Origin of the sequence: Shinella sp. SUS2, assembly GCF_001262505.1 — a bacterium.
Classification (GTDB): domain Bacteria; phylum Pseudomonadota; class Alphaproteobacteria; order Rhizobiales; family Rhizobiaceae; genus Shinella.
Map to the genome: position 1 here is coordinate 1 of NZ_KQ410751.1, position 44,465 is coordinate 44,465.

The 44,465-nt window shown below is 60.9% G+C and carries 55 protein-coding genes and 3 pseudogenes; 38 read left to right on the forward strand and 20 right to left on the reverse strand.

Going from position 1 to position 44,465, the window contains the following annotated elements:
- Window positions 1–177: 177 nt before the first annotated feature.
- The 4 genes from AKG11_RS29140 to AKG11_RS29155 form a co-directional block, all read right to left on the reverse strand.
- A complete protein-coding gene (locus AKG11_RS29140) occupies window positions 178–471 on the reverse strand; it encodes a helix-turn-helix domain-containing protein (RefSeq protein ID WP_050746454.1) in 294 nt (97 codons plus the stop codon).
- Window positions 468–758, reverse strand: a complete 291-nt coding sequence (locus tag AKG11_RS29145) for a type II toxin-antitoxin system RelE/ParE family toxin (protein ID WP_197284034.1) — start codon at window positions 756–758, stop codon at window positions 468–470. The genes AKG11_RS29140 and AKG11_RS29145 overlap by 4 nt, the downstream gene beginning before the upstream one ends.
- Before the next feature lie 156 nt (window positions 759–914).
- Window positions 915–1,244: a single-stranded DNA-binding protein gene (locus AKG11_RS29150; protein WP_050746456.1), complete on the reverse strand. Its 330-nt coding sequence runs from the start codon at window positions 1,242–1,244 to the stop codon at window positions 915–917.
- 33 nt (window positions 1,245–1,277) lie between these two features.
- A complete protein-coding gene (locus AKG11_RS29155; RefSeq protein ID WP_050746457.1) occupies window positions 1,278–1,787 on the reverse strand; it encodes a hypothetical protein in 510 nt (169 codons plus the stop codon).
- A 52-nt stretch (window positions 1,788–1,839) separates the two neighbouring features.
- Here AKG11_RS29155 and AKG11_RS29160 point away from each other — a divergent pair, with 52 nt between their 5' ends.
- Entirely contained in the window at window positions 1,840–2,103 is a 264-nt protein-coding gene (locus AKG11_RS29160; RefSeq protein WP_050746458.1) for a helix-turn-helix domain-containing protein, read from the forward strand.
- A gap of 86 nt (window positions 2,104–2,189) precedes the next feature.
- Window positions 2,190–2,654, forward strand: coding sequence for a hypothetical protein (locus AKG11_RS29165; protein WP_156334156.1), 465 nt, complete (start codon window positions 2,190–2,192; stop codon window positions 2,652–2,654).
- A gap of 44 nt (window positions 2,655–2,698) precedes the next feature.
- Here AKG11_RS29165 and AKG11_RS29170 read toward each other — a convergent pair whose 3' ends face one another.
- On the reverse strand, window positions 2,699–3,097 hold the full coding sequence (locus AKG11_RS29170; protein WP_050746460.1) for a hypothetical protein: 399 nt from the start codon (window positions 3,095–3,097) through the stop codon (window positions 2,699–2,701).
- A 338-nt stretch (window positions 3,098–3,435) separates the two neighbouring features.
- On the opposite strand from AKG11_RS29170, the gene blh reads away from it, so the two are divergent.
- The 7 genes and pseudogenes from blh to AKG11_RS35880 form a co-directional block, all read left to right on the forward strand.
- Complete coding sequence (gene blh / locus AKG11_RS29175; RefSeq protein ID WP_050746461.1) at window positions 3,436–4,734, forward strand: bifunctional sulfur transferase/dioxygenase Blh; 1,299 nt, start codon at window positions 3,436–3,438, stop codon at window positions 4,732–4,734.
- Window positions 4,725–5,072, forward strand: a complete 348-nt coding sequence (gene bigR, locus AKG11_RS29180; RefSeq protein ID WP_088016576.1) for a sulfite-sensing transcriptional repressor BigR — start codon at window positions 4,725–4,727, stop codon at window positions 5,070–5,072. Before blh ends, bigR begins: the two co-directional genes overlap by 10 nt.
- Entirely contained in the window at window positions 5,069–5,479 is a 411-nt protein-coding gene (locus AKG11_RS29185; RefSeq protein WP_050746463.1) for a YeeE/YedE family protein, read from the forward strand. Before bigR ends, AKG11_RS29185 begins: the two co-directional genes overlap by 4 nt.
- Complete coding sequence (locus tag AKG11_RS29190; RefSeq protein ID WP_050746464.1) at window positions 5,476–5,907, forward strand: YeeE/YedE family protein; 432 nt, start codon at window positions 5,476–5,478, stop codon at window positions 5,905–5,907. Before AKG11_RS29185 ends, AKG11_RS29190 begins: the two co-directional genes overlap by 4 nt.
- Entirely contained in the window at window positions 5,904–6,683 is a 780-nt protein-coding gene (locus AKG11_RS29195) for a sulfite exporter TauE/SafE family protein (protein ID WP_197284035.1), read from the forward strand. Before AKG11_RS29190 ends, AKG11_RS29195 begins: the two co-directional genes overlap by 4 nt.
- Window positions 6,684–6,886: 203 nt before the next feature.
- A complete protein-coding gene (locus tag AKG11_RS29200) occupies window positions 6,887–7,636 on the forward strand; it encodes a sulfite exporter TauE/SafE family protein (RefSeq protein WP_082342766.1) in 750 nt (249 codons plus the stop codon).
- A 128-nt stretch (window positions 7,637–7,764) separates the two neighbouring features.
- A pseudogene (locus AKG11_RS35880) lies at window positions 7,765–8,050 on the forward strand (SOS response-associated peptidase family protein); the annotation flags it as partial.
- Window positions 8,051–8,297: 247 nt separating this feature from the next.
- Here the strand turns inward: AKG11_RS35880 and AKG11_RS33895 are convergent.
- Window positions 8,298–8,540 (reverse strand): hypothetical protein, encoded by a 243-nt coding sequence (locus AKG11_RS33895; RefSeq protein WP_082342768.1) that lies wholly within the window; start codon window positions 8,538–8,540, stop codon window positions 8,298–8,300.
- A 344-nt stretch (window positions 8,541–8,884) separates the two neighbouring features.
- On the opposite strand from AKG11_RS33895, the gene AKG11_RS29205 reads away from it, so the two are divergent.
- Window positions 8,885–9,610, forward strand: coding sequence for a universal stress protein (locus tag AKG11_RS29205; protein WP_050746467.1), 726 nt, complete (start codon window positions 8,885–8,887; stop codon window positions 9,608–9,610).
- A 21-nt stretch (window positions 9,611–9,631) separates the two neighbouring features.
- Here the strand turns inward: AKG11_RS29205 and AKG11_RS29210 are convergent, their stop codons facing one another.
- From AKG11_RS29210 to AKG11_RS35725, 4 genes are all read right to left on the reverse strand, one after another.
- Window positions 9,632–11,611, reverse strand: coding sequence for a heavy metal translocating P-type ATPase (locus tag AKG11_RS29210; protein WP_082342770.1), 1,980 nt, complete (start codon window positions 11,609–11,611; stop codon window positions 9,632–9,634).
- Between the two features lie 2 nt (window positions 11,612–11,613).
- Complete coding sequence (locus AKG11_RS29215; RefSeq protein ID WP_050746469.1) at window positions 11,614–12,309, reverse strand: VIT1/CCC1 transporter family protein; 696 nt, start codon at window positions 12,307–12,309, stop codon at window positions 11,614–11,616.
- A 97-nt stretch (window positions 12,310–12,406) separates the two neighbouring features.
- A complete protein-coding gene (locus tag AKG11_RS29220; RefSeq protein ID WP_082342772.1) occupies window positions 12,407–12,961 on the reverse strand; it encodes a cytochrome b/b6 domain-containing protein in 555 nt (184 codons plus the stop codon).
- Complete coding sequence (locus AKG11_RS35725; protein ID WP_082342786.1) at window positions 12,958–13,134, reverse strand: PepSY domain-containing protein; 177 nt, start codon at window positions 13,132–13,134, stop codon at window positions 12,958–12,960. Before AKG11_RS35725 ends, AKG11_RS29220 begins: the two co-directional genes overlap by 4 nt.
- A 2-nt stretch (window positions 13,135–13,136) precedes the next feature.
- Here AKG11_RS35725 and AKG11_RS29225 point away from each other — a divergent pair, with 2 nt between their 5' ends.
- From AKG11_RS29225 to arsH, 6 genes are read left to right on the forward strand one after another with little or no spacing between them, the layout of a single operon-like run.
- Window positions 13,137–13,490, forward strand: coding sequence for an ArsR/SmtB family transcription factor (locus AKG11_RS29225; protein WP_050746470.1), 354 nt, complete (start codon window positions 13,137–13,139; stop codon window positions 13,488–13,490).
- Entirely contained in the window at window positions 13,487–13,927 is a 441-nt protein-coding gene (gene arsN2 / locus AKG11_RS29230) for an arsenic resistance N-acetyltransferase ArsN2 (protein WP_050746471.1), read from the forward strand. The genes AKG11_RS29225 and arsN2 overlap by 4 nt, the downstream gene beginning before the upstream one ends.
- Before the next feature lie 15 nt (window positions 13,928–13,942).
- Window positions 13,943–14,470, forward strand: coding sequence for an arsenate reductase ArsC (locus AKG11_RS29235; protein WP_050746472.1), 528 nt, complete (start codon window positions 13,943–13,945; stop codon window positions 14,468–14,470).
- Complete coding sequence (gene arsB / locus AKG11_RS29240) at window positions 14,470–15,528, forward strand: ACR3 family arsenite efflux transporter (RefSeq protein ID WP_050746473.1); 1,059 nt, start codon at window positions 14,470–14,472, stop codon at window positions 15,526–15,528. The genes AKG11_RS29235 and arsB overlap by 1 nt, the downstream gene beginning before the upstream one ends.
- A gap of 2 nt (window positions 15,529–15,530) precedes the next feature.
- Window positions 15,531–15,953: an arsenate reductase (glutaredoxin) gene (arsC, locus tag AKG11_RS29245; protein WP_050746474.1), complete on the forward strand. Its 423-nt coding sequence runs from the start codon at window positions 15,531–15,533 to the stop codon at window positions 15,951–15,953.
- Window positions 15,946–16,656, forward strand: a complete 711-nt coding sequence (gene arsH / locus AKG11_RS29250) for an arsenical resistance protein ArsH (RefSeq protein WP_278026467.1) — start codon at window positions 15,946–15,948, stop codon at window positions 16,654–16,656. Before arsC ends, arsH begins: the two co-directional genes overlap by 8 nt.
- Here the strand turns inward: arsH and arsK are convergent.
- Entirely contained in the window at window positions 16,648–17,892 is a 1,245-nt protein-coding gene (arsK, locus tag AKG11_RS29255) for an arsenite efflux MFS transporter ArsK (protein ID WP_088016577.1), read from the reverse strand. The two genes, arsH and arsK, sit on opposite strands and share 9 nt — an antisense overlap.
- On the reverse strand, window positions 17,858–18,226 hold the full coding sequence (locus AKG11_RS29260; RefSeq protein ID WP_050746476.1) for an ArsR/SmtB family transcription factor: 369 nt from the start codon (window positions 18,224–18,226) through the stop codon (window positions 17,858–17,860). The genes arsK and AKG11_RS29260 overlap by 35 nt, the downstream gene beginning before the upstream one ends.
- Window positions 18,227–18,269: 43 nt before the next feature.
- Here AKG11_RS29260 and AKG11_RS29265 point away from each other — a divergent pair, with 43 nt between their 5' ends.
- Window positions 18,270–18,788 (forward strand): DUF6428 family protein, encoded by a 519-nt coding sequence (locus AKG11_RS29265; protein WP_050746477.1) that lies wholly within the window; start codon window positions 18,270–18,272, stop codon window positions 18,786–18,788.
- Between the two features lie 12 nt (window positions 18,789–18,800).
- Here the strand turns inward: AKG11_RS29265 and AKG11_RS35885 are convergent, their stop codons facing one another.
- On the reverse strand, window positions 18,801–18,923 hold the full coding sequence (locus AKG11_RS35885; protein ID WP_226923756.1) for an HIT family protein: 123 nt from the start codon (window positions 18,921–18,923) through the stop codon (window positions 18,801–18,803).
- Here AKG11_RS35885 and AKG11_RS35500 point away from each other — a divergent pair.
- The gene (locus AKG11_RS35500; protein ID WP_226923758.1) at window positions 18,879–19,028 is read left to right on the forward strand and encodes a hypothetical protein; all 150 of its coding nucleotides are present in this window, start codon (window positions 18,879–18,881) and stop codon (window positions 19,026–19,028) included. The two genes, AKG11_RS35885 and AKG11_RS35500, sit on opposite strands and share 45 nt — an antisense overlap.
- A 126-nt stretch (window positions 19,029–19,154) precedes the next feature.
- Here AKG11_RS35500 and AKG11_RS34770 read toward each other — a convergent pair whose 3' ends face one another.
- Window positions 19,155–19,961 carry a hypothetical protein gene (locus AKG11_RS34770; RefSeq protein ID WP_156334158.1) on the reverse strand — a complete coding sequence of 269 codons (807 nt, stop codon included), beginning with the start codon at window positions 19,959–19,961 and terminating at the stop codon, window positions 19,155–19,157.
- A gap of 455 nt (window positions 19,962–20,416) precedes the next feature.
- Between AKG11_RS34770 and AKG11_RS34775 the strand changes: the two genes are divergently transcribed.
- A complete protein-coding gene (locus AKG11_RS34775) occupies window positions 20,417–20,677 on the forward strand; it encodes a hypothetical protein (protein ID WP_156334159.1) in 261 nt (86 codons plus the stop codon).
- Here the strand turns inward: AKG11_RS34775 and AKG11_RS29275 are convergent.
- Window positions 20,624–21,133 carry a thermonuclease family protein gene (locus AKG11_RS29275; RefSeq protein ID WP_156334160.1) on the reverse strand — a complete coding sequence of 170 codons (510 nt, stop codon included), beginning with the start codon at window positions 21,131–21,133 and terminating at the stop codon, window positions 20,624–20,626. The genes AKG11_RS34775 and AKG11_RS29275 overlap by 54 nt on opposite strands.
- A complete protein-coding gene (locus AKG11_RS29280) occupies window positions 21,123–21,752 on the reverse strand; it encodes a hypothetical protein (RefSeq protein WP_050746480.1) in 630 nt (209 codons plus the stop codon). Before AKG11_RS29280 ends, AKG11_RS29275 begins: the two co-directional genes overlap by 11 nt.
- Window positions 21,753–21,831: 79 nt before the next feature.
- Here AKG11_RS29280 and AKG11_RS29285 point away from each other — a divergent pair, with 79 nt between their 5' ends.
- From AKG11_RS29285 to AKG11_RS29350, 15 genes are all read left to right on the forward strand, one after another.
- Window positions 21,832–22,392: a lytic transglycosylase domain-containing protein gene (locus AKG11_RS29285; RefSeq protein ID WP_050746481.1), complete on the forward strand. Its 561-nt coding sequence runs from the start codon at window positions 21,832–21,834 to the stop codon at window positions 22,390–22,392.
- A gap of 46 nt (window positions 22,393–22,438) precedes the next feature.
- Window positions 22,439–22,762 carry a TrbC/VirB2 family type IV secretion system protein gene (locus tag AKG11_RS29290; protein ID WP_050746482.1) on the forward strand — a complete coding sequence of 108 codons (324 nt, stop codon included), beginning with the start codon at window positions 22,439–22,441 and terminating at the stop codon, window positions 22,760–22,762.
- Between the two features lies 1 nt (window position 22,763).
- Window positions 22,764–23,054, forward strand: coding sequence for a VirB3 family type IV secretion system protein (locus AKG11_RS29295; RefSeq protein WP_050746483.1), 291 nt, complete (start codon window positions 22,764–22,766; stop codon window positions 23,052–23,054).
- Window positions 23,051–25,462, forward strand: a complete 2,412-nt coding sequence (locus AKG11_RS29300; protein ID WP_050746484.1) for a VirB4 family type IV secretion/conjugal transfer ATPase — start codon at window positions 23,051–23,053, stop codon at window positions 25,460–25,462. The genes AKG11_RS29295 and AKG11_RS29300 overlap by 4 nt, the downstream gene beginning before the upstream one ends.
- A complete protein-coding gene (locus tag AKG11_RS29305; protein WP_050746485.1) occupies window positions 25,455–26,618 on the forward strand; it encodes a transglycosylase SLT domain-containing protein in 1,164 nt (387 codons plus the stop codon). Before AKG11_RS29300 ends, AKG11_RS29305 begins: the two co-directional genes overlap by 8 nt.
- A 10-nt stretch (window positions 26,619–26,628) precedes the next feature.
- Window positions 26,629–27,345 (forward strand): type IV secretion system protein, encoded by a 717-nt coding sequence (locus AKG11_RS29310; protein ID WP_050746486.1) that lies wholly within the window; start codon window positions 26,629–26,631, stop codon window positions 27,343–27,345.
- A gap of 6 nt (window positions 27,346–27,351) precedes the next feature.
- On the forward strand, window positions 27,352–27,525 hold the full coding sequence (locus AKG11_RS34780) for a hypothetical protein (protein ID WP_156334161.1): 174 nt from the start codon (window positions 27,352–27,354) through the stop codon (window positions 27,523–27,525).
- 4 nt (window positions 27,526–27,529) lie between these two features.
- On the forward strand, window positions 27,530–28,549 hold the full coding sequence (locus tag AKG11_RS29315; RefSeq protein ID WP_050746487.1) for a TrbL/VirB6 family protein: 1,020 nt from the start codon (window positions 27,530–27,532) through the stop codon (window positions 28,547–28,549).
- Between the two features lie 55 nt (window positions 28,550–28,604).
- Entirely contained in the window at window positions 28,605–28,841 is a 237-nt protein-coding gene (locus tag AKG11_RS29320) for a hypothetical protein (protein WP_053190910.1), read from the forward strand.
- Window positions 28,842–28,878: 37 nt separating this feature from the next.
- Window positions 28,879–29,229 carry a hypothetical protein gene (locus AKG11_RS29325; protein WP_156334162.1) on the forward strand — a complete coding sequence of 117 codons (351 nt, stop codon included), beginning with the start codon at window positions 28,879–28,881 and terminating at the stop codon, window positions 29,227–29,229.
- Between the two features lie 154 nt (window positions 29,230–29,383).
- Window positions 29,384–30,118 carry a VirB8 family type IV secretion system protein gene (locus tag AKG11_RS29330; RefSeq protein ID WP_050746490.1) on the forward strand — a complete coding sequence of 245 codons (735 nt, stop codon included), beginning with the start codon at window positions 29,384–29,386 and terminating at the stop codon, window positions 30,116–30,118.
- Window positions 30,118–30,900: a TrbG/VirB9 family P-type conjugative transfer protein gene (locus tag AKG11_RS29335; protein ID WP_050746491.1), complete on the forward strand. Its 783-nt coding sequence runs from the start codon at window positions 30,118–30,120 to the stop codon at window positions 30,898–30,900. The genes AKG11_RS29330 and AKG11_RS29335 overlap by 1 nt, the downstream gene beginning before the upstream one ends.
- The gene (gene virB10 / locus AKG11_RS29340) at window positions 30,897–32,318 is read left to right on the forward strand and encodes a type IV secretion system protein VirB10 (RefSeq protein ID WP_050746492.1); all 1,422 of its coding nucleotides are present in this window, start codon (window positions 30,897–30,899) and stop codon (window positions 32,316–32,318) included. Before AKG11_RS29335 ends, virB10 begins: the two co-directional genes overlap by 4 nt.
- A complete protein-coding gene (virB11, locus tag AKG11_RS29345) occupies window positions 32,315–33,313 on the forward strand; it encodes a P-type DNA transfer ATPase VirB11 (RefSeq protein WP_050746493.1) in 999 nt (332 codons plus the stop codon). The genes virB10 and virB11 overlap by 4 nt, the downstream gene beginning before the upstream one ends.
- Window positions 33,314–33,429: 116 nt before the next feature.
- Window positions 33,430–35,433, forward strand: a complete 2,004-nt coding sequence (locus AKG11_RS29350) for a type IV secretory system conjugative DNA transfer family protein (RefSeq protein WP_157255846.1) — start codon at window positions 33,430–33,432, stop codon at window positions 35,431–35,433.
- A 48-nt stretch (window positions 35,434–35,481) separates the two neighbouring features.
- Here the strand turns inward: AKG11_RS29350 and AKG11_RS29355 are convergent, their stop codons facing one another.
- Entirely contained in the window at window positions 35,482–36,252 is a 771-nt protein-coding gene (locus tag AKG11_RS29355) for an SDR family NAD(P)-dependent oxidoreductase (protein WP_050746495.1), read from the reverse strand.
- A gap of 234 nt (window positions 36,253–36,486) precedes the next feature.
- On the opposite strand from AKG11_RS29355, the gene AKG11_RS29360 reads away from it, so the two are divergent.
- Window positions 36,487–38,097 (forward strand): RcgA family putative transporter, encoded by a 1,611-nt coding sequence (locus AKG11_RS29360; RefSeq protein ID WP_050746496.1) that lies wholly within the window; start codon window positions 36,487–36,489, stop codon window positions 38,095–38,097.
- Window positions 38,087–39,112, forward strand: a complete 1,026-nt coding sequence (locus tag AKG11_RS33905; RefSeq protein WP_082342782.1) for an RcgR family putative quorum lactone hydrolase — start codon at window positions 38,087–38,089, stop codon at window positions 39,110–39,112. The genes AKG11_RS29360 and AKG11_RS33905 overlap by 11 nt, the downstream gene beginning before the upstream one ends.
- Window positions 39,113–39,383: 271 nt before the next feature.
- Here AKG11_RS33905 and AKG11_RS29365 read toward each other — a convergent pair.
- Window positions 39,384–40,540, reverse strand: a pseudogene (locus AKG11_RS29365) (IS3 family transposase); the annotation flags it as partial.
- A gap of 200 nt (window positions 40,541–40,740) precedes the next feature.
- Here AKG11_RS29365 and istA point away from each other — a divergent pair.
- Together istA and istB are read left to right on the forward strand one after the other, a co-directional pair.
- Entirely contained in the window at window positions 40,741–42,237 is a 1,497-nt protein-coding gene (gene istA, locus AKG11_RS29375; protein ID WP_156334163.1) for an IS21 family transposase, read from the forward strand.
- Window positions 42,234–42,992, forward strand: coding sequence for an IS21-like element helper ATPase IstB (gene istB / locus AKG11_RS29380; RefSeq protein ID WP_050746498.1), 759 nt, complete (start codon window positions 42,234–42,236; stop codon window positions 42,990–42,992). The genes istA and istB overlap by 4 nt, the downstream gene beginning before the upstream one ends.
- Before the next feature lie 70 nt (window positions 42,993–43,062).
- On the opposite strand, the pseudogene AKG11_RS29385 reads toward istB, so the two are convergent.
- A pseudogene (locus AKG11_RS29385) lies at window positions 43,063–44,190 on the reverse strand (IS66 family transposase); the annotation flags it as partial.
- Window positions 44,191–44,249: 59 nt separating this feature from the next.
- Window positions 44,250–44,432: an IS66 family insertion sequence element accessory protein TnpB gene (gene tnpB / locus AKG11_RS35890; protein ID WP_371260164.1), complete on the reverse strand. Its 183-nt coding sequence runs from the start codon at window positions 44,430–44,432 to the stop codon at window positions 44,250–44,252.
- Window positions 44,433–44,465 lie beyond the last annotated feature (33 nt).

Consider the following 44,465-nt stretch of genomic DNA (forward strand, 5'->3'; position numbering starts at 1 on the left):
CGCCTGCTCCGCTCACCGGCAAGGCCGGTTCGCTGCGGCCGCGGCCGCGCCGTCCTCACGGCGCTGCGGCTGGAAAATGAGCTGCTCCATCGGGAAACGGGCAGTACGAGGAGCGCAGGATCTCGCTCGACGGTAGCCCGCCCCCATGCGAAGGGGTGGGCGCGTCCGTATCAGTGATCAGACGAGTTCCAGGTGAAGCCTGCGACCGACGGCATTGGCAGCGCGGACCAGCACGGCAAGAGTTACGCCCTGATAGTCGGGGTCAAGAAGCCGGTCGAGCTGCGATCGACTGGTGTGCAGCCGCTTCGCCATCTCGGCCTTGCCGATGTTCTGCTCTTTCATCGCCTGTTCAAGCTGATACGCGAGCACCCTTTTGATGGCGTGTTCGGTCGTTTCCTCGTAGGTGCCTTGTTCTTTCAGAAAATCCTCGAAGGAGTCGCCGAGAGAACCGCGTTCGATTTCCGTATTCATTTCAAACCTCTCATCCGTTGCTCGGCCAGCTTCAATTCGGGTTGCGGGGTCTTCTGCGTCTTTTTGATGAATCCGTGCAACAGGGCCATGTGGCCGTCATGCACGCAAAACAGAACCCGCGAAATCCGGCCGCCTGGTAGATTGGTGCGAATTTCCCAAAGCCCATTGGTCCCGCTCATTGGGCGGCAGAGGGGCATGCCAATCGGCCAACCGAATTCGGCCGTCCTGATATCGTCGCCGATGATCTTGCGATCCTCCTCGGACAGGTCCAGCAACCATTCCCGCACGGGCTGACGTCCGGATTCCGAGCGATAGAACTTTGCCGGTGATGTACCATAGTTGGTACATCGGCGCAACGAATTTCAAGAGGGGCGCATATCGCTGGTAGGGCAGGGGCCACCGGCCGGAGGTGGACGATTAGCCCTGCATCCGATCAAACGTATCTAGGAATGATCGTGCGCGCGGCTTTTTGAAACCAGGTTGAAGAGCTGTGCGATGACGTCGGTCGTGTAGACCTGCTCCCCGTCACGTTCATAGCTGGAATTCGAGATCCGGGATTCGACATAGACAAGGTCGCCTTGCCCGACGTTGCCTTCGATCCACTCGGCCTGTTTCTTGTCGAGGATCGTCACCTGGACCCAGTCGGTCGCGTTTTTCCGATCCCCATCCGCCATCCATTCGCGATTGGTCGCGATGTTCACTTTCAACACATTTTTGAGCGGTATCATATTGCCGACATGGCCAAGAAGGGTGTGACGGTTGACAGTTCGCATGGATTTAAACCTTCCTTAACTGCTCGAAACCGTTTATTTGTGCAACTCGAACCAATGCCGCTCGGTTTGGCCAGAGGTGTCATTCTTGATGTCGAAATAGTAAGGCTCTGACCTGAGCGGTCGGGACATGGAGACCGTTTGTATGCAGCTTCGCTGCCGATCAGAGTTATAGAGACCGTGCGTATTGCCCTGGCAAACGTTGACTGTCTTGACGCACAAGTCGCCGTTCCTGGCGAAGCCATTGCGGTCCCTGCTGCTTCCGACCTGATAGCCCTCCGGGCATTCCGCATACCTCTCGTAGCCCGGCGCTCCCGTGCCTCCTTCGGGGCAGGTCGGCCAATCGAACCCCGGTTTCTTCATCGCGAAGATAAGCCGGTTCATCGACGGATGGCAGGCGGGCACGCCCCTCCAGGATGGATTGGACGACGAAGCGCACAGCAGGACTTCGCAACCCCACTCGCTTGCGAAAGCCGGGGAGGGAAACACGGCGGCCGTCAGAAGCATTCCGACGATGACGTTGACGGGTGTGGCTTTGGCAGACATCGGCAACCTTCTCATCCAACATACTAATTCGTAAATTATAGTTTATCCGACGATGGCGAGCAAGCGTAAGAAGCCTGACACTGATCTTGGCACGATGATCCTGCGAAACATGGCGATGGTCATGGAGCGCGAGCGGGAGAAGCGTGAGCTGACGAAAAAAGAGATGGCCCGCGTCTGTGAGATCACCAGTCCCTTTTATTTCGCTATTCTCAACGCGACAGCGAACCCTTCCCTGCAGGTCATCACCAGGATCAGCACGAATTTGAAGGTTCCGCTGCAAGAGCTGATGATGGGTGTCAAATCCAGCGACGGTTGACATAGATCGTCCGCACGGCTTCGCCGCCGTGCTGACGCAGTTGCGCGTTTCGTAAACTATATTTAATTACCGCCCCTAGGTGTTTCATGCCGAACACGGCATTCGGACAAAAGGGGATCAACATCTTGAAGTACCCGGTGATATCAGCGCTGCTCCTGGCGGCGTCCACGGCGTCGGCTGCAGACAATCCAATGTGGCTTAGCAGCTTCACCTGGTCCTGCGCGTTTTCGACGGTCATTCGATGCGAGCGGGCGACCGATTGCGCATCGAGCGGGGAGGCGGGCAAGATCGCGGTGGCTTATCGCGAGAACCAGTGGATCGATCCGCAGGGAAAGACCCATCCGATCAAGCGCCACTATGTGCAGACCGTCGCCGGCAGTCCGATCGGCAGTGAGGTGAAGATCGAACTCGATACAAACGAGGTGATCTGGCTTTCACCGGCCGATGCGGCCGGAACATTTTCGGACAACTGGATCGGTGCGATGCTTTCGCCGAAAGCCGGCGTGATCGTGCAGGAGCTTCGGCCGCTGATCTGCAAGCCGATAAAATAGGTCTCAGCCATTGTGGCGTTCAGCTCTTCTGCCATGGCTGGGCCTCATGCGACCTGACGCCCGTGGTTGAACCTTAACGCCCAGGCGCCGATGGTCTGGCTGTTGTCGGCGCGCGTTGCTCTCAGCCGGGAGAAGCCCGGCACGAGTGTCGGCTTCGCGTCGAAGGTCACCGGGATCGAGTAGATGTCCGCTGCGTAACGGTTCTGGAACCTGGCCTCGGCCTTTTCGACGAAGATCGGTCCGATATCCCTGAATATCGACAGCAGAATGAGGACGATCCCCGTGCCTGCAACGACCAGTGACGTGCCAAACGGGGTTATCATGTAATCAAAGGCGGTCGCGAAAGCGTAAATCGTCGAAGGCAGAAGCAAGACGAGGGCGAAGAGCGTTTTTTCCCACCAGAACCTCGGTGCGCGCGGGAGTTCTTTTTTCGCCTCATCCATATCGGATCTCCTTCAAAGTCTTTTGTCGACGAAAAACATAGACGAAGGGAGGTAGCGGATCAATTCACGCAGGTGCCTAAACGATCAAATTGATACGTTATAACATATCGCATAAGTTCTATTATGGAACCGCGGCTTATATCGCTCGCGAAACAATGACAGCATTTTCAGCGTGCTGCAGGCCTCATAGTAGTCGGAGCAACTCACAACGCCGTCAGGTGTAGGCCGGTGCACATTCTCGACAACCCGCTGCGACAATCTGGTCATCGAACCCCGTTGTAATTTCTTCATTATATATTATATTATATTGTATAATGTATCGAAACATGGAGTCAGGCATGTCTGCCATCAAGATTTCTGAGAAGCTATCGGTCTCGCCGCAGCCGAGCGTCGACGTCATTCGGTCCCTGCGCAGCTTGGGGTTCACGACGCTGATCAACAACCGACCGGACGCCGAAGACGCTCTCCAGCCGGGAACGGACGCCGAAAAACAGGCGGGCGAGCATTGCGGCCTGTCCTACTCTTTCGTTCCTGTCACGCTCGGCACGATCACCGAAGCGGACGTGCGGTCGTTCCAGAAGGCGCTCGACGACTCCGGCGGACCGGTTTTCGCACACTGCAAGTCCGGCACGAGATCTCTCAGCCTGTACCTGATCGGGGAGGTCCTCGACGGCCGGATGGCTGCTGAGGACGTCGTCGAATTCGGACGAGCCAACGGCTTCGACACTAGTGCAGCTGCGGCATGGCTCGAGCAGAACGCAACGCGTCGCCCGAAGGTGATGGGCTTCTTCGACAGGCGCACCTGGAGCGTCCAGTATGTTGTGTCCGATCCAGCGACGGGCAAGTGCGCCATCATCGATCCAGTGCTCGATTTCGACGAGAAGGCCGGAGCCACTGGCACCATAAACGCCGACGCGATCCTCGACTATGTCCGGGAGAATGGCCTGACGGTGGAGTGGATCCTCGATACCCACCCACATGCCGACCATTTCTCCGCGGCCCAGTATTTGAAGGAGAAGACCGGTGGCAGAACCGCGATCGGCGAACGCGTTGTCGATGTTCAGAAGCTCTGGAAGGAGATCTACAACTGGCCTGAGCTAGCGATCGACGGCTCGCAATGGGACCGGCTTTTCGCACATGGTGAGACGTTCAAGGTCGGCTCCATCGACACCAAGGTGATGTTCTCGCCAGGGCATACACTTGCCTCGATCACCTATGTGGTCGGCGACGCGGCCTTCGTTCATGACACGCTGTTTATGCCCGACAGCGGCACGGCGCGCGCCGACTTCCCCGGCGGTGATGTCCGCATCCTATGGAAGTCGATTCAGGATATCCTCGCTCTCCCGGACGAGACACGCATCTTCACCGGACACGACTACCAGCCGGACGGCCGTGCTCCGCGCTGGGAAAGCACCGTGGCCGAGCAGAAGAAATTCAACGAGCATCTTGCTGGCGTGACAGAAGAACAGTTCGTGACGCTCCGGACGAAGCGTGACAAGACGCTGCCCATGCCGAAGCTCATCCTGCATGCCCTGCAGGTGAACATCCGCGGTGGGCGACTGCCGGAGCCGGAAGCGAACGGCAAGCGCTACCTGAAGTTTCCGCTCGACGCATTGCAGGGAGCCGCATGGGAATGAGCACCGACTCAGAGAAAATGATGAAGGCGCGGCTCTCTCCCGCCGAGATGGCGGGCCGAGCCGGAGCCGTCGCCGATCTTCTGAAGACGTTGTCCCACCAGGCGCGTCTGATGATCGTATGCACGCTGGTCGAGGGCGAGTTCTCGGTCGGCGAACTCGAGGAAAAGCTTGACGTCCATCAGCCGCATCTTTCGCAGCATCTGACCGTGCTGCGGAGCTCTGGCATCGTCGAAACCCGGCGGGAGGGAAAGCAGATCTTCTACCGCCTGACCGAGGAGAAAGCCGCACAGCTGGTCTCCGCCCTCTATGACATCTTCTGCGTAAAGGAAGAGACATGAGCATCTATTTCCAGTCGCTGAGCGGCGGCATGTTGATCGGCGCCTCCGCGGTCATGCTCCTGCTCTTGAACGGCCGGATTGCCGGCATCAGCGGCATTGTCGGGCGTCTGGCTCAAGGCGTCGGCCTGACCACCAATCTTGCGTTCGTTCTTGGCCTCCTGCTCGGGCCGCTCGTCTACCTGCTGGTCATTGGTGGCTGGCCGACTGTTGAGATCATCACAGCCTGGCCGCTGATCATCGTGGCCGGACTGCTGGTCGGCTTCGGCTCGCGGATGGGATCCGGCTGCACCAGCGGACACGGCGTGCTCGGGCTTGCCCGCCTGTCGCCGCGATCGATGGTGGCCGTTGCCACATTCCTGTCCGCGGGCGTGGTCGCGGTCGCCATTCTACGAGGTTTCGGACTATGAACAGGACCATCTATCAGTTCGGCGCCGCCCTCTTATCCGGCATCGTCTTCGGCTTCGGCCTGTCGCTTTCGGGCATGCTCAATCCGGTTCGCGTCCGAGGCTTCCTTGACGTCTTCGGCAACTGGGATCCAAGTCTTGCCTTCGTCCTCGGCGGCGCCGTCGCTGTCGCCTTCATCGGCGTTCAGGTGATGAAGAAGATGCGCCATCCCACCTTCGACGACAGTTTCCATGTGCCCACGACCCGGAAGATCGACGCGCCGCTGCTCATCGGATCGGCCTTGTTCGGAATTGGCTGGGGGATCGGCGGCTTCTGTCCCGGCCCTGCAGTCGCCTCCCTATCGGTTGGCATCCCACAAACGGTGTTGTTCGTCGCCGCCATGTTAATCGGTATGGCAGTCTACGACAGAGCGTGGAGCAGAAGAACATGATTGGTTCCGTTCTAGCGGCTGTCGGCTCCGGCGGGATCGTCGGCTTCATGCTCGGCCTTCTCGGCGGCGGCGGCTCGATCCTGGCGACCCCGCTCCTCCTCTACGTCGTCGGAGTCGCGCAGCCTCATGTCGCGATTGGAACCGGTGCGCTTGCAGTTTCGGTCAACGCTTTCGCGAACTTTACGAGCCACGCAATCAAGGGACACGTCTGGTGGCGGTGCGCCGCGGTGTTTGCAGCGCTCGGCGTCCTCGGCGCGCTAGCAGGCTCCAGCCTCGGAAAGGCGATGGACGGAGACCGACTGATTCTCCTGTTCGGCATTCTGATGGTCGTCGTCGGCGCCCTGATGCTTAAGCCCAGGAAGCCGCCGTCGGTCGAAAGCCGGCCGATCGACCTTAAGATGTGCTTTGTCACAGCAGCCGTGGCGCTGGCCGCCGGAGCGGCGTCAGGCTTCTTCGGGATCGGCGGGGGGTTCCTGATTGTGCCAGGTCTGATGCTGGCAACCGGCATGCCGATGATCAATGCGATCGGCACGTCGCTTCTGTCCGTCGGCGCCTTCGGACTGGCGACCGCGCTGAACTATGCGGCATCCGGGCTGGTGGACTGGTGGCTTGCAACGGAGTTCATCGGTGGAGGCATCGCAGGCGGCATCCTCGGAATGAGGCTGGCAACTCGACTGAGTGGCTACAAGAACACACTCAACCGTCTGTTCGCGGCGCTCATCTTCGTCGTCGCTGGCTACATCTTCTACCGAAGCTGGGGGCCGACGATGGCTTGATCACAATGTCCGCCACGGTGCCTCTGTGCGTGGCGTTCCACTCACGACGCCGGGAATAATGGGCGCTACAGACAAGGTGCTACCTTGGGTCCAACGCTCCGACATACGCAGGTTGCAGCGTTCAGACGCTATGCCTTTCTGCTTATGCCAACTGTCCGTTCAAATTGGGGGGCGACACGAGAGCCTTTCGGGGCTAATTCACAATTGGCGCGATTATTGGCGCTCTTGGAGGACTCATCGGGCTCGGCGGCGCGGAGTTCCGCCTCCCAATCCTGATCGGGCTCTTCAACTTTGCAGCGCTTGAGGCTGTCATCCTCAACAAAGCGATGAGCCTCGTGGTCGTTGCGACCGCGCTTCCTTTTCGGGCAGGAACCGTTCCGTTCAGCGCCGTCGCCGACAATTGGCCGATCGTCCTCAATCTTCTCGCCGGAAGCCTGATCGGCGCCTGGTTCGGCGCAGGCTGGGCGACAAAGCTGCGGTCGGAGACGCTCTACAAGGTTATCGCCATCATGCTCGTGGCAATCGCGATCGTCCTGGTGTTCGGGCACGACGCGACAGCCGGCCAACCGATGTTGACCGGCGTCAGCCAGCTCATCGCGGGTGTTTTCGCCGGCTTCATCATAGGCATCGTCGCATCACTGCTGGGAGTAGCGGGCGGCGAACTACTGATCCCGACACTGGTTCTCCTCTTTGGAGCGGACATCAAGCTCGGTGGCAGCCTTTCGCTTGCCATAAGCCTGCCAACCATGCTGGTCGGGTTCACTCGCTATAGCCGTGATCGGAGCTTCTCTGTTATCAGCCGCAACAAGGCCTTTCTCTTGATCATGGCTGCCGGTTCGATTGTCGGCACCTTTGTCGGCGGCTTGCTTCTCGGGATCGTTCCGAACGCGGTACTGCTGCCAGCCCTAGCGATCATCTTGCTGATCTCCGCAGTGAAGGTGTGGCGGCATTAGTGGCTCGCGGGCGCCAAAATTGCGATGGTTTGCTATCGAGGCCCGCCGCGCTGAGGTAGAATTGAAGGCTTCGCAAGGCGGACCTCGCCAAAAACGCCGCGGGAAAAACAAAGGGGGTCCGCATAACTGAGTTCACCGAACCGGCCGAGAAAGGCAAAAAAAACGCAAGGATTAGTGGCTATTTCGCAAGATCGCGGAGCTGATCTTTGCTATTGTCGGCATCTGGCGGGCCACCGATTAGGTCGGTGAGGCCTTCACCATGCCGCCCGGCCCCGATATCGCTCCCTACCACGATCGGCAAATCGTGATCCTTGAGCGAAACACCTGGGCGGACTGGCTCGACCCTTCCGTCTCCGCAAAATCGCTGATCAGGCCGCTTCCGCCCGTGCCCTGTCCGTGCAGCACGTCGGCTGATGTGCCTGTCCTTCCCGCTTAGCCATGCCTATCCCGCCCGCGAGGTCCGCGTCGAAGACACCGAGCCGCCGGACATATTCGTGGTGGAGCTTCGCGGCGGTATCGAAATGATAGGCGAGAGGTAATCAGATGGAACGCTCGCGGCGACCCGCATGATCCGCCGGGCGCACCTTCCAGTAATGCCGAAGGGCGCTCGACCCATTCGGAGAGCGCCCTTCCGAACCGTATGGTTGCGAACGCGCGACGGCTACCGTCGCCGCGATAAATGAGGAAAGACTTCCGGCAAATCAAATCCTTCCAGATTACAAATCGCCTGCAGCGGCGCATCGAGGCAAGCATCGCAGATGCCGCACCCGTCGTCGTCCATTGCCCGATCAGCGTTTCCGCAGCAGATACAGGCCACAGCCGGTCGGGTTGCCTTGGCGCACCGCCGCGGCAACATAATTTCAGCCGCGTCGGAAATGAGAGTTTCGATAGGGATGGTCTTCATCGCGGGTGTCTCCAACGATCTCTAGCAAGAGATAGGAGCGCCCAAAATCTTTGCAATGGCCCGTTAAAACGTGTCCGTCTTCACCGGGGCGTCGGGGAAATTGCTGGACCCGCTCACGGTGCAATCGTCGCCCGGCTGGAACTTCTGCGGCCGTTCCTGCCCCCGATCCTCTCGGCGAACGTGGAGCGCATGCTCGCAATCCGAGGTAAGGCCTCCGGAGGCGGAACGGGGCGGCTGACCCGGCCCTTTGGCAGGCCCTACGCGATACTTGACCAGGATCAATATCTACCGCGCTATCGGCGCTATGCTTCCGACCGCTTACCTGGACCGGAAGGAATCTACGCGTGGTTTATCGATCCATTCTCGTCAATCTCGATATCGACCGGCCGTTCGAGCCGATAACGGAGGCCGCCATCGATTTGGCATCCCGCTCGGGCGCGCGGCTCGTCGGGCTTTGCGCCGCCGAAACGCTCGCAGAGCGCATGGAGGAGGCCCGCGCCGCGTTCCTCCATCTGGCGGCAAACAGGATCGAGGCGGAATGGCGCGGCGAAACAATGGCGCCGACCGAGGCGGTCGTGGCCGCCGCCCGTATCGCAGATCTCGTATTGATGGCGGCCGAAGAGCGCGCGGACCCGGCGGCCATCGTCCTGCGCGCCGGCCGGCCGCTGCTGGTGGTCGGGAGGGACCGGGACGCGATTGCGACAAGAAAGATCGTCATCGGCTGGAAGGACACCCGTGAGGCCCGCCGCGCGATTGCCGATGCACTTCCCCTGCTATCGGTCGCCTATGACGTCGCCGTCGTTTCCGTTTCCCCGGAGCCCGCACCGGCCGAGAGGCAGAGCCTCGCCGATATCGTTTCCTATCTCGCCCGGCACAATGTAAAAGCCAGGCCGCAGATGATCAAAAGCGCCGACGAAACGATCGGCTTTCTGCAATTCGTCGACGAAAGCGACGCCGATATCGTCGTCACCGGCGCCTATGGTCACAGCCGCCTGCGGGAATGGGTGTTCGGCGGAATCACGGGTCTGCTTCTCGAAGAGAACACGCGCACCCGCTTCCTGTCCTGTTGATCCGCAGAACGCGGCCGGCGCCTATACCGGCGTGTCGGCCGGCGACGTGGCCGCAACCGGTGGCGACGTCGCCAACCCGTCCTCCAGCGCACGGACGGATGCGGCCCTGTCCACTGGCCGCCGGATCGGATCCGACAACAGCCGCAAGCCGTTGAGGACCACGAGCACGGTCCCGCCTTCATGTCCGACCACCGCCAGCGGCAGCGGCAGATCGAAGAACAACCCGCCCGTTACCAGCACCAGCATGGCGCCGATCGCGACGACGAGGTTCTGCCGGATGATCGCGGCGGTCCGTCGTGCCAGACGCTGCGCATCGGCCAGCTTCTTCATGTCTTCCGACAATAGGGCGACATCGGCGGCCTGAAGGGCGACATCCGAGCCGGCCGCGCCCATGGCGATGCCGACATCGGCGCGGGCAAGAGCGGCCGCGTCATTGACGCCGTCGCCGACGAAGGCCACCGTGCCGCCGCTCGCCAGGTCCCCCACATGGCGCACCTTGTCTTGCGGCAGCATTTCGGCGTGGATCTCGTCGGGAGCAAGGCCGAGCTGCCCGCCAATCCGCAGGGCCACCGGCCGGCGGTCTCCGGTCATCATGACGATGCGGCGCACGCCGCCGGCCCGCAGCGCGGCGAGCGCCGGGGCCGAGCTCGCCCTCGCCTCGTCCGCCACTCCGACGGCGCCGAGGACAGCCGGTCCTCGTCCCAGATAGACGACGGTCTCGGCGCTGTCGGTCAGTTCCCGAAGCCGGGCGTGATCAACCGACGCCCCCATGTCCCGAACGAGATGAAGATTGCCGGCCCAGAGGACACCAAGCGCATCCGACCCGACGATCCCTGCGCTTGGGCGCGCGCTGACATCCACGACATGCGCCGGCGCGATGCCACGTGCAGCCGCCTCCCGGCGGATGGCCGCCGCGACATGATGCTCGGAATGGGCTTCGAGCCCGGCGAGCAACGACAGGAAGCCGCATTCGTCCGCGTCCAGCGCGACGATCCGCGTCACGGCCGCCCGGCCGTTGGTGAGGGTGCCGGTCTTGTCGAAGGCGAAGATATTGACGGCGGCCAGCGTTTCGAGCGCGCCGCCGCCCTTGAACAGAACGCCGCCGCGCGCGGCCGCCGAAAGCGCCGACAGGATCGCCGCCGGTACCGATATGACGATCGCGCAGGGGCTGGCGGCGACCAGCAGCGTCGCGGCCCGATAAAGCGCCTGCTCCCAATCGCGCCCGACCCCATAGAAAACGGCGAAGGCGAGAGCGGCGCCGAGGAGAACCGCGACGGTATAACGCTGTCCGAACCAGGCGCTGAAACGCTCGGAGGGGGCCTTGGCCTCCTGGGCCTCCGTGACCAGCCGGATCATGCGGGCGATCGTGCTATCGCCGATCGTTCTTGCGACCTCCACCTCCAGAATGCCGTCCAGATTGACGGTGGCCTCGAACACCTGCTGGCCCGGCTCCTTGGAAACGGGCATGGATTCGCCGGTGATATTGGCCTCGTCGATGCCACCACGTCCCAGCAGGATGACGCCATCGGCCGGCACGCGGGCGCCGGGCCGCAGGATCACGACATCCCCGACGGCAAGCTCCGCTGCGGGAACCTCCAGCACCGAGCCATCGGCCTGCCTGCGGAACGCCGTTTCGGGACGAAGCGCCATTAGCGCCTCGACGGCGCGGCGCGCGCGGCCGAGCGCCTGATGCTCGAGCGTTGTCGACACGCTGAACAGCGTCAGTAGCACCGCACCTTCGAACGGCGCTCCGACGACGGCCGCGGCAACCGCGGCAACCACCATCAGGAGGTCGATATCGAGGACATGCTGCCGCCACAGGGCCAGAAGCGCGCTCCCCGTCGCCGGCAGTCCGCCGGCGAGATAGACGAGCGCCAGCCCCGGCCAGCGCAGGACGGCAAGCCCCTCGGCCGGCGGCCAGGTTCCAGCCGTGGCGAGGACCATGCCCAGCACCGTCAGCAGCGACATCACCGTGGGCGTATCGAACGACAGGCGTTTCATGATCAGACCGCCCGGCCGACAAGCGCGCCGATGGCTGCGGTCGACGCCATGGCGACCGCGCCCCAGAAGACGACCCGGACGGTCGGCTTCCAGATGCCAGCACCACCGGCACGCGCGCCGATCGCGCCGAGGACGGCAAGCCCGATGAGACAGGCAACGGACACAGCCCAGACGACCGTTCCCGACGGCGCCAGCAGGGCGACCGCCAGCGGCAGGGCCGCGCCCGTCGCGAAGGTCACCGCCGATGTCAGCGCCGCCTGGACAGGCCGCGCCATTACTTGGCTCGACAGGCCGAGTTCGTCCCGTGCATGGGCTTCGAAGGCGTCCTTCACCATCATTTGTTCGGCAACCTGGCGGGCAAGATCCGGTGAGACGCCACGCTGCTCGTAGATCGCGGTAAGCTCGGCCAGCTCCGCCTCCGGCTGGGTGGCCAGCTCGTGGCGCTCGCGCGCCATGTCGGCCTGTTCCGTATCGGCTTGCGAGCTGACGGAGACATATTCCCCCGCCGCCATCGACATCGCGCCGGCCACCAAACCGGCGACACCGGCGACGAGGATTTCCTGCGATGCCGCGGTCGCCGCCGCGACACCGACGATGAGGCTCGACGTCGAGATCAGCCCGTCATTGGCGCCCAGCACCGCCGCGCGGAGCCAGCCGATACGTTCGATGAGGTGGCTTTCCTTGTGAACGGCGCGCATAACATCTCCGATTTCAGCAGATCTACTGTGGTTGCATTATGACGTCAGGCATGTATTTAGAATAATTCTAAATACATGCCATATAGACAGCCGCACATCAACCTTCGCGGCGCTTCCTTCCCGTCACCATGGCGCGCACGAGGTTTTCCCGGTGCTCGACGCTGGCGAAGACGACGCCGGCGATGTGCAGGGCAATCAGCCCGATGGTCGAATAGACCAGGAGCTTATGCGTATCCTCCACGCAGCCGACACCCCAATAGGCATCCGTGGTCATCATGTAGCCGGTGGTCACGATACCGGACACCGCAACGAGCAGCAGGACGACCATCGCGCCCCCCGCCGGATTGTGGCCGAGATACCGCTTGGCGCGGAAGGCGAGGCTGTCACGGAGGAACGCTAGGATCGTCGGAGGAGAATAGAGGAAGTTGGCGAAGCGGGCGTGATGCGGCCCGAGCAGCCCCCAGACCAGGCGCAGGGCGATCAGCCCTGCGATGGCATAGCCGGAGAGGATATGAGCCTTCTTCCATTCGTCGCCGGTAACGAAGGAAAAAACGAAGAGGCAGACAAGCGACCAGTGAAAGACCCGCACGAGCGGGTCCCACACCTTGACGCTTTCCCCCGCCCCGCTGGTTCGGGAGAGTGGCGCCATCATTCCGCTCCTTCCGAGCCGACCGGTTCACCGGTCTGCGGATTGAAGATCGTCTCGACCTTGGCGCCCTTGGCATCGATCGCATAGACCTCGTAGCAGCCGTTCTCGACCTTTATCCGCCGGACGTCGAGGCCCGGATTCGTCTTGACATCGAAAACATATCCGATATTCTGGATATATGGATAATATCACAGCAATCGCAGCGCTCGGCGCCTTGGCACAGACCACGCGACTGGAGACCTTCCGGCTTCTGGTGCGGCACGAACCCGATGGCATCCCGGCCGGCGAACTCGCCCGCCTTATCGATGTACCGCAAAACACCATGTCGGCGCATCTCGCAACGCTTTCGCGGGCAGGCTTGGTGACGAGCGAGCGGCAGAGCAGATCGATCATCTACCGGGCCGACCTCAATGGCTTGCGCGAGCTGACGCTGTTCCTCCTCAAAGACTGCTGCGGCGGATCGACGGAGCTTTGCGCTCCGCTCATCGCCGAGTTGACGCCGTGCTGCGCCCCGGAGGCGAAGGTGTTATGAGCGCGATCAGGTTGGAGCAGATTGAGGGCAACGACGCTGGCCTCAAGGCAGCCTTGACGGAAGCGCATCTGCCCACCGACGACATCGAGGATCATGGTCGCACCTTCTTCAGGGCGCAGTCATCGGACGGCAGGGCTGTCGGTTTCATCGGTGTTGAGCGCTGCGGCGACGATTTTCTCCTCCGTTCGGTCGTCGTGCTTCCCGATCATCGGGGGCAAGGACTGGGAAGCGTTTTGGTCGAGCGGGCGGTGGCGGGTCTCGATCAGGCCGGCGACGTCTTCCTTGCCACGACGAGTGCAGCGCCGTTCTTCACGCGCATCGGATTTTCTGAATTCCAGCGGGACAGCGTTCCCGCAGCCGTGTTGGCGACCCGTCAGCTTTCCTCCATCTGCCCATCGTCGGCGACCATCATGAGGCTCACCCGGCCGCCGGCCTAACCACGGACCACGACCATGACCGACAAGACCTACAACGTGCTGTTCCTCTGCACGGGCAATTCCGCTCGTTCTATTCTCGCCGAATCCATTCTCAACAAGGAGGGCGGCGGACGATTCAAAGCCTTCTCCGCCGGCAGCCAGCCGAAGGGCGAAGTCAATCCGCATGCCCTGAAGGAGCTGGAAGCGCTGGGCTATCCATCGACGGGCTTCTCGTCGAAGAGCTGGGATGTGTTCGCGGAGCCCGGCGCGCCGCAGATGGATTTCATCTTCACCGTCTGCGACAGCGCCGCCGGCGAAGCCTGCCCGGTCTGGATCGGCCATCCGATGACCGCCCATTGGGGTGTCGAAGACCCCGCCGCCGTCGCTGGCTCGGACATCGAGATCCAGCGCGCCTTCGCTCAGGCCGCGCGTTTCCTCAAGAACCGGATCGCGGCGTTCGTCAGCCTGCCGCTGGCATCCTTCGATCACATGGCGCTTGAGACCAAGCTTCGCCAGATCGGTGCGATGGAAGGTTCGACGTCGCCGCAAGGAAAGTCCGCCTGATGTCCACGTTCGAGCGTTATCTGACCATCTGGGTGTTCCTGTGCATCATCGCCGGTGTCGCCCTCGGCCATCTCATGCCCGGTCTCTTTCAGATCATCGGCGCGGCCGAGGTCGCCAAGGTGAACATTCCCGTCGCGATCCTGATCTGGCTGATGATCATTCCGATGCTGCTTAAGATCGATTTCCGGTCTCTGGCGCAGGTCGGCACCTACTGGCGCGGTATCGGCGTGACCTTGTTCATCAACTGGGCCGTCAAGCCGTTCTCCATGGCCGTCCTCGGTTGGCTGTTCATCGGTTGGCTGTTCCGCCCATACCTGCCTGCCGACCAGATCGACTCCTATATCGCCGGACTGATCATTCTCGCCGCGGCTCCCTGCACCGCTATGGTGTTCGTCTGGAGCAACCTGACGCGCGGGGAGCCATTGTTCACGCTGTCTCAGGTCGCGTTGAACGATGCCATCATGGTCGTCGCATTTGCTCCGATCGTTGGCTTGCTGCTCGGCCTCTCCGCGATCACCGTGCCTTGGGATACGCTCGTTCTTTCCGTCGCCCTCTATATCGTCGTGCCCGTCATTATCGCGCAGGTCATCCGCCGCCGCCTCACGGTTGGCGGTAAGGCCCGGGCACTGGATGGCGTGCTGGCAAGGTTGCAGCCGATCTCACTGGTGGCGCTACTTGCGACGCTGGTTCTGCTCTTCGCCTTTCAGGGTGAACAGATCATCGCCCAGCCAGCCGTCATCGGCTTGCTCGCCGTGCCGATCCTGATCCAAGTCTATCTGAACTCCGGGCTGGCTTATCTACTCAACCGGATGACCGGTGAGCGGCATTGCATTGCCGGCCCGTCAGCCCTGATCGGCGCCAGCAATTTCTTCGAGCTTGCAGTTGCCGCAGCCATCAGCCTGTTCGGCTTCCAGTCCGGCGCAGCACTCGCCACCGTCGTTGGCGTTCTCATCGAGGTTCCGGTCATGCTCTCGGTCGTGTGGATCGTGAACCGCTCGAAAGATTGGTACGAGGCCGCCCCCGCTGTTTCCAGAACCACCGCCACCGAAAGGCACTGACCATGGACGCGACCATCTATCACAACCCCGCCTGCGGGACGTCCCGCAACACGCTGGCGCTGATCCGCGCTGCCGGGATCAAACCTGTTGTCATCGAGTATTTGCAGCACCCGCCGACGCGCGAGCAGCTTGCGACGATGATCGCGGACGCTGGCTTGAACGTTCGGGAAGCCATTCGCGAGAAAGGCACGCCTTATGCCGAACTCGGTCTGGACAACCCAGACCTGACTGACGAGCAGTTGCTCGACGCGATGATCGCAACGCCGATCCTGATCAATCGCCCCTTCGTCGTGACACCGCTCGGCACCCGGCTCGCCCGTCCGTCCGAGGCGGTGCTCGACATCCTGCCCGACACCTTCAGGGGACCGTTCTTCAAGGAGGACGGTGAACAGATCCTCGACCAGGAAGGAAAGCGCATTGCCTGACACTTTCCCAGCACTGCAGGGCGATCACCTATATTCGACAGATCTCGATGCCCTGCGTCCGGCGTTCTCAACGCATAAGCCGCGCATCCTGATCCTCTACGGCTCGCTGCGTGAGGTGTCGTATAGCCGCCTGCTCGCATTCGAGGTCCGCCGGCTGCTCGAACGCCTTGGATGCGAGGTTCGTATCTTTGACCCGAAGGGCCTGCCGCTCCCTGACGAAGCGCCGGCGAGCCATCCGAAGGTGCAAGAATTGCGCGATCTTTCGCAATGGTCGGAAGGGCAGGTCTGGGTGAGCCCGGAACGCCACGGCGCGATGACCGGGATAATGAAGTCCCAGATCGACTGGATTCCGCTCTCGGTCGGATCGGTCCGGCCGACGCAGGGCAAAACGCTTGCCGTTATGGAGGTGTCGGGCGGTAGCCAGTCCTTCAATGCAGTGAACCAGATGCGCATTCTCGGCCGCTGGATGCGGATGATCACCATCCCCAACCAGTCCTCCGTCGCCAAGGCCTATCAGGAATTCGACGCCGACGGCCGGATGAAGCCCTCGTCCTATTACGACCGGGTCGTGGACGTCTGCGAAGAACTGGTGAAGTTCACCATTCTCACGCGCGATGCTTCGGCCTATCTCACCGACCGCTACAGCGAGCGCAAGGAACAGGCGGCCGAGCTTGAGAAGCGGGTATCGCTGCGGTCAATTTGACGGGCTTGGCGAGGTGACGAGGCTCCGCTTCGTCGCCATCGCTACCGCGACAAACGCCGCAATACCGATCGAGCCAAGCGCGGCGCTCAGGACGAGCGATGCGCCTATGCCGAACTGCTCCATCGTCGCCGCGAAGGCAAACGGCGCTGCTGCGCCGGCAGCCAGCCGCGAGGCGGCCATCTTGCCGGTGAGCGCACCATAGCCATCCGAGCCGAACAGGTAGAGCGGTAAGCTTCCCTGCGCGATGCTGTTGATGCCCGATCCGAGGCCGAGGCAGATCGAGAAGGCGACCGCGCCGGGGAGCCAGTTGCCGGACAGCGCCAGAATAACGACGCTCAGCACCATGAAGACTGCGGAGAGAACCGCGAGGCCCGGCGGCGCGAGGCGCGTTCCAAAGATCATGTTGATCAGGCGGCTAAGAACCTGCGCCGGACCGAACAGGGAGCCGATGCCGACGGCGGCACTTCCGAAGCCAAGCGACCCGAGCATCGGCACCATATGCGCCAGCATCGCGCCAAGGGTGAAGCTCAGCAGCGCGAATGCAGCCGACACGACGACCACCGTACCGCGCCGACGCTCGCGCGGAACAGCTCCGACGACAGGCTCGCGCATAGGTCTTTGCCCGCCGGCTGCCGCTACCTTTCCCTTCCGCATGATCCAGACATGGAACGGCATACAGACAGCAAGATTGAGCACGGCATAGACGAGGTAGATTTCCCGCCACGAGAGATAGCCGAGCAGCGCCGTGGCAATCGGCCAGAAGATCGTCGAGGCAAATCCCGCGATCAGGGTGAGATAAGTGATGCTGCGTGACGCTGACCGGGGATCGGCCTCGACCAGTGCCGCGAAAGCGGCTTGGTACTGGACCATGCCGGACGATATCTCCAACAGGACGATGGCCAGCGCGAAGACTGCCACCGATGGCGACCAGGCGCACAAGATCAAGGTCAGTGCGGACAATGCCGAGCCGATCGCCATGACCGTCGCGGCGCCGATGCGATCCATCTGCCGGCCGATATAGGGCGCTGACAGGCCGCCAACGAACAGCGAGGTCGAGAAGACCGCAAAAACCTGCGCGACGGTGATGCCGAGATCCGCGGCCATGCCAGGCGCCAGGATGCTGAAGCTGTAGTAGAGGGTGCCGTAGCCGATGATCTGGGTCAGGCCGAGTGCGGCAACAATGCCGACAGGTACCTTCCGATCACGCAATGACGTCGCCCTCGCTCCGGGCAACATCCGTCTTGCAGCAGCCATCGGATCGCTCGACACCCTCTCGGACCATCGGATGGCCAGCGCAGCAGTCCTCCATCAGGAATTTTACGAGATCGGCCAGCGCATCGTAGCTGGCGCTATAGACGATCGAGCGAGATTCTCGCCGCTGCGCGATAAGGCCCGATCGCTCCAGCTCTTTCAGATGGAACGACACATTTGAGGGCGAGACGCCCATGCGCTCGGCGATCAGCCCGGCGGCCAACCCATCCGGTCCGGCGACGACCAGCGTGCGGACGATGGCGAGGCGGGTTTCCTGCGACAGGGCCGCGAATGATGTGAGGGCTTGACACTCATTCATATTTCAATAATCCTTGAATCATTGAACAATAGGAGTATCGCACATGAATGCGATCGACAAGGCTGTTTCGTCCGATATCACGCTTGGCCAGCTTCTTGACGGCCTTGCGGCTGCGCCCGAGGCGTCGCTGGTGTTTCTCTACGATGGTCAGCCGGTGAAGGCAGGCTATCATGTCACCGAGGTCAAGGCGGGTGCATTCTCGGCGCTCGACTGCGGTGCCAATCCGGAAGCCTGGTCGGAGATGTTCGTCCAGCTCTGGGATATCTACGAGGACGGCAGGAGCCACATGCCTGCAGGAAAGTTCTCCGCGATCATCCGCAAGGTTTCTGATCACGTTCGGCTCGATCCGGCGGCCAAGCTCACCTTTGAGGTCAGCGATGGGAAGCGGCCGATGGCGCTCTATTGCGCATCGTCGCCGCGCTTGGCAGACGGCAGGTTAGAGGTGGCGCTGGCGGCGCGGCCGTCGAGCTGCAAGCCGCGCGACCGATGGCTGGCGGAGCAGGCGACCGCAACGAACTCTTGCTGCGCGCCGGCAACGGGCGGCTCAAAGTGCTGCGCCTGACGGTCGCGCCTTCTAGGATCGCAGAAAGTCGCGGATGCCGAGACCAGCCTTGGCGTCTCTTTCGTAGCGACACACCACATGCATATGGGCATGGAAGATGTGCTGGCCGCCGGTGGCTCCGACATTCCATCCGATCGTAAAGCCGACGGGCTGGAACTGATCAAGCCGGCGTTTCGCCTCAACGAGCACTACACCGAGGACCATTCTTCCCAGCTGAACTCGAATGGAGTCTCGACATGACGGAACGGAATGATCATCGCGGACGGCTTCGGCAAGGTGGGCTTCAGCATCATGTATTGCGAGCGGTGCTCCACTTCCACTAGCCGGAAGTTCGATGACCAGAGGTTCCGTGAAACCAGCGCAATGCTATTCCAAAGCCCTCACTCCCCTATCAAGGCATGTATCCCCGCGCCAGTAAGGCACATTTGCACGCGCTCCCCATCGATGATGAACCGCGCCTCGCAGCGAGAATGAAATAATTTCAATCGTGGGGATCAGATTTCTGAGGGGGGTGCCGACGCAATCGACAGCAATTCCGTCGTCCGATTTTCTCCGTGGCGAAAACCCTGCATGCTCCTTCAGCCATCGAAGCCAACGACCACAGACGATCCTGATCGTGTTGGGGCGGCTCCAAAATCCGTTGATCCGGTTCTCGGACACGCTGATCAGCCCCATTCGCAAGGCATCCCGAATGGCATACCGCGCTGTTGTGCATCCGACGCCAGCGCGTGCGGCGATCTCAGGGAGAGACATATTCGATCTTCCACGGTCCATCACCGCTCGGGCAATGACCGAAAGCACGGCAAGCTTGCTGATTGTCAACCTTCCGGCGATGCAAGTCGGGATGATGCAGTTTTTGGCGAGCGAGCGGCGGCGCACCCAGGATGCAGCTCGCCTGTCTGCGGGAATTGACGGGCGTCGGTGAACCGGCTTGGCCGTCGTCGGTCTTAGATGACCAATCGGATCGCCCAGACGCCAAGGTTGCGCGCGGATCGCGCGCCGCTGATGCTCGATGACCGGGGCTAGATATGCCATCTCGCGGTCGTCTACGAGCCCCTCCCCATTCAGTATCCAGGCGGATTTCGCGCAGTCGTCAATCTGCTGGAGGGTGCGCGCGGCGAGTAGGCGCGACAATAGGTTCGGCCCGTAGGCCGCTGGTGATGCAACAAGCATTTTCTCTCCTCGTTGTGGTCAGCGGAGAGAAATCCAGGACGCAGGACGCACGTATTCGTGGCAAGAATTAACTTGCAGCGGCCTCATCAATGTGCGAAAAAATCATTGGCTATAAGACTTTTGCGCACATCTCCGTGTGTCACTGAACCCGTCTCTCCGAGGCGGGTTTTATTTTGTCTACGGCATGAAACCTCCCTGGCTCATTCGCCCACAAGGCGAGTCACCAAGTTAATTATAATTTACTCGCCGGACAAACATAATCAGCGGCTGCCGCGAAAACGCCGCTTTTCACTCGTGGAAAGGTTGAGCGAGACATTCGGCCGGGGGAATCACACCCGTCCGTTCCGACATCGCCTTGCCCGACTTCGCACTGGCGAGCGCGCATGCAGGCAAAGCAAACCCGCACCACAACGACGCGAAACCGTCGTGCCGGTGACCGGAAAGGATGACCGCAAATGGCCAGTGAAAGTGCTGTAGAGCTTGTGCAATTCCTCGCAGACGAATTAAGGCGCCGCGACACCAAACCTCATGAATTTGCCGAACTGACCGGCATTGCTGAAGAGCGATTGGAGCTTCTGCAGGAAGGCGCATGGCAGCTCATGACCCTGCGGGAAGTCGCCATGATTACGGAATGCCTTCACATCGATCTTTCGGAGGTCTGGTCATTGCTCGCCCAGAAGCAGGGAGACGGGATGAACGAAGCGCCCCGCCCATAGGCCGGCGCGGCTGTCTTTGGCGGCTTTCTCCGCGATCGCGTAGGATGCCGATACCGGCGCGCCAGAAGGGAACACGGCCGCAAATGCCCCGCCCGACGATATGAGCGCCGTTCCGACATCGACCGTCATCTCATCGATCTCGGCTGCGCAGACGACGAACGTGGCGCCATCCTTGGCGTTGCCGACAGGCTGACAACCGATCGAACCCGTCGAGAACAGCGCTGCTATCGATGCGATCGAACGCATCCCGCAGTCGACCTCGTCACCATCAGAGGAACGAAAAGTCGTGCCGCGCAGACATGCCTGAACGCCGAAAACCCTGTATTTTCGGCCTTCGTAAGCCCAGGTATCGCCAGTCTCAAAGCTTACGTCAGACGGAAATGAAATGGCCTTGTCCTGCGCAACGGCTGTGGACGCGACCAACATGGCGATGACCATCGAAAATTCAATCCGCATTCTGGAACCCCATCGATCGTGAGAGAGATTGCGACGCTTCGAGGTCAGGCCGACGGCTGCGCCCGTCCTGTGTTCGTCCGATGGACGCCAGTCCGAGAAACACCATGCTGTCATCGTCATTGACCGTCTTGAAGGGCTCCCCTTCGCCACCAACGAGAACGAAGCATGACGCCGGGGTCGTCTCGTTTTCAGCCGGGGTCAGCACCAGGGTCTTGCAGAGAATGACCTTGGCACGCCTGTTATAGACCGTCTCGGCGTAGTCGCGCGCCGCGTCGGTGCAACGCCATGTCTGCACGCGATTATAAACGACGTTTTCGGTTGGGCAGGCGGTCAGCCCACGCAAACTGATCCTTTGCCCCGCTATGCTTCGCTCGACCGGGCCGTCGATCTCGACACTCCCATTCAGCTTCTCGATCGACCTCGCCACCAGGTTTCCATCGGCGTCGAAACGCTCCAGCACGAATGCCTTCGTCCCCTGCTCCACAAATTGGCGGAGGTATTCCGGAGGCGGTTCCCCGTAGGGATTTTCGCCCTGCGCCATGGTGACTGTGGCGGCGTCTCCCGTGAGGGATATGAGGGCGAATCCGATTACTTTGAGTTGTTGTCGCATAGCAGCCATGCCATTTCCGAATTGACAGAGGAATCCCATACGAATTAACTATAGTTTACTATTCGATGCGACAACCCGGATAAACGAATTGAAAACCACCCTGATTTTTCTCCTCCTCTCGACGTCGGCTACGACCGCGCAAGCGTGCGGTTCTGTCGATAGCGACCGGGTGCTGGAACTGGTGCGGACCATCGCCACAGAGGAAGAACTGGACCCCGACCTGGCGCTCGCGGTGGTTGATGTCGAGAGTTCCGGCGGCAGGCACCAGGTCTCAGACGCCGGCGCCGTCGGTATCATGCAGCTGATGCCCGAGACCGCCTCCGACTATGGCGTCACCGACCGCTGCGATCCGGAATCGAACATTCGCGCCGGCGTCCGCTACCTCAAGAAGCTCTATGGCGAGTTCGACGATCCCCTGCTGATGTTGGCCGCCTACAATGCCGGTCCGGAGCGCGTCTACCAGAAGGGGGGCATCCCCGAGTTCAACGAGACAGCCCAGTACATCGTCAAGGTGATGAACCGCTGGACGCTGAACGCCAAGGCATCGGCGGCCGAGGAAAAGCGCCGCGGGAATAGCGATGCCCGCAAGGAGACGGTGGCGCTCGCGCCCTCCCCCTGGCGCGACCAACACGTCTGGACCGCCGATTAGAGCTGGTCCCCCAACCACATCCTCCCAAAATCAGAAGGACATTCAAATGAGCATTCCCACGATCCCGCAGCGTCCGCGCGGTAAGGCCCTCTTATCGCTGGCCCTGCTGGCGACCTCTGCCGCGCTGGTCCCTGAATTGGCCTATGCGCAGTCGGCCGCGCCGGTCGAAGGCATTCTAGAATGGTTCGTCGGTGTGCTGCAGGGCAATGTCGCGCGCTCGCTCGCGATCATCGCCGTCTGCTTCCTCGGCTTCCTGTTCCTGACCGGCCGCATGGCCTGGCAGGGCGCGATCTCCATCGTCATCGGCATCGCCATCATCTTCGGCGCCGCCGAACTGGTCGACGCCATGAAGACAGCCGGGGGTGTCTGACATGCGTGACGACGCTCCCGATGTCGAACCGCTCATCCAGCCGCTGACCCGGCCGCCGATGTATTTCGGGGTCGATATCATCGTGTTCGTGGTGAACGGGATTTTCGGGATCGTCGTCTTCATCGCGTCGTCGAGTTTCCTGGCGCCGCTGGTCGTCCTGCCCGTCCATTTCATCGGGCTGTACCTCTGCCAGCGGGACATCCACATCGTCCGCGTGGCGCAGGTTTTCCTGTCGATGCGCCGGGCGATCCGTAACCGACGCTTCTGGAAAGCGGGGAGCTACGCCCCATGAATATCGTCAATCACGACCTGAAGTTCGGGCGGGAACGCGCCCGCGATCTTGGGATCGGCACGCATGTTCCCTATCTCCGCCATGTCGACGAAGAAACGATCGTCACCAAGTCCGGCCTGCTGTTGCAGGTCATCCGGCTCTCCGGCCTGCCCTACCAGACGATGGATCAGGCGGAAATCAATGCCCGCCTCGCCAACCGCAACATGACGGTCCGCTCGCTCGGATCGTCACGTTTCGCGCTCTACGCCACCATCATCCGCCGACAGATCAAGCCGGCAATCGACGGCGGTTTCGACAACCCCTTCGCCGACGAGTTGAATGCCCGCTACATGGATGGGCTGCAGCACCGGACGATGTTCGTCAACGAACTGTACCTGACCGTCATTCGCCGGCCGATGACCGGCCGCGCCGGCAAGGTCGATCGCATGTTCGACGTCTTCCGCATGGCGGACAACGAGGTCGAAGCGCGAGGTGAAGCGCTACGCGACCTAAAGGACATGGTGTCCGGCATTGTCGGCGATTTCCGCTCCTACCGCCCGGAAGTCCTTTCCTGCGTCACCCGCGATGGTGGCCTCTATTCCGAACCGGCCGAGTTCTTCGCCAAGATCCTCGCCGCGGGCGATGAGCGGACGATGCCCCTCCCCCGCATGTCACTGGCCGATTACGTCGGGACCGGCCGGATCATGTTCGGCCGCAAGGCAACGGAAATCTGGTCCGCCGACGGCGCGACCTCCAAGGTCGCCGCCATGGTGTCGATCAAGGAATATCCGCCGATGACGACGCCCGGCCAGCTCGACGGACTGCTGCGCCTTCCTTACGAGTTCGTCGTCACACATTCCTTCGCCCCGGAGGACCGCACCACGGTCACCGAGGCGATCGCCACGATCAGCCGGCAGATTTCGAATTCCGACGATGGCGGCACGGCGGTCGAAGACGATATCGAAACGGCGCGCGACCGGCTGGCCTCGGGCGAAGTGGTGTTCGGCAAACATCACATGACGGTGGCGGTGCTTGAGCGCGACCTGCCGCGGCTCAACCGCGCCGTCGCAGACGTCACGGCGGAGCTGGCGCGCATGGGTGTGGTCGCCGTGCGCGAAGACCTCAATCAGGAAGCGGCCTGGTGGGCGCAACTGCCGACCAACTTTTCCTACATTGCCCGGCAGGGGTTAATCTCGTCGGTCAACTTCGCCGGCCTCTTCTCCGCGCACAATTTTCCGTCCGGGCAGACGCAAAAGGTCCATTGGGGCCTGCCGATCTCGCTGCTGGAGACTACCAGCCAGACCGCCTATTTCTTCAATTTCCATGAGGCAGATGTCGGCAACTTCACCGTCATCGGCCCGACCGGCTCGGGCAAGACGGTGGCGCTTTCCTTCCTTCTCGCCCAGGGCATGCGCGTTAACCCGCGGCCGCGCTGCGTCTTCATCGACAAGGATCGCGGTGGCGAGATCTTCGTGCGCGCTATGGGCGGGCGTTATGAGCGACTTTCGCCGGGCGAGCCGACCGGCTTTGCGCCGCTGCAGCTTGAAGACACGCCCGCCAACCGCAGCTTCGGCAAGACGCTGGTCTCTTATCTTGTCACACCGTCGGACCGGGTGCTGAATGCCGAGGAGATGGCGGTCATCTCCGATGCGGTCGACAGCATCTACACCGATTTCGAACGACCACAGCGGCGTCTCGACATGCTGGCGGAAGCGCTTCGCGGCAGGATGCGATCCGGCATTGGCGATCTCGCCGACCGGCTGAAGGAATGGACGACGGGCGACAAGGGCTGGCTGTTCAACAACCCGACCGACAGGCTGGATTTTGCCGGCTCGGTGATCGGCTTCGACATGACTGAGATCCTGTCCGACAAGCGCACGCGCTCGGCGGCGCTCCTCTATATGTTCCATCGTATTCAGGAGATCCTCGACGGCCGCCCCTCGATGATCTTCCTCGACGAAGGCTGGCGCCTGCTCGATGACGAGGTCTTCTCCGGCTTCATCAAGGATTGGCTGAAGACGATCCGCAAGATGAACGGCATAGTCGGCTTCGGCACACAGTCGGCCGCCGACGTGGTGCGTTCCGACCTGCGCAACACGATCATCGAACAGACGATGACCAACATCTTCTTCCCGAATGCGTCGGCCGACGAGGAGAGCTACCGCAAGGCGTTCGGCCTGTCGGAAAAGGAATTCCGCTTCGTGAAGCAGGCAGACAAGACGAGCCGCACCTTCCTCATCAAGCACGCCCAGGACTCGGTGATCGCGCGGCTCGATCTATCGGCGATGCCCGACCTGGTGAAGGTCTTGTCCGGGCGGCCGGAGACGGTGCGCGAGTGCCAGACGCTGCGCGAGACCTATGGCGACGAGCCGGCCGCGTGGCTCCCTCATTTCTGTGGCTGGACCATTCCGGAGGCGGCCGATGCGTAGAACGATCCTGCTGCTGCTTTCTGCCGCGCTCGTCACCGCACCGGCGCCAGCGGCATTCGCCGACATTCCGGTCATCGACGACGATGTGAAGGAAAAGCGGGCGGAGGATGAAGGACATTCCAAGCAGGACACCGAAACACAATCCGACCAGCTCGAAGAGCAAACGGTGACGAACTGCAACATCTCCCAGAAGGAAAAGAACCGCCGTCTCTACCGTTCGCCGGCGCAGGCGGTGAAAGAGGACGCCAAGAACGTCGAATTGATCAAGCATTACGCGGAAAAGTACAATGTGCCGGTCGGCCTCGCCTTGTCGGTGGCGCATACAGAATCCGGCATCTCGACCTGCTCGGGCTCGCCGACCGGCGTCAAGGGCGTGATGCAGCTGACCAAGCGGACCGGCAAGGGCATGGGCTTCGACCGCGACATCAACGAGGAGAACATCGAGGGCGGCGTCAAATACCTCGGCATGGGCGTCAACAAGTGCGGCAGCACCGATTATGCCTGCCTTGCCTCTTGGTACAACGGCTCGACGGCGGCGGAGCAGAAGAATTGGGCCGGCAAGGTCGGCCGGAACCATGGCTGGTTTAATTCATTCGCCGGCGCCTCGAACATCGAGGACATCTCCTCGCCGTCCTATAAATCCTATGTCGATTACGGTTCCGGAGCGACCCGCAGTTCCAACAGCGCGGCGGCGGGCGCGGTCGACCGTGCCGTTTCGGGGATCGACGCAAGCACCGCAGGCGTCCAGGAGGCGGGCCGCCGCATCGATGCGCTGTCGGCGTCGGTCGGCGCGTCGGAGATCTACCAGGATGCCTGGGACGACAACACGCAGGCCCGCGCCGTCAACGCCGAACTGCTGAACAACCTGATCACGGCCCGCAACCTGTTCAACGAACTACTTCAGGCGCGCATGCAGATGAACCTGTCGAAAACGTCCGAGACGGCCAAGACCCTCAAATCCGACACCAAGGTCAATCCCTACAGCTGCGATCCGGTCATTCTCGAACAGATGAAGGTGCCGCGTGAGGACTGGCCGCGCTGCGCCACGGTCGCGGCCGCCGATGCCGAAACCTCGGTCCTGTCGTCCGAAGGCTCGGATGGCGCGATCGGCAACAATCTTCTTTCCATCCAGAACGCCGCCAACGCGGCCGAATAAGGGGGTTCCCATGAATAAGCTGCTCATCGTCTCCGCCGCCCTCGCCTTCTCGACGCCGGCGCTCGCCGATATTCCGGTGATCGACAACACCAATCTCGCCATCGCCAAGAAGAATGCCGAGAACACCGGCGAGATCATGAAAACCAACACCAACATCCTCGAAAAGACCAAGGAGATCCTCGGCGCGCTCTCCGGCAGTCGCGACGGCTCGATGGGGATTTCTTCGACCGGCCTCGGCGGCAATATGTCGGTCTCGGCCGCACCGTCCTTCTCGTCGATCATGAACGGCGGCACGCTGTCTTTCGGCGGCCTCGGCTCCGATGCGCAGAATATCGCCGCGACGCTGATCAACGGCCTTCAACTGGTCAAGCAGGTCAAGGCGATCATCGACGGCGAGGATGCCGGTGCGATGAACAATGCCTTTTCCGGCGCGGTCAACACGGTGGCGCTGCTCTCGGCGCTGACGCAGCAGGCGTCCAAGGGTGTGTCGCAGCGCGAGCAATCGCTTCAGTCGGCGACCGGCCAGATCGGCTCGGCCGAGGACGTGAAGGGATCGGTCGATGCCAATACCCGGATCCAGCTAGAGACGGCGCGCACCATCAACGAGCTGATCGGCGTTTCCAACGGCGCGGTCTCCGCGCTGAACACCGAGATGCAGATGCGGCTGACCCAGCAGTCGGAGACCGCCAAGATGCTGCAATACAAAGACGTCAACCCGTTCAAGTGAGGCCGCATGCGATTGCCCGTTGCCATCATGCTCTCCGGTCTCGCGCTGCTTGGCGGTTGCCAGACGAAAGGCGAGAAGAAAGCTCCCTGCCCGCCGATCTCGAGATATGCCGAGGCCGATGACCTGTGCGGTCCGGCCATGCCGGTCAACGACGTCTTCGCGCCTGTCCTGAAGGAATAGACGGATGGCGGCGACCACGATCATCTCGGACATTTTTTCCAAGCTCGACGCCATCGGCGAGACGTTCATCAAGAACGCCTATGACGGCCTCGCGCTGCAGGTGAATGTCCTATTCGGGTCGATGCTGACACTTTATGTCCTCTGGTGGGGCTACATGATCCTCGCCGGCCGCGATGGCTTCTCGATCCCGGAGGCGGCGTGGCGCCTGGGCCGGGCTTTCTTCATCTACTATATGGCGACGAACTGGGGGGCATTCTCGGCCACGATATATAAGCTCGTGCAGGAGGTGCCAAACCTGATTTCCGACACGATCATCGAGTCGATCGCGGGTTCTGGTGGTGCGCTCGATGGCGGGACGGGCGACACGACGGGCGTCGTGAAGATCCTCGACGCAGTGTTCGAGACCGCTGGTAAGATTTACGAGCAGGTGGCGACCGGCACCTTCGAATATGTCGGCGCTCTCATCGGTGCGATCGTCTTTGTGGTCGCCATGATCTTCATCGCCGTGGCGGCGGCCGCGATCCTCGCCGCCAAGCTGATGTTGTTCATCACGCTGGCATTGGCGCCGGTGTTCATAATCCTCGCCCTCTATCGCTGGACCTTCCGCTTCACCGACGGCTGGCTGTTATTGATGGTCAATCTGATGGTGACGCAGACGTTGATGATGGCGTTTCTCGCCTTCTTGTACCAACTCATCGAGCTGGCCATCAACACGGCCAACAACACCGCGACGGAAAGCAAGCTCTCCTATGTCGCGCCGTTCGTGATCGTCTGCCTGCTCGGGATCGTCGTGTTCCGGTTCATCCCGTCCTTTGCGGCATCCATCGTCGGCGGCAGTGTGCTAGGGCAAGGCGATTCCGCCTTCATCGGCGGGCGACGCTCTTCTGCTTATGCCGGACGCCAGATTACCGGACGCGCTGGGATCCTGCGTGCCGGCCTTGGCCGTCGCCGCACATCGTCGGATGTTCAGGCAGCCCGCGCCCGCGCAATCCAGCGAGAAACCGAAAAGAACGGGCAACTTTGAGGTAGTCTCTCATGCTCATTCTTGGTAACTATAGTTTATCCGAAGGAGAATGGCCGTGGATCACCCCTGGCAAGATGACCGTCGGCGCTTCGCCGCCATGGACGCGCAAAACCGTCTCAACGAAGAGATGGCAGAGAACGATCGCGCCGAATCCAAGAAAGGCGGCGGCTTCGGCTATCTGGTGTTCATGGTCGCTTTTATCTTCTTCAAGCCCTTCGCCGAGTATTGCATCGATCTCTACAACACGCTGGCCGGATACGCTCATAGCCTCGCCGCCGTGTTCGGCTTTTGATCGCGGAGGGCTAGTAATGAGGAACATTGCCTCGACGATGATTGCGCTCGCCTTGCTTGTCCCCGGCACGGCATGGTCACAATCGCCAAGCTCGATCCTGCCTGTGTTGACCGGCGCATATGCACCGGTCGAAGGTGGCTGCGAAGCCGCGGCCGCAGCGTTCATCTATATCGAGGACAAGGGAATCGGTGCGAACAAGACCGCCGGCAAGGTTCTTTCCGTCAAACAGGACGGCGGATCCTATGTTCTCGACGTGCTGTGGGTCGAGGCCGGGTCCGATGAATCCGACGGCGAGCGCGACACGGTGCGCGTCGAGGTGAAGGACGATCGCTCCTTCTACTTCTCCAATACGGTGTCGAAGAAAACGCTGATGAAGCGGTGCAGCTAGGTCTTCGGACGACTGCACTACGGAGCTGAAAGCTCCACGAATCCAGGCAAACCAGCCCTGACCTCAGCACCGATTTGGCCGACAGAGGTGATCGCTCGGCCTGCCTAATAAACTATATTTAACTCCGCAGGATTAGCGGTTTATCGGAAGTCAAATGAGCAACGCAGAGCCAGCCGAACATACACCCGAAACTCCGCCGATCGATCTCACTGCCTACTGGAAAGCCGGCGCCTTGTGGGAGGCGGAGTTGTATCGCAAGGAGCGTCGTTCCCGGAAAATCGCCTGGACCGTCGCGACGGTCGCGGGCATTTCTACACTGCTCAGCCTTTCGGCGCTCAATCTCCTCGTTCCGCTCAAGCAATTCGAGGCCGTGGTGGTGATCGCCGACAAGACGACGGGTTTCGTCGAGGTTGCCCGGTCCCTGAACGAGAGCAAGCTTTCCGAAAACGACGCGATCAAGACCGCCAACATCGTGCGCTATATCCGGGCGCGCGAGACCTATGATCCTCAGGCGCTGAAGGACAATTACGATCTCGCCCAGCTCTATTCGACCGGCCGGGCTTCGTCGGACCTGCGGCATGAATTCGAGCCGTCGAACCCGCAGTCGAAGGACAAGCTACTCGGCCGCACCACGCGCATCGCCGTCACAATCAAATCCGTCTCGTTCCTCAACTCCTCCACCGCGACCGTCCGCTTCTCCACGGAAACGCGGCGCGACAACACCCTGCGGCGCGAGCACTGGGTCTCGGTGGTCCGCTTCCGTTATACGACGGCTCCGCTCAAGAACGAATATCGCTTCGACAATCCGCTTGGCTTCCAGGTCGTGGAATACAGGCGCGACCAGGAATCGTTGCCAGAGGTGCTGCCGGCAGACAAGGCAGGGCGCTGATGCGGAAAGAAACCCTCGCCCTCGCAGCGCTGGCGCTCTTTGCCACGGCGTCCACATCCACAGCAGCCGATCCGCGCATCCGCTACATCACCTTCAACAACAATTCCGTCGTCACCGTACCGACGGGACTCGGCGTCTCGACGATGATCCAGCTCGGTAGCTCCGAGGTGATCGAGACGATCTCGGCCGGCGACACGGCCAGCTGGTCGATTGTCCCCAAAAAGGGCTCCGGCATCCTGTTCGTAAAGCCGCTGCGCGAAAACGCCGAGACTAACGTCAACATCGTCACCAACCAGCGCGTCTATGCCCTGCTGCTGAAGGGATCGGCTGCGGTCGACCTGCGCGCTGCGTTCCAGGTGCGGTTCAAATATCCAGACGAGGATGTCAATGCCCGGCTCCTGGCCGCCGCGCAGGAGAGTGCCAAGGATCCGCTGCTCAAGGATCTCGATCCGAGCCGCCTGAACTACGATTATGTGTTCAAGGGCGACACCAGCCTGAAGCCCCGCGTCGCCTTCGACGACGGCACGCATATGTATCTGGAGTTTCCCGATGAAATCCCCGCCATCTTCGTCGTCGAGGGCAAGCGCCAGGAATCGCTCGTCAACCTGCGCACCCAGGGCAAATACGTGGTGGTCGACAAGATAGCGGCACAGTTCACGCTGCGCGCCGGCGACAAGTGGCTTTGCCTTTATAACCGGCAGGCCAATCGCCAATCCTTCGATCTCATCGAGGACGCCTATGGACCGAAGCGCCTCGGCAGCAAAGAGGAGCGCCAGCGATGAGCAAGATCGATTTCGACCATCTCGACGGGCAAAGCAGCGTCGCCAGCGACCGCAACGGCCGTCTTGGAAAGCTCGCCCTCCCCGTGCTGCTTCTCGTCGGCGCTGGCGTGCTCGCCTATGTCAACTGGCCAGGCGGCCCGCAAACCGCCAACCTGACCGAAGGCACCGGCGAAACCTTCGAAACCTCGAACTCCAGCATCCGCGATTTCCCTGACGAGCCTGTAAAACAGGCGGCCGATCCAAACCTTGTGCAAATTCCGGTCGAGGAAAAGAAGCCGGTGGACTCCGCGACGGTCGACGTCACCGTCAATCAGGGCGACGATCTGGAAAAGCTGCGCCAGATTGAAGAGGAACGTCGCCGCGCGGAGGAAGACCGGCTTCGGGCGGAAGAGGCACGCCGGCGTGCCGAAGAGGACGCGAGGCTTGCCGCGCTAGAGGCAAAGCGCCTGGAAGATGAAGAGAAGGCGCGCTGGGAACGGCTACGCTCGGAACAGATCATCGTCGATGGTTCCGGCCGCGAGAGCCTGGCGGCCGGCGATCAGTCGGTGACGATCGCCGATGACGGCCAGCTCGTCGCCGTGCCGGGCGCGGAAAGCGATGCCAACAAGGCGTTTCTTGCCCAGTCGGAAAAGCAGACCGCCGGCATCGTCAAGGCAACACGGTTCGACCGGACCGACGCACTCGTCGCCCAGGGCACGATGATCCGAGGATTCCTGGAGACGGCGATCAATACGGACCTGCCCGGCATGGTGCGCGCGATCGTGCGCGAGGACGTCCGTTCGCTCGATGGCGCGCGCATCCTCATTCCGAAGGGCTCCCGCCTCATCGGGGAATACAAGTCCGGGCTGGCGCGCGGGCAGAAGCGCATCTTCGTCGTCTGGTCGCGGGTCATCCGCTCCGATGGCCTTTCCGCCGAGATCGCCTCGCCGGGCGCAGATCGGCTCGGCCGCGCCGGGCTGACCGGCGAGATCGACACGCATTTCTGGGAGCGCTTCGGCTCCGCGATCATGCTGTCGGTGATCGGCGGCGCGGCGGAATATGTTGCCGCGCTCGGCGATACCGCGACGGAAAGCGCCCGCTCGATCTCGACGGTCGATCCGATCACCGGTGCGGTCACGACAATCACCACCGAGCCGAGCCGCACGGCCGCCGAAGCCCGCTCGATCGCCGCAGAGAAGTCGTCCGCCATCCTCCAGGACATTGCCAACGAGGCGTTCAAGGAAAGCTCCAAGATCCCACCGACCATTTATGTCGCCCAAGGGGAGTCGATCATCGTCTATCTGCGGCGCGACCTCGATTTCTCCGCCTTCTACGCCGACCCGGTCCGGCAGGAAATGATGCGGCTGAAGCGTGGCGGGCAAATCCGCCGCAATGTCGATCCGACGCCCTATTATCCGGTGGCCCCGGTGTACAAATGAAGCAGTTTCCGTTTCTCGACAAAGCGCTGGAGCGGCTGAGGCCGCTTCTTTCGGATGAGCGCGTCTCCGAAATCTCGGTCAATCGCCCCGGCGAGCTGTTCGTCGAGCGCCTTGGCGTCGGCGGCATGGAACGCGTGGTCGATGCTCAATTTTCCGCCGAATGGATACGGACGCTGAGCGAGCGCGTCGCCGGCTCCACCAACCAGGTCGTCAACGAAGAGCATCCGATCCTGTCGGCGTCCCTCCCGACCGGCGAACGATTCCAGTGCGTCCTGCCGCCGGCCGCCCCCGATGGTGGCGCGATCTCGATCCGTAAGCAGGTCATCCATGACATCGGCCTGGATGTCTACAAGAGCCGTGGCACGTTCGAGCATACAAAGGTTGGTCGGCAGCTCATGCTTTCAGCGGCCGAGGAGGAACTTGCCGCCATGATGCAGGGCGATGTCGACGCCATGCTGTTTCTTCGGACTGCGGTGCGATCGCGGGTGTCGATCGCCGTCTCCGGCGGCACGTCGACCGGCAAGACCACGTTTCTCAACGCGCTCCTGAAAGAAGTGCCGGACGAGGAACGCATCATCACCATCGAGGACACACGCGAGCTGAAGCCGATCACCCCGAACACAGTCGCGCTGCTTGCCTCGAAGGGCGACCAGGGTCGCGCCAAGGTGACGCCGCAGGAATTGCTGGAAGCCTCGCTGCGCATGCGGCCGGATCGGTTGATGCTGGGCGAGCTGCGCGGCGCCGAAGCGTTTTCCTTCCTGCAGGCGATCAATACCGGCCACCCCGGCTCGTTGACGACGGTCCACGCCAACTCGGCACGTTCGGCCTATGACCGCCTGGCGCTGATGGTTATGCAGAGCGGCGTCGCGCTCGAGAAGCAGGAGATCATCGACTACCTGAAGGAGGTTATCCCTGTCGTCGTCCAGCTCGCGCGCCTTCCGGACGGCCGGCGCGTCGTGTCAGAAGTCGTCTTCACCAAGGGAGACACGCTATGAACCCGGCGATCCTGCTGTTCGGGCTGGTTATCGCTGCGGCTGCGGCCGCATTCGTCGCGTCCCTCGCCTATGCCGGCCTCTATTATGCCTTCGACAATTCGCCCTGGATGTTCCAGGTGCTGCAGGACGATATGCTGGCGTCGTATCGCGCGGCGCGGCTCGATCTCGCCGCCGGCGACTGGCACCGGCCGGCGATCGCGGCCGCGGCCGGTCTGCTCGCCGGCGGCGCCATGCTCGTCGCGGCCATGACCGGCAAGAAGAAATCCACGGATGCCCGATTTCTCAGCCCGCTGGAAGCCCGCGCCCTCGGTCTCACGCGCACCGGTGGCGTGTTCGTCGGTCGGATCGGCGGCAGCCTGATCAAGGTTCCGGGCGGCTTCACCCAGCGCGGCTCCGGCCGGCGGCGATTTCTCAAGCCGATGCTGTTTGGCGGCAAGAAGCTCTGGATCGACGGCGATGACGTCGGCGGCTTCGTTATCGGCCCGCCCCGGTCGGGCAAGGGCGCCTCGCTGATCGTGCCGAATTGCCTGCTCTGGCCGGACAGCATTGTCGTGCTCGACATGCGTGGCGAGACCTATGAGGCGACGGCCGGCTTTCGTTCGAAATTCTCCCGCGTCCTGCGTTTCTCGCCGGCCGACGAAAACGGTGACACCGAATGCTATAACCCGCTCGATTTTGTCGCGATCGATCCCGATCAGCGCGACATCGACATCAACTCGATCGCGACGGCACTGCTGCCGACGCCCAAGGGCGATGCCTACTGGATCTCCGACGCTCGCGCCCTGTTCGCCGGCCTCACCTCCTGGGTATTGGAGAACCCCGATATTTTCGACAAGGACAAAAACCTCGGCACGGTCCTCAATGTCGTCGAGGGCGGCGATCGACCGCTGCGGGAATGGCTGGAGGAGGTCGCCAACCCTGAGCTTCGCGCCACCTGGATCAGCTCCTTCACCTACACCACCCTTGCCCGCTTCGCCGTCATGGCCAGCAAGCAGTTCGATGGCGTTTATGGCTCCCTCGCCGCGGCCGTTCGGCCATTCAAGAATAATCGCATCCTGCGCGCGACGGCACGGTCGACCTTCGACATCCGGGCGATGCGCCGCGAGAATATGAGCCTCTATCTGGACTTCCGTATCCAGCAGATCGCCTCGATCGGGCCGATCTTCAACGTGCTGATGGTCCAGTTCATGGACTACATGTCGCGCAACCTGATGAAACGGGACGAGCGGCGCGTGCTGGTCCTGCTCGACGAATTCCAGAACCTGGGCAAGCTCGAAAACGCACTGACCGTCGCCACCGTCCTTGGCGGTTATGGCGTTCCCTGCTGGTTTTTTGTGCAGTCCCTGCGATCGATCGACAACGTCTATACACGCGAAGGGCGGCAGATCCTCGTCAACTCTGCCCGTGCTCAGATCTTCCTTGGCGCACAGGATCCCGAGGATCAGCGATACGTGTCGCAGTTGCTCGGCGAGCGCAAGGAAGTGACGGTCGACAAGGCGGTCTCGACCGGCGTGACGCTGTTTGACCGCAAGGGCGCGACGATGTCACACAAGACCACGATGCGCCCTCTCATGCGGCCGGATGAGTTGGGCGCGATGAACGAGACCCGCTGCATCATCAAGCTGCGCAATCAGCAGCCGATCTTTGGCCTCCGGAACTTCTATTATGCCGACAAGGACCTTCTGAAGCGGGCATGGCTGCAAATTCGGGTGCCATCGAGCAAAGCGGCGATTGATGGGCTAGCCAATGCCGGTATTGAGCGCTCGGAAATCATGGCGGTCCCCTCCAGCGCTTCCAAGATCAACTCGATACCAGGAGCGAAATTTGCTGCGAATTCCTCAGTCGCCATTATGATGCCGTCGAGCCTGCTGCAGGCCGAGCAAGCTCATGAAACGACGCACATAGCCGATCGAATGCAGGGCGCCCGGCAGAATAGCGAAGCGTCCACATCAGGTGATAATCCAGATTTCAAGTCGGCGCTGAAAGCAAGCGTCCAGCGAAAAGCCGAGGCCGAACAATCGATCGAGAAGATCTTGAAAATATTCTATAACTCCCCCGCGAGAAAGAGAGCGATCAAGAAGGTCCAAAAGGAAATCACGTCCGCGCTGGTCGACGACTGAGCCTGTTGTCACACGGTCTGCAGAACGAAATCCTGTCGCCGTCACGGACTAGCGAATATAGCTACCGCCGTTGACGTCGAGCGTGGCACCGTTCAGCGATTCCTGCGAGTAGCGCAGCACAAAGGCGACAAGCTCAGCGATTTCAGCTGGCTCGGTCATATCCCCTATTGGTATGGTATCCACAGTCTCTTCCTCGTCATGAGCGATATACTTCTCCGCCATCTCCGTGCGGACTAAACCCGGAGCGATGGACACTGCCATAACACCTTCCCGACCGAAACTGCTGGCGATCGATTTGGTGAGATTGATCAATGCGGCTTTGGTCGCGCCATGAGGTAGGATATCGGCGGCGGAGCCACGCTGACCGGCTTGGCTGGCCATATTGACGATGCGCCCACCACCTTCGGTTAGAAAATGCCGAATCGCCTCCCTGCAAAGATCGGCCGCTGCAAAGAGATTGAGTTGGAATTCCTTCTGCCACGCAGTCTTCCATGCCGCAGCCGAGCTCTCTATCGAAATTTCGGTAACGATACCCGCATTGTTGACAACGCTGTGAATACGCCCTGCAAAAGCAACGGCTTCCCGCCAAAGTTCGCACGATCCCTCCGCATCAGATAGATCCGCTTGCACAACAAAGCCGTGTCCGCCGATACGGGACAACAGGGCCTCCGCCGCAGCCACATCGTGGCAATAGTGGATAATCGGCCGCGCCCCCTCCAGGGCAAGGCGCTCCACAATAGCTGCCCCTATGCCACCCGATGCCCCCGTGACTAGCACGGTCTGTCCCTGCAAAGGCCTATCTGAATATCGCTCCAACATATGACTCCTTCCCGGATTTCCGCAAACGCTCTGAACCAAGAGAAAATACAAACGCCCGCCAAGTCCGAACCGCGCCCCAATTTCAGGACCCCGTCGAACTGACGAGGCTCGACCGAACACAACCAACGAAACCATGGCCACCTGTCGGCGGGGAAACAGGCCTCTATTTAGGCACGAAGGCACGACAGAATACGAAGTCGAGCGAAACGAAACGAAAAATGAGGCGGTAAGCCTTTGCTGAACAACGGAAAGTTTTTTCTCCCTCCGCCGAACGATGGCAGTGATTTTAAGGAAACGTTCAAGCGCTTGGCCGCAGCGGGCGCGGGACGGCCTATAGAAAACGATGGATTTCCAGCTGGGCCATGGACGCCGGAGCTGCTTGCAGAGGCGATCTCGCAGATTGACGCCAACAAGATTGGTGTCGATCTGCGCACCGTTCAGCTATGGTTCCAGGAAAATGACAAGGGAATTAGCTCCGCCAACATTCGTTGGTTGGCAAGGATTTTTGGGTGCGATGATCCGGTAGCAACCGGTGAATGGCAGGTGGAGTTGAGCAAAGCCCAAGCCCGATTAACGACCAAGAGGCGCGAGGGCAGGAAGGCGGGAACGAACGTGCTTGCAGCAGGGCCAGAAATGCCGCCGACCGCAGCCGCTTCTACCACATCATCCTCCGCGGAGCTGGTAAAGGATATTGGTGCCACGCGGAGAGTCCGGCGCTTAAGTCTGGCGACAAGATCGGAAGCGCTTTTTAGTTGCGAATTCTCTTTAAACCTACCAGCTTCGGTGTTCGCAGGCGCTACCGCTCTTGGATTTTTGTCTTATGTCACAGGGATCCACAGCGCGACTTATGATCGGTCGGATGGCGTTGTTAAGCAGATCGGGTTTCTTTGGGCCCCGAATTGGACATTCGTCTTCATGGTCCTCCTCCCCCTATTCTTCTTACTAGTGACCGAACTTCTGGTCTTTTGGAAGGTCAAGGGACGCACAAAGCTCGCAAAGCACAAAGACCCGATGGAAGGCCACCGTGCCTGGATGAGCAATGTAGAAAGCTCCTCCGCTACTTACAGGGCGGTGTTCCTCGTTTGCATCTTGTTCGCTGGATTGTCTCAGTGGATCGAAGTGTGTTTGATCCCGCTTATGAATGGCAACGGCGAATATGCCATAGATTGGGGGAAATTGGCGATCGTCCGTCCTGACGTAATATCAGTGCCAGAAGAGGTATTATTCACCGCTTCCGCCTACCTTTACATGGCAATTTCCTTCTACATTTTCTTTGCCGGCTTGATTCTGCTTTATACTATCGCGCACGATTGTTGGCGAATTGGAAGGAGCTTGGAAGATGAGGCAATGGGCAATCAGCAATCCGACTTAAACGAGGTCGGTCAGGTGGTGATACGCACAATTTTTCGGTGTACCATTTTGGGGGTATTGGTCGGCATATGCATGAAAGGTCAGAGCTCGTACCTGACATCGACCGAAAAGAACATCGCGGCGTGGCTGATCAACGACATGTCATCCGCAATTCAAGGACGTAGCAGCATCAACGATACAATCGGCTATAGAACGCCGACACACTACAGCAGCCTTCTGGTCGTGACATCAACCTGCATTGTGTTTTTGTTTGGACTGATCCGGCTCGGCCTCGCAAACTGGTCTGATATAACCTTGTGGAAGATGGCGACGATCATCGCGCTTCTCGTTGCGGGCTACTTGTTTACCGGGGCTTTTACTGGCTTCTCGATACTTTTGGGCTTGGGAGTGATTTTCGCGCTTTACGGCCTATTTGATCCGGGATTCGGTCGAGAACGGGCGAGTGAGAAAGGACCGATTCCGAATGCTCCTTAATTGGCTAGATCACTGGGATGAACAGCGCGCGCAGCGTGGTGAGGTCGGAAAGGAAACCGCGATCTTCACGCTTGATGCGGAGCGCGCCTTTTCACTCGCGAGCGGAGTACGAGACATCAACGAATTTTGCTTTCTGGCGGACCAGGCCGTTGCTGATCGCGCTTTCTTCGATGAGCCGAACGGATGCAGCCAAGGTTTTCAGAGGAAAGACATGTGGATCACATTTCCCTCGGACATCTCGACTGACATTGACGAAAATAATTTCGTGTCGGCGAAGCTCACCGAAAGTGGATCGCTCGATCATGCTTTAGTGGTATTCCACCATTGGAATGCAAGCACACGGAATAGTCAGATTGCCAAGTTTTTTTCGCGGCGCGGCATTACAGTTATTGAGATTGCTATGCCATATCACTTTGAACGCAGTCGGCCAGGTTCCTCCTACGCCGATTATATGCTCAGCGCGAATCTCGGCCGAACAATCCAATCTGTACGGCAGGCGGTATGGGACGGTCGAAAACTCATTCGTTGGTTGAAGAATGAAGGCTATAGAAAAATCTCAGTTCTAGGTATGAGCCTGGGCTCCTGGGTTGCAGGACTTGTTGCAGCGCACGACACGACGGTCTCCAAAGCCTCGTTATTTCTAACGGCAGGGAGTTTAGCAGATATGGTTTGGACCGGTCGCGCCACGCGACCGATACGACATGGCCTTGAGCCTGATATTGAGCTCTCTGATCTCAGGAGAGCTTGGGGACCACTTAACATGGAGAATTACGCGGATCGCTTGGCACGACCTGATCTCCATCTCCAGGTTGTGCTGGCTAAGAGAGACAAAGTGGTTCTCCCAGTGTTATCGGAGAGATTCATCAAGAGGCTGGCCGCCGCTGGCGCAAGACCACGTGTCTTGCAATTGAACTGTGGTCACTATTCTCTCGCCACACCGCCTTACATTTTAATAGCAGGCTTGAGCTTGAAACGGTTTCTTTCCTGTGCAGACCAATCCAACCATGGAAGTTAAATCTGGTGTTTGACGCCTAAAGTACCCACATGACGCAATGTCGAGATGGCCGAGAGCGTACGGTATTAAACTGATGGGGTGATGCCCCCTCCGGCCGGCATCAGCGTATGTTGCCTGCTTGTCCGTCGTCAAATGAACTGAGACTTTTCGGGCTTTGGAAGAGCGGAGTTTCCGGCTCGGTTTGCGGGTTGATTTANTGTCCGTCGTCAAATGAACTGAGACTTTTCGGGCTTTGGAAGAGCGGAGTTTCCGGCTCGGTTTGCGGGTTGATTTAAGCCGCTTTGGCGTGATGGTTCAAGCGGCGCTGTCTGATGGTGTCTCGTTTGATCCTTTCACGTTCGAGCAGGATGGACTGGCCGCGCCCGAAGTAGACGTCGGCCGGGGTGAGATTGTCGAGGCTCTCGTGGTATCGGCGATGATTGTAATGTTCGACGAAGGCCGCGATCTGGGCTTCGAGGTCTTCCTGAAAGAAGTAGTTTTCGAGCAGGATGCGGTTCTTGAGCGTCTGGTGCCAGCGTTCGATCTTGCCTTGCGTTTGCGGATGGCCAGGCGCGCCATGGACCTGATCGATCTTGTATTTTTCCAGCCACTCACCGAGATCGGAGGCAACGTAACACGGCCCGTTATCCGACAGCAGGCGCGGCCGGTGTTCGACCTTGACGCTGTTGCAACCTGAGGCAGCCAGTGCCAAGTCGAGCGTGTCTGTGACATCATCGACTTTCATAGTCGTGCACAGCTTCCAGGCGACGATGTAGCGCGAGAAGTCATCGAGAATGGTGGAGAGATAGAACCATCCCCAGCCGATGACCTTCAGATAGGTGAAATCGGTCTGCCACATCTCGTTTGGGTGCGTGGTCTTGTCCTTGAACTCGTCATTGGCCTTGATGACGATATAGGCTGGCGAGGTGATCAGGTCGTGTGCTTTCAGCAGGCGATAGACCGAAGCCTCTGACACGAAATAGCTTTCCGTGTCGGTGAACCTCACCGCCAACTCGCGCGGCGACAGATCGGCATGATCGAGCGCGAGTGCGATGATGCGATCCCTGATATCATCGGGGATGCGGTTCCACACCCGTGACGGCGCGGAAGCCCGGTCTTCCAGCCCTTCGACGCCGTGGGTCAGGAACCTGTCATACCATCGATAAAAGGTCGGCCTGGGAATGCCGAGCTTGTCGAGGGTCTGCCTGACCGACAGATGCGACTGCTCTACAAGCCGGATGATCTCAAGCTTCTCGGTGGCGGGGTATCTCATTCGTCGTCGCCCCCATCCGCGATCATGCTTTTTTTGAGCATGCGGTTTTCCAGGGTGAGGTCGGCCAGAGCCTCCTTCAAGTCGCGGCTTTCACGACGAAGTGCCTTCACTTCGTCACTGGTCGCCGAACGGGCGGTATCGCCCGCAAGACGTTTCTTGCCCGCCTCGAGGAATTCNAGTGCCTTCACTTCGTCACTGGTCGCCGAACGGGCGGTATCGCCCGCAAGACGTTTCTTGCCCGCCTCGAGGAATTCTGAGAGCGGCGGTGGAAAAGTCGGCCACGGTAGCGGCGGAATAGTCCAGCCGCGGGCGGAGTAAAATCCGGCCACCTATTTCCTTTCTGCAATGAACGCAGGAGGGACAGGGGATCTACACCGTGGAACTTTATTTGAGGGTTCGCCTGGCTGTTTCCGAAGGGATGACGCAGCGTCAGGCAGCTAAGCATTTCAACGTATCGCGCGACAGCGTGGCCAAGATGCTGTCGTATTCGACACCGCCTGGCTATCAGCGACGTTCGCCGATCCGTCGTCCGAAGCTGGATGCATTCGTTTCGACGATCGAGCAGTGGCTGGAAGCTGACATGGTGATGCCGCGCAAGCAGCGGCATACTGCCAAACGGGTTTTCGACCGGCTTCGTGACGAGTGCGGCTTCACCGGCGGCTACACGATCATCAAGGATTATATGCGCGAGCGGGATCAACGCCGCCAGGAGGTGTTCGTGCCGCTGTCGCATCCACCGGGCCATGCGCAGGCCGATTTCGGCGAAGCGACGGTGGTAATCGGCGGTATCGAGCAGAAGGCACGCTTCTTTGTGCTGGATCTTCCTCATAGCGACGGATGCTATGTGCGTGCCTATCCTGCGGCAGTGGCCGAAGCCTGGGTGGATGGTCATGTCCACGCCTTTGCGTTCTTCGGGGCCGTGCCGCAGTCGATCGTCTATGACAATGACCGTTGCCTTGTCGCCAAGATCCTGCCCGACGGAATACGCAAGCGGGCAGCGCTGTTCAGCGGCTTCCTGTCCCACTACCTGATCCGGGATCGCTACGGCCGTCCGGGAAAGGGCAACGATAAAGGGAATGTCGAGGGTCTCGTGGGCTATGCCCGTCGCAACTTCATGGTACCGATCCCACAATTCCCGACATGGGATGCGTTCAATGCTTTTCTGGAAGAGCAGTGCCGCAAACGCCAGCGCGACAAGCTGCGGGGCGAGAGCGAGACGATTGGCGAACGGCTGCAGCGCGATCTTGCGGCCATGCGTCCCTTGCCGGCGTCGCCGTTTGATGCCTGCGACCAAGCCAGCGCTGTTGTGACAGCCCAGTCGCTCGTCCGCTACAAGACCAACGACTATTCCGTACCGGTCGCCTACGGCCATCAGGACGTCTGGGTCCGGGGCTATGTCGATCAGGTGGTGATCGGCTGTCGCGGCGAGATCATCGCGCGTCATCCGCGATGCTGGGAACGGGAAGACGTCGTCTTCGATCCCATTCATTACCTGCCGCTGATCGAGCAGAAGATCAACTCCCTGGATCAGGCGGCTCCGTTGCAGGGCTGGGATCTGCCAGACGAGTTCGCGACGCTGCGCCGGCTGATGGAAGGCCGCATGGCCAAGCATGGGCGGCGGGAATACGTGCAGGTTCTGCGCCTGCTGGAAAGCTTCGACCTTGCCGACCTGCATGCGGCCGTTAAGCAGGCCATTCAACTCGGCGCGATCGGCTTCGATGCGGTCAAGCATCTGATCCTGTGCCGGGTCGAGCGCCGGCCACCACGACTGGACCTGGCGATCTATCCCTACCTGCCGAGGGCGACGGTCGAGAAGACGTCTGCAAAGGCGTATATGCGCCTCCTGTCGTCTGATGCGGGAGAAGCGGCATGAGCAGCGACGCGCCAGAGATCCTGCTTGGCCACTATCTCAAAACCCTCAAGCTGCCGACCTTCCAGCGCGAGCACCAGAAGCTGGCTCGGCTATGCGCCACCGAAGGCGTCGATCACGTCGGCTACCTGTTCCGGCTTGCCGAACGGGAAATGATCGAACGGGACCGCCGCAAGGTCGAACGTCGGATCAAGGCGGCCAAATTCCCGGTCGTCAAAAGCCTCGACAGCTTCGACTTCACAGCCATCCCCAAGCTGAACAAGATGCAGGTGCTAGAGCTTTCCCGTTGCGAATGGATCGAGCGCCGCGAGAACGTCATTGCGCTGGGCCCGAGCGGCACGGGAAAGACGCATGTCGCTCTCGGCCTCGGCCTGGCCGCCTGCCAGAAGGGCCTGTCCGTCGGCTTCACGACGGCGGCGGCCCTGGTCAGCGAGATGATGGAGGCGCGTGATGAGCGGCGTCTGCTTCGGTTCCAGAAGCAGATGGCAGCCTACAAGCTGCTCATCATCGACGAGCTGGGTTTTGTGCCGTTGTCGAAGACCGGGGCGGAATTGCTGTTCGAGCTGATCTCGCAACGCTATGAGCACGGTGCCACCCTGATCACCAGCAATTTGCCCTTCGATGAATGGACGGAAACACTGGGATCCGAACGTCTCACCGGCGCGCTGCTCGATCGCATCACCCACCACGTCAACATCCTCGAGATGAACGGCGACAGCTATCGTCTCGCACAAAGTCGCGCCCGAAAGGCCGGCTGAAACGCTCCTGAAAAAAATCGCCGCGCCGGCCTGAGACCCCCGCTCGGGCTATGCCCTCCCGGCGGTCTCAGGCCGGCGCCACAGTGGCCGACTTTTGCTCCGCCCCGTGGCCGGTTTTTACTCCGCCGTTGACAGCCAGTTCGAAGAACTTGCGCCTGGCATGGCTCCAGCAGAGTGCGCTCTTGACCGGCGCAGGGCCGCGGTCCGCACGGTAGAGGTCGTTGTAGCCACCATAGGCATCGGCCTGGAGAGTGCCATGCCACCCCACGAGATGCCTGTTTGGATGGGTCTTCTCGCGATCGGGTGAGAAGTGGAAGAGTGCCGCGGGAGGCGCGCCGCCCGCGAAGGGGCGGTCGTCGCGGACGTAAGTCCATAATCGTGCCTGCCGCGTTGCACCCCGCGCCAGAAGCGGCACGGTGGTATCGTCGCCATGCAGGCGAACGGCTGCCAGAACATGGGCGCGGATCAGATCATGGATCGGCTGCAGCGCCGTCGCGCAAGCCCCGACCTGATCGGCCAAAGTGGAGAGGCTGAGATCGACGCCTTCCCTGGCGTAGCGCTCGGCCTGGCGGTTCAATGGCTGATGTTGGCCGAACTTCTCGAACAGGATCGTCGCCAGCAGGTTCGGCCCCGCCCATCCGCGCGGCGTGGCATGGAAGGGTGCCGGTGACTGGCTGATCTTCTCGCAATCCCGGCAGGTGAACTTCTCGCGAACCGTCTGGATCACCTTCCACTGGCGCGGGATCGCCTCCAGCGTCTCGGTGACGTCTTCGCCCATCTTCACGATCCGGTCCGAGCCGCAGCAGGTGCAGGTCGACGGAGCTTCGATGATCAAGCGCTCGCGCGGTAGGTGCGCGGGAAACGGCTTGCGGGCCGGCCGGCGGCGTTCGAAGGCGGAGACATTCGTGATCTTCGCTGCCACGCGTTCCGCCGCGATCTCGTCCTCGGTGGCGTCGGCCTCAAGTTCTTCGAGCTGCAATTCCATCTGGTCGATCAGCCGGGCGCGGCGTTCGGAGCTCTGGCCATACTGCTCGCGGCGCATTTTGGCGATCTCGAGCTTGAGGTGTCGGATCATCGCCTCGGACGTCGTCACGACGGCGCGCACCTGCGCGAGATCGGCCTCGGCGGAGGCAGCACGCGCTTCCGATGCCGCTAGCGCGGCACGCAGTCTGGATATCTCCGAAGCAGCATCATCCATGGCCGAAAGCTACCATGCACCATGCTGAAAGCCCAACAAAAACAGAGGAATGCAGTCGATTAGCCTGCCTTGGAAGGCCGCTGCGTCCAGCGTGGATTGCGCCAGTCGATCCCTTCCAGGAGATAGCCGAGTTGCGCCGCCGACACTGGCACGGCGGAGCCATTTTGACTGACCGGCCAGATGAACTTTCCGGCTTCAAGCCGCTTGTACCTCATCTGAGAATGCAGCCCCGACCAGCGCAGGTCAGCAGTTAGTGCGGGTCATGCACCCGTTTC

Excerpts from the sequence above, each read along its gene's own strand:
- AKG11_RS34770 (WP_156334158.1), bottom strand. The coding sequence starts at position 19,961 with ATGCTTGTTGCATCACCAGCGGCCTACGGGCCGAACCTATTGTCGCGC.
- AKG11_RS29295 (WP_050746483.1), top strand. The coding sequence starts at position 22,764 with ATGCGTGACGACGCTCCCGATGTCGAACCGCTCATCCAGCCGCTGACC.
- AKG11_RS29265 (WP_050746477.1), top strand. The coding sequence starts at position 18,270 with ATGAATGCGATCGACAAGGCTGTTTCGTCCGATATCACGCTTGGCCAG.
- AKG11_RS29305 (WP_050746485.1), top strand. The coding sequence starts at position 25,455 with ATGCGTAGAACGATCCTGCTGCTGCTTTCTGCCGCGCTCGTCACCGCA.
- AKG11_RS29160 (WP_050746458.1), top strand. The coding sequence starts at position 1,840 with ATGGCGAGCAAGCGTAAGAAGCCTGACACTGATCTTGGCACGATGATC.
- AKG11_RS29210 (WP_082342770.1), bottom strand. The coding sequence starts at position 11,611 with ATGAAACGCCTGTCGTTCGATACGCCCACGGTGATGTCGCTGCTGACG.
- AKG11_RS33905 (WP_082342782.1), top strand. The coding sequence starts at position 38,087 with ATGCTCCTTAATTGGCTAGATCACTGGGATGAACAGCGCGCGCAGCGT.
- AKG11_RS29195 (WP_197284035.1), top strand. The coding sequence starts at position 5,904 with ATGATTGGTTCCGTTCTAGCGGCTGTCGGCTCCGGCGGGATCGTCGGC.
- AKG11_RS29290 (WP_050746482.1), top strand. The coding sequence starts at position 22,439 with ATGAGCATTCCCACGATCCCGCAGCGTCCGCGCGGTAAGGCCCTCTTA.
- AKG11_RS29355 (WP_050746495.1), bottom strand. The coding sequence starts at position 36,252 with ATGTTGGAGCGATATTCAGATAGGCCTTTGCAGGGACAGACCGTGCTA.
- istB (WP_050746498.1), top strand. The coding sequence starts at position 42,234 with ATGAGCAGCGACGCGCCAGAGATCCTGCTTGGCCACTATCTCAAAACC.
- AKG11_RS29310 (WP_050746486.1), top strand. The coding sequence starts at position 26,629 with ATGAATAAGCTGCTCATCGTCTCCGCCGCCCTCGCCTTCTCGACGCCG.
- arsN2 (WP_050746471.1), top strand. The coding sequence starts at position 13,487 with ATGAGCGCGATCAGGTTGGAGCAGATTGAGGGCAACGACGCTGGCCTC.
- AKG11_RS29170 (WP_050746460.1), bottom strand. The coding sequence starts at position 3,097 with ATGGATGAGGCGAAAAAAGAACTCCCGCGCGCACCGAGGTTCTGGTGG.
- AKG11_RS29165 (WP_156334156.1), top strand. The coding sequence starts at position 2,190 with ATGCCGAACACGGCATTCGGACAAAAGGGGATCAACATCTTGAAGTAC.
- AKG11_RS29335 (WP_050746491.1), top strand. The coding sequence starts at position 30,118 with ATGCGGAAAGAAACCCTCGCCCTCGCAGCGCTGGCGCTCTTTGCCACG.
- AKG11_RS29330 (WP_050746490.1), top strand. The coding sequence starts at position 29,384 with ATGAGCAACGCAGAGCCAGCCGAACATACACCCGAAACTCCGCCGATC.
- AKG11_RS29185 (WP_050746463.1), top strand. The coding sequence starts at position 5,069 with ATGAGCATCTATTTCCAGTCGCTGAGCGGCGGCATGTTGATCGGCGCC.
- AKG11_RS29260 (WP_050746476.1), bottom strand. The coding sequence starts at position 18,226 with ATGAATGAGTGTCAAGCCCTCACATCATTCGCGGCCCTGTCGCAGGAA.
- arsC (WP_050746474.1), top strand. The coding sequence starts at position 15,531 with ATGGACGCGACCATCTATCACAACCCCGCCTGCGGGACGTCCCGCAAC.
- AKG11_RS29225 (WP_050746470.1), top strand. The coding sequence starts at position 13,137 with ATGGATAATATCACAGCAATCGCAGCGCTCGGCGCCTTGGCACAGACC.
- AKG11_RS34775 (WP_156334159.1), top strand. The coding sequence starts at position 20,417 with ATGGCCAGTGAAAGTGCTGTAGAGCTTGTGCAATTCCTCGCAGACGAA.
- AKG11_RS29280 (WP_050746480.1), bottom strand. The coding sequence starts at position 21,752 with ATGGCTGCTATGCGACAACAACTCAAAGTAATCGGATTCGCCCTCATA.
- virB10 (WP_050746492.1), top strand. The coding sequence starts at position 30,897 with ATGAGCAAGATCGATTTCGACCATCTCGACGGGCAAAGCAGCGTCGCC.
- bigR (WP_088016576.1), top strand. The coding sequence starts at position 4,725 with ATGGGAATGAGCACCGACTCAGAGAAAATGATGAAGGCGCGGCTCTCT.
- AKG11_RS29300 (WP_050746484.1), top strand. The coding sequence starts at position 23,051 with ATGAATATCGTCAATCACGACCTGAAGTTCGGGCGGGAACGCGCCCGC.
- AKG11_RS29140 (WP_050746454.1), bottom strand. The coding sequence starts at position 471 with ATGAATACGGAAATCGAACGCGGTTCTCTCGGCGACTCCTTCGAGGAT.
- AKG11_RS33895 (WP_082342768.1), bottom strand. The coding sequence starts at position 8,540 with ATGAAGACCATCCCTATCGAAACTCTCATTTCCGACGCGGCTGAAATT.
- AKG11_RS29215 (WP_050746469.1), bottom strand. The coding sequence starts at position 12,309 with ATGCGCGCCGTTCACAAGGAAAGCCACCTCATCGAACGTATCGGCTGG.
- AKG11_RS29315 (WP_050746487.1), top strand. The coding sequence starts at position 27,530 with ATGGCGGCGACCACGATCATCTCGGACATTTTTTCCAAGCTCGACGCC.
- AKG11_RS35500 (WP_226923758.1), top strand. The coding sequence starts at position 18,879 with ATGGAAGATGTGCTGGCCGCCGGTGGCTCCGACATTCCATCCGATCGT.
- arsK (WP_088016577.1), bottom strand. The coding sequence starts at position 17,892 with ATGTTGCCCGGAGCGAGGGCGACGTCATTGCGTGATCGGAAGGTACCT.
- virB11 (WP_050746493.1), top strand. The coding sequence starts at position 32,315 with ATGAAGCAGTTTCCGTTTCTCGACAAAGCGCTGGAGCGGCTGAGGCCG.
- AKG11_RS29275 (WP_156334160.1), bottom strand. The coding sequence starts at position 21,133 with ATGCGGATTGAATTTTCGATGGTCATCGCCATGTTGGTCGCGTCCACA.
- AKG11_RS29155 (WP_050746457.1), bottom strand. The coding sequence starts at position 1,787 with ATGTCTGCCAAAGCCACACCCGTCAACGTCATCGTCGGAATGCTTCTG.
- AKG11_RS29150 (WP_050746456.1), bottom strand. The coding sequence starts at position 1,244 with ATGCGAACTGTCAACCGTCACACCCTTCTTGGCCATGTCGGCAATATG.
- AKG11_RS29190 (WP_050746464.1), top strand. The coding sequence starts at position 5,476 with ATGAACAGGACCATCTATCAGTTCGGCGCCGCCCTCTTATCCGGCATC.
- AKG11_RS29220 (WP_082342772.1), bottom strand. The coding sequence starts at position 12,961 with ATGATGGCGCCACTCTCCCGAACCAGCGGGGCGGGGGAAAGCGTCAAG.
- AKG11_RS29325 (WP_156334162.1), top strand. The coding sequence starts at position 28,879 with ATGATTGCGCTCGCCTTGCTTGTCCCCGGCACGGCATGGTCACAATCG.
- arsB (WP_050746473.1), top strand. The coding sequence starts at position 14,470 with ATGTCCACGTTCGAGCGTTATCTGACCATCTGGGTGTTCCTGTGCATC.
- AKG11_RS29235 (WP_050746472.1), top strand. The coding sequence starts at position 13,943 with ATGACCGACAAGACCTACAACGTGCTGTTCCTCTGCACGGGCAATTCC.
- AKG11_RS34780 (WP_156334161.1), top strand. The coding sequence starts at position 27,352 with ATGCGATTGCCCGTTGCCATCATGCTCTCCGGTCTCGCGCTGCTTGGC.
- blh (WP_050746461.1), top strand. The coding sequence starts at position 3,436 with ATGTCTGCCATCAAGATTTCTGAGAAGCTATCGGTCTCGCCGCAGCCG.